At 70.7% G+C, this 56834-nt stretch carries 50 protein-coding genes and 2 pseudogenes (2 of these 52 cut by a window edge); 21 read left to right on the top strand and 31 right to left on the bottom strand.

Going from position 1 to position 56834, the window contains the following annotated elements; all coding sequences use genetic code 11:
• From IF04_RS0104055 to IF04_RS0104045, 3 genes are all read left to right on the top strand, one after another.
• Positions 1-1465: the 3' portion of an NHLP family bacteriocin export ABC transporter peptidase/permease/ATPase subunit gene (locus tag IF04_RS0104055; RefSeq protein ID WP_051830747.1), read on the top strand. Its footprint begins 653 nt before the window's first position; 1465 of the gene's 2118 nt are visible here — the last part of the coding sequence; its start codon lies off the left edge, out of view; its stop codon occupies positions 1463-1465.
• Between the two features lies 1 nt (position 1466).
• Entirely contained in the window at positions 1467-4352 is a 2886-nt protein-coding gene (locus IF04_RS0104050) for an NHLP bacteriocin export ABC transporter permease/ATPase subunit (protein WP_030250942.1), read from the top strand.
• A gap of 74 nt (positions 4353-4426) precedes the next feature.
• Positions 4427-5092 (top strand): trimeric intracellular cation channel family protein, encoded by a 666-nt coding sequence (locus tag IF04_RS0104045; protein WP_030250939.1) that lies wholly within the window; start codon positions 4427-4429, stop codon positions 5090-5092.
• A gap of 31 nt (positions 5093-5123) precedes the next feature.
• On the opposite strand, the gene IF04_RS0104040 is transcribed toward IF04_RS0104045, so the two are convergent.
• A complete protein-coding gene (locus tag IF04_RS0104040; protein WP_157847599.1) occupies positions 5124-5912 on the bottom strand; it encodes a hypothetical protein in 789 nt (262 codons plus the stop codon).
• Between the two features lie 140 nt (positions 5913-6052).
• On the opposite strand from IF04_RS0104040, the gene IF04_RS0104035 reads away from it, so the two are divergent.
• The gene (locus tag IF04_RS0104035; RefSeq protein ID WP_030250932.1) at positions 6053-7447 is read left to right on the top strand and encodes an aspartate aminotransferase family protein; all 1395 of its coding nucleotides are present in this window, start codon (positions 6053-6055) and stop codon (positions 7445-7447) included.
• Here the strand turns inward: IF04_RS0104035 and IF04_RS0104030 are convergent.
• From IF04_RS0104030 to IF04_RS0104015, 4 genes are all read right to left on the bottom strand, one after another.
• Positions 7442-9247: a bifunctional sugar phosphate isomerase/epimerase/4-hydroxyphenylpyruvate dioxygenase family protein gene (locus IF04_RS0104030; protein ID WP_030250928.1), complete on the bottom strand. Its 1806-nt coding sequence runs from the start codon at positions 9245-9247 to the stop codon at positions 7442-7444. The two genes, IF04_RS0104035 and IF04_RS0104030, sit on opposite strands and share 6 nt — an antisense overlap.
• A gap of 10 nt (positions 9248-9257) precedes the next feature.
• Positions 9258-10127: a shikimate dehydrogenase gene (locus IF04_RS0104025; protein ID WP_030250924.1), complete on the bottom strand. Its 870-nt coding sequence runs from the start codon at positions 10125-10127 to the stop codon at positions 9258-9260.
• A gap of 104 nt (positions 10128-10231) precedes the next feature.
• On the bottom strand, positions 10232-11596 hold the full coding sequence (locus tag IF04_RS0104020; protein ID WP_030250920.1) for an MFS transporter: 1365 nt from the start codon (positions 11594-11596) through the stop codon (positions 10232-10234).
• 195 nt (positions 11597-11791) lie between these two features.
• Positions 11792-12454, bottom strand: a complete 663-nt coding sequence (locus IF04_RS0104015; RefSeq protein ID WP_030250917.1) for a TetR/AcrR family transcriptional regulator — start codon at positions 12452-12454, stop codon at positions 11792-11794.
• A gap of 156 nt (positions 12455-12610) precedes the next feature.
• On the opposite strand from IF04_RS0104015, the gene IF04_RS0104010 reads away from it, so the two are divergent.
• On the top strand, positions 12611-13957 hold the full coding sequence (locus tag IF04_RS0104010) for an acyltransferase family protein (protein ID WP_078599815.1): 1347 nt from the start codon (positions 12611-12613) through the stop codon (positions 13955-13957).
• 48 nt (positions 13958-14005) lie between these two features.
• Here the strand turns inward: IF04_RS0104010 and IF04_RS0104005 are convergent, their stop codons facing one another.
• The 7 genes from IF04_RS0104005 to IF04_RS0103975 are packed head-to-tail and all read right to left on the bottom strand — an operon-like array spanning position 14006 to position 19419.
• Positions 14006-14800, bottom strand: coding sequence for an alpha/beta fold hydrolase (locus IF04_RS0104005; protein ID WP_051830667.1), 795 nt, complete (start codon positions 14798-14800; stop codon positions 14006-14008).
• Positions 14797-15453, bottom strand: a complete 657-nt coding sequence (locus IF04_RS0104000) for a CoA transferase subunit B (RefSeq protein WP_030250907.1) — start codon at positions 15451-15453, stop codon at positions 14797-14799. Before IF04_RS0104000 ends, IF04_RS0104005 begins: the two co-directional genes overlap by 4 nt.
• Complete coding sequence (locus tag IF04_RS0103995) at positions 15453-16208, bottom strand: CoA transferase subunit A (RefSeq protein ID WP_030250903.1); 756 nt, start codon at positions 16206-16208, stop codon at positions 15453-15455. Before IF04_RS0103995 ends, IF04_RS0104000 begins: the two co-directional genes overlap by 1 nt.
• An 11-nt stretch (positions 16209-16219) precedes the next feature.
• Positions 16220-16501 carry a muconolactone Delta-isomerase gene (gene catC, locus IF04_RS0103990; protein ID WP_030250900.1) on the bottom strand — a complete coding sequence of 94 codons (282 nt, stop codon included), beginning with the start codon at positions 16499-16501 and terminating at the stop codon, positions 16220-16222.
• A 2-nt stretch (positions 16502-16503) separates the two neighbouring features.
• Entirely contained in the window at positions 16504-17358 is an 855-nt protein-coding gene (catA, locus tag IF04_RS0103985; RefSeq protein WP_030250897.1) for a catechol 1,2-dioxygenase, read from the bottom strand.
• Between the two features lie 47 nt (positions 17359-17405).
• The gene (locus tag IF04_RS0103980) at positions 17406-18509 is read right to left on the bottom strand and encodes a mandelate racemase/muconate lactonizing enzyme family protein (protein WP_030250894.1); all 1104 of its coding nucleotides are present in this window, start codon (positions 18507-18509) and stop codon (positions 17406-17408) included.
• Entirely contained in the window at positions 18490-19419 is a 930-nt protein-coding gene (locus IF04_RS0103975) for a LysR substrate-binding domain-containing protein (protein WP_030250891.1), read from the bottom strand. Before IF04_RS0103975 ends, IF04_RS0103980 begins: the two co-directional genes overlap by 20 nt.
• A gap of 228 nt (positions 19420-19647) precedes the next feature.
• Between IF04_RS0103975 and benA the strand changes: the two genes are divergently transcribed.
• From benA to IF04_RS0103935, 8 genes are all read left to right on the top strand, one after another.
• On the top strand, positions 19648-21006 hold the full coding sequence (gene benA / locus IF04_RS0103970) for a benzoate 1,2-dioxygenase large subunit (protein ID WP_030250888.1): 1359 nt from the start codon (positions 19648-19650) through the stop codon (positions 21004-21006).
• Positions 21003-21506, top strand: coding sequence for a benzoate 1,2-dioxygenase small subunit (gene benB, locus IF04_RS0103965; RefSeq protein WP_030250885.1), 504 nt, complete (start codon positions 21003-21005; stop codon positions 21504-21506). The genes benA and benB overlap by 4 nt, the downstream gene beginning before the upstream one ends.
• A 32-nt stretch (positions 21507-21538) precedes the next feature.
• Positions 21539-22549 carry a benzoate 1,2-dioxygenase electron transfer component BenC gene (benC, locus tag IF04_RS0103960; protein WP_030250882.1) on the top strand — a complete coding sequence of 337 codons (1011 nt, stop codon included), beginning with the start codon at positions 21539-21541 and terminating at the stop codon, positions 22547-22549.
• Entirely contained in the window at positions 22546-23331 is a 786-nt protein-coding gene (locus IF04_RS0103955) for a 1,6-dihydroxycyclohexa-2,4-diene-1-carboxylate dehydrogenase (RefSeq protein ID WP_030250878.1), read from the top strand. Before benC ends, IF04_RS0103955 begins: the two co-directional genes overlap by 4 nt.
• 31 nt (positions 23332-23362) lie before the next feature.
• Positions 23363-26113 (top strand): helix-turn-helix transcriptional regulator, encoded by a 2751-nt coding sequence (locus tag IF04_RS0103950; RefSeq protein ID WP_078599813.1) that lies wholly within the window; start codon positions 23363-23365, stop codon positions 26111-26113.
• A 51-nt stretch (positions 26114-26164) separates the two neighbouring features.
• Positions 26165-26794 carry an alpha-ketoglutarate-dependent dioxygenase AlkB gene (locus tag IF04_RS0103945; RefSeq protein ID WP_030250874.1) on the top strand — a complete coding sequence of 210 codons (630 nt, stop codon included), beginning with the start codon at positions 26165-26167 and terminating at the stop codon, positions 26792-26794.
• 83 nt (positions 26795-26877) lie between these two features.
• Entirely contained in the window at positions 26878-27675 is a 798-nt protein-coding gene (locus tag IF04_RS0103940; protein ID WP_030250871.1) for a 3-hydroxybutyrate dehydrogenase, read from the top strand.
• Between the two features lie 62 nt (positions 27676-27737).
• Positions 27738-29705 carry a helix-turn-helix domain-containing protein gene (locus IF04_RS0103935; RefSeq protein WP_037958246.1) on the top strand — a complete coding sequence of 656 codons (1968 nt, stop codon included), beginning with the start codon at positions 27738-27740 and terminating at the stop codon, positions 29703-29705.
• On the opposite strand, the gene IF04_RS0103930 is transcribed toward IF04_RS0103935, so the two are convergent.
• On the bottom strand, positions 29678-30868 hold the full coding sequence (locus tag IF04_RS0103930; protein ID WP_030250865.1) for an epoxide hydrolase family protein: 1191 nt from the start codon (positions 30866-30868) through the stop codon (positions 29678-29680). The genes IF04_RS0103935 and IF04_RS0103930 overlap by 28 nt on opposite strands.
• Positions 30869-30971: 103 nt before the next feature.
• Between IF04_RS0103930 and IF04_RS0103925 the strand changes: the two genes are divergently transcribed.
• Positions 30972-31547: a CGNR zinc finger domain-containing protein gene (locus tag IF04_RS0103925; protein WP_030250861.1), complete on the top strand. Its 576-nt coding sequence runs from the start codon at positions 30972-30974 to the stop codon at positions 31545-31547.
• A gap of 3 nt (positions 31548-31550) precedes the next feature.
• Here IF04_RS0103925 and IF04_RS0103920 read toward each other — a convergent pair whose 3' ends face one another.
• Entirely contained in the window at positions 31551-32921 is a 1371-nt protein-coding gene (locus tag IF04_RS0103920; protein WP_030250859.1) for an MFS transporter, read from the bottom strand.
• A gap of 291 nt (positions 32922-33212) precedes the next feature.
• Between IF04_RS0103920 and IF04_RS0103915 the strand changes: the two genes are divergently transcribed.
• Positions 33213-33596 carry a hypothetical protein gene (locus IF04_RS0103915; RefSeq protein ID WP_030250856.1) on the top strand — a complete coding sequence of 128 codons (384 nt, stop codon included), beginning with the start codon at positions 33213-33215 and terminating at the stop codon, positions 33594-33596.
• A 4-nt stretch (positions 33597-33600) separates the two neighbouring features.
• Here IF04_RS0103915 and IF04_RS0103910 read toward each other — a convergent pair whose 3' ends face one another.
• The 6 genes from IF04_RS0103910 to IF04_RS0103885 form a co-directional block, all read right to left on the bottom strand.
• The gene (locus IF04_RS0103910; protein ID WP_030250854.1) at positions 33601-34116 is read right to left on the bottom strand and encodes a MaoC family dehydratase; all 516 of its coding nucleotides are present in this window, start codon (positions 34114-34116) and stop codon (positions 33601-33603) included.
• 72 nt (positions 34117-34188) lie between these two features.
• Positions 34189-34599, bottom strand: a complete 411-nt coding sequence (locus IF04_RS0103905) for a PTS-dependent dihydroxyacetone kinase phosphotransferase subunit DhaM (protein ID WP_030250853.1) — start codon at positions 34597-34599, stop codon at positions 34189-34191.
• Entirely contained in the window at positions 34596-35162 is a 567-nt protein-coding gene (gene dhaL / locus IF04_RS0103900) for a dihydroxyacetone kinase subunit DhaL (RefSeq protein ID WP_030250852.1), read from the bottom strand. The genes IF04_RS0103905 and dhaL overlap by 4 nt, the downstream gene beginning before the upstream one ends.
• 156 nt (positions 35163-35318) lie before the next feature.
• Positions 35319-36311 (bottom strand): dihydroxyacetone kinase subunit DhaK, encoded by a 993-nt coding sequence (gene dhaK / locus IF04_RS0103895; RefSeq protein ID WP_030250851.1) that lies wholly within the window; start codon positions 36309-36311, stop codon positions 35319-35321.
• Positions 36312-36818: 507 nt separating this feature from the next.
• The gene (locus IF04_RS0103890) at positions 36819-37637 is read right to left on the bottom strand and encodes a hypothetical protein (RefSeq protein WP_030250850.1); all 819 of its coding nucleotides are present in this window, start codon (positions 37635-37637) and stop codon (positions 36819-36821) included.
• 204 nt (positions 37638-37841) lie between these two features.
• Positions 37842-38201, bottom strand: coding sequence for an ArsR/SmtB family transcription factor (locus IF04_RS0103885; RefSeq protein ID WP_030250845.1), 360 nt, complete (start codon positions 38199-38201; stop codon positions 37842-37844).
• Between the two features lie 228 nt (positions 38202-38429).
• Here IF04_RS0103885 and IF04_RS0103880 point away from each other — a divergent pair, with 228 nt between their 5' ends.
• Together IF04_RS0103880 and IF04_RS0103875 are read left to right on the top strand one after the other, a co-directional pair.
• On the top strand, positions 38430-39794 hold the full coding sequence (locus tag IF04_RS0103880; RefSeq protein ID WP_030250844.1) for an NAD(P)-binding domain-containing protein: 1365 nt from the start codon (positions 38430-38432) through the stop codon (positions 39792-39794).
• Between the two features lie 5 nt (positions 39795-39799).
• Positions 39800-41038 (top strand): MFS transporter, encoded by a 1239-nt coding sequence (locus tag IF04_RS0103875; protein WP_030250841.1) that lies wholly within the window; start codon positions 39800-39802, stop codon positions 41036-41038.
• 102 nt (positions 41039-41140) lie between these two features.
• Here the strand turns inward: IF04_RS0103875 and IF04_RS35480 are convergent.
• From IF04_RS35480 to IF04_RS36445, 8 genes and pseudogenes are all read right to left on the bottom strand, one after another.
• Positions 41141-42815: pseudogene (locus tag IF04_RS35480) on the bottom strand (ABC transporter ATP-binding protein).
• A gap of 17 nt (positions 42816-42832) precedes the next feature.
• Positions 42833-43384, bottom strand: coding sequence for an NUDIX domain-containing protein (locus tag IF04_RS36450; protein ID WP_078599809.1), 552 nt, complete (start codon positions 43382-43384; stop codon positions 42833-42835).
• Between the two features lie 48 nt (positions 43385-43432).
• Positions 43433-44455 (bottom strand): thiopeptide-type bacteriocin biosynthesis protein, encoded by a 1023-nt coding sequence (locus tag IF04_RS35475; RefSeq protein ID WP_245654264.1) that lies wholly within the window; start codon positions 44453-44455, stop codon positions 43433-43435.
• 259 nt (positions 44456-44714) lie between these two features.
• Positions 44715-45563 (bottom strand): annotated as a pseudogene (locus tag IF04_RS37080) (lanthionine synthetase C family protein); the annotation flags it as partial.
• A 68-nt stretch (positions 45564-45631) separates the two neighbouring features.
• On the bottom strand, positions 45632-46825 hold the full coding sequence (locus tag IF04_RS0103845) for a thiopeptide-type bacteriocin biosynthesis protein (RefSeq protein WP_281179635.1): 1194 nt from the start codon (positions 46823-46825) through the stop codon (positions 45632-45634).
• A 78-nt stretch (positions 46826-46903) separates the two neighbouring features.
• On the bottom strand, positions 46904-47089 hold the full coding sequence (locus IF04_RS35470) for an FxLD family lanthipeptide (RefSeq protein WP_037771720.1): 186 nt from the start codon (positions 47087-47089) through the stop codon (positions 46904-46906).
• A 78-nt stretch (positions 47090-47167) separates the two neighbouring features.
• On the bottom strand, positions 47168-48394 hold the full coding sequence (gene fxlM, locus IF04_RS0103835) for a methyltransferase, FxLD system (RefSeq protein WP_030250830.1): 1227 nt from the start codon (positions 48392-48394) through the stop codon (positions 47168-47170).
• Positions 48395-49084: 690 nt separating this feature from the next.
• Positions 49085-49468, bottom strand: coding sequence for a DUF6415 family natural product biosynthesis protein (locus IF04_RS36445; protein ID WP_157847598.1), 384 nt, complete (start codon positions 49466-49468; stop codon positions 49085-49087).
• Between the two features lie 164 nt (positions 49469-49632).
• Between IF04_RS36445 and IF04_RS0103825 the strand changes: the two genes are divergently transcribed.
• Positions 49633-50889 (top strand): helix-turn-helix transcriptional regulator, encoded by a 1257-nt coding sequence (locus tag IF04_RS0103825; protein ID WP_030250822.1) that lies wholly within the window; start codon positions 49633-49635, stop codon positions 50887-50889.
• 14 nt (positions 50890-50903) lie between these two features.
• Entirely contained in the window at positions 50904-51269 is a 366-nt protein-coding gene (locus IF04_RS0103820; RefSeq protein WP_030250819.1) for a hypothetical protein, read from the top strand.
• Between the two features lie 498 nt (positions 51270-51767).
• On the opposite strand, the gene IF04_RS0103815 is transcribed toward IF04_RS0103820, so the two are convergent.
• Complete coding sequence (locus IF04_RS0103815; RefSeq protein WP_051830663.1) at positions 51768-52601, bottom strand: MurR/RpiR family transcriptional regulator; 834 nt, start codon at positions 52599-52601, stop codon at positions 51768-51770.
• Between the two features lie 29 nt (positions 52602-52630).
• Positions 52631-52936 (bottom strand): antibiotic biosynthesis monooxygenase family protein, encoded by a 306-nt coding sequence (locus IF04_RS0103810; protein ID WP_157847597.1) that lies wholly within the window; start codon positions 52934-52936, stop codon positions 52631-52633.
• Positions 52937-53053: 117 nt separating this feature from the next.
• On the opposite strand from IF04_RS0103810, the gene IF04_RS0103805 reads away from it, so the two are divergent.
• Both IF04_RS0103805 and IF04_RS0103800 read left to right on the top strand, forming a co-directional pair.
• Positions 53054-54472, top strand: a complete 1419-nt coding sequence (locus IF04_RS0103805) for an MFS transporter (RefSeq protein WP_157847596.1) — start codon at positions 53054-53056, stop codon at positions 54470-54472.
• Positions 54469-55704, top strand: a complete 1236-nt coding sequence (locus IF04_RS0103800; RefSeq protein WP_030250814.1) for a metal-dependent hydrolase family protein — start codon at positions 54469-54471, stop codon at positions 55702-55704. Before IF04_RS0103805 ends, IF04_RS0103800 begins: the two co-directional genes overlap by 4 nt.
• A gap of 436 nt (positions 55705-56140) precedes the next feature.
• On the opposite strand, the gene IF04_RS0103795 is transcribed toward IF04_RS0103800, so the two are convergent.
• A protein-coding gene (locus IF04_RS0103795) for a DUF899 family protein (RefSeq protein ID WP_030250812.1) crosses the window boundary here: on the bottom strand, positions 56141-56834 show its 3' portion. It continues 47 nt past the right edge of the window; only the last 694 of its 741 coding nucleotides appear in the window; its start codon lies beyond the right edge, outside the window — the gene reads right to left on this strand; it ends in the stop codon at positions 56141-56143.

Raw genomic sequence — 56834 nt, 5'->3', positions numbered from 1 at the left:
CCGCATCATCTCCTCCACCCTGAGCAGCGCCCGCTTCCTGCGCCATCTGCTCCGGCTGCCGGTCACCTTCTTCGCACAACGCAACCCCGCCGACCTCGTCCAGCGCCTGCAGTCCAACGACACGGTCGCCGAGACCCTGGCCCGCGACCTCGCCGCGGCCGGCGTGGACGCGGTCGTCGTCATCCTCTACGCGTTCCTGCTGTGGTCGTACGATCCGCAGCTCACCCTCATCGGCGTGGCCGTCGCGCTGCTCAACGTCGCCGCCATGCGCATCGTCGTACGGCTGCGCGCCACGGGCACCCAGAAGCTGCGCGCCGACACCGCCCGGCTGACCAACACCTCGTACAGCGGTCTGCAGCTCATCGAGACGATGAAGGCCACCGGCGGCGAGAACGGCTACTTCCGGCGCTGGGCCGGGCAGCACGCCACCACCTTGGACGGGCAGCAGCGGCTCGGCGTGCCCAGCGTCTGGCTCGCCGTCGTCGCGCCCACCCTCGCCGCCCTCAACAGCGCGCTGATCCTGCTCGTCGGCGGTCTCAGCGCGGTCGAAGGCCATATGTCGGTAGGTCTCCTTGTCGCCTTCCAGGCGCTGGTCACCAACTTCACGGCCCCGATCACCCGGCTCAACGGCATGGCGGCCCGCATCCAGGACTTCGCCGCCGACGTCGCCCGCCTGAAGGACGTCGAGTCCTTCCCGGTCGACTCGCTCTACACCCGCCCCGAGCCGGTCGCGTCCACCCGCCGACTCAAGGGCCATGTGGAGCTGACGAGCGTCACCTTCGGCTACAGCCCGCTCGACAAGCCGCTGCTCACCGAGTTCTCGCTGACCGTCGGGCCCGGGCAGCAGGTCGCCCTCGTCGGCGGCTCCGGCAGCGGCAAGTCCACTGTCTCCCGCCTGATCTCCGGCCTGTACAGCCCGTGGGAGGGCACCATCCACATCGACGGGCAGCGGCTGGAGGACATCTCCCGCGGCGCCCTCGCCTCCTCGGTCTCCTTCGTCGACCAGGACGTCTTCCTCTTCGAAGGCACGGTCCGCGACAACGTCGCGCTGTGGGACCCCTCGATTCCCGACGAGGCCGTCATCGAGGCGCTGAAGAACGCCGCGGCGTACGACATGGTGGCCCGCCGCCCCGGCGGCATCCACAGCCGCGTCGAGCAGGACGGCCGGAACTTCTCCGGCGGCCAGCGGCAGCGCCTGGAGATCGCCCGGGCCCTGGTCCGGCGCCCCTCCATCCTCGTCCTGGACGAAGTCACCTCCGCCCTGGACGCGGAGACCGAACAGATCATCATGGACAACCTGCGGCGCCTGGGCTGCGCCTGCGTCGTCATCGCCCACCGCCTCAGCACGGTGCGCGACAGCGACGAGATCGTGGTCCTCGACCACGGCACGGTCGTCGAGCGCGGGCGGCACGAGGACCTGGTCGCCGCCCAGGGCGCGTACGCAGAGCTGGTCAAGGAGTCCTGAGGTGACAACCCCGCACCCCGCGGCGACCGGTGCGGCCGCCGACGACACCGTGCTGCACGCCCTCGGCGGGCTCGGCACCGAGGTCGACTGCACGGGCCTGCGCAGCCTGCCGCTCGAAGGGCCGCACGTGCTGTGGCTGGTCACCGGCGGCGCCATGGACCTCTTCGCGGTCGACGCGGCCCAGCAGGGCCACTGGTACTTCCTCGGCCGGCTCGCCCCCGGCACCCTGCTCCTCGGCCCCGTCGAAGGCCCGCAGCACACCCTTGTCGCCCGGCCGCTTGCGGGCTGCGCGGTCCGCCGCATCCAGCTGCGCGAGCTGTTCCGGGCCGAGTACGGCGGCGCGGAGTACGACGCGTACGGCCGGTACGTCGGCCCGGCCTGGGAGACCGGCGAATACGCGTACGACGCCGCGCTCAGCCCGCTGGAGGACGCCTTCGCGCGCGGCGTCGGCCGCAGCCAGCGCGTGCTCTTCGAAGCGCCGCTGGACGGCGAGTACGGGGCGGGCGAGTCCGTCGGGACCGACGGGGCGGCCGACGAGAACATCCTCTGGATGCCCGTCGAGCCCGGCAGCCTCCAGTACGGCGCCCACTACAGCGCCGAGGCCGCCGCCGACCTGCTCATCGACGCAGCGATGTGGCAGCGGATGGTCGACCAGCAGTACCGGCTGCTGTCCGCGCTGGACCGCTGGATCGAGCGCCTGGAGCGCGCGCACGAGGACCGCACCGCGGCCGGCATCCAGGCCGGCGAGGCCGCCCGCTCGCAGGCCGACCAGACCCTGCTGTCCTCCATCGGTTCCACGGGTCCCCGCGGCGGGCACAAGGGCGCCACCGACGACGCCACCCTCGCCGTCTGCCGCAAGGTCGCCGACGCCGCCGGGATCACGCTGACCTCGCCCAAGGAGGGCGGCACGGCGAACGACCGGCTCAGCCCCGTCGAGCGCATCGCCGTCAGCTCCCGCATCCGCACCCGCGTCGTCAAGCTCGACGGCCGGTGGTGGCGCGAGAACAGCGGCCCGCTCGTCGGCCACCGCAGCGAGACCGGCGAGCCCGTGGCGCTGCTGTGGCGCCGGGGCCGTTACGAAGCGGTCGCGGCCGACGGCACCCGCACCCGGCTCGACCAGGAGCGGGTGGCGGCGCTCGAACCGCGCGCGGTCATGCTCTACCGGCCGCTGCCCGACCGCCCCATGGGCGCCCTGCGGCTGATCCGCTTCAGCATGCGCGGCACCCGCCTGGACCTGCGCAACCTCGCCATCGGCGGGCTGGTCGCCGTGGTACTCGGCGCGCTCGTGCCGATCGCCACCGGCAAGGTGCTGGGCGACTACGTGCCCAACGCCGAGCGCGGCCTGATCATCCAGACGGCCGTCGCGCTGATCGTCACCAGCCTGGTCTCCGCCGTCTTCATGCTGCTGGAGAACACCTCCATCCTGCGCGTCGAAGGACGCATCGAATCCACCCTCCAGCCGGCCGTCTGGGACCGGCTGCTGCGGCTGCCCACGAAGTTCTTCAGCGAGCGGTCCACGGGCGAGCTGGCCAGCGCCGCGATGGGCATCAGCGGCATCCGCCGCATCCTGTCCGGTATCGGCTCGGTCGTCGTCCAGGCCGGCACGGTCGGCGCGATGAACCTCGTCCTGCTGCTGGTCTACAGCCCCAAGCTGGCCGTCGTCGCGATCGCCATGCTGCTCTGCATCGCCGCGGTCTTCCTGCTCCTGGGCCTGTGGCAGCTGCGTTCCCAGCGACGTCTGATCGAGCTGACCAACAAGCTCAACAACCAGGCGTTCCAGACCTTGCGCGGACTGCCGAAGCTGCGCGTCGCCGCCGCCGAGAGCTTCGCCTACGGGGCGTGGGCCGGGGAGTTCGCCCGCAGCCGAGAGCTGCAGCAGAAGGTCGGCCGGATCAAGAACCTCACCACCGTGCTCAACGCGGTCTACCTGCCGCTGTGCACCCTGGTGATGTTCATGCTGCTCGCGGGCCCGGCCCGCGGCACGCTCACGGCCGGCGCGTTCCTCACCTTCAACACCGCCGTCACGATGATGCTGTCCTCGGTGACCCAGCTCACCGGCGCATGCCTCCAGGCGTTCGCCGTGCTGCCGATGTTCGAGCAGATCAAGCCGGTCCTCGACGAGCGCCCCGAAGTACGCGGCGGCTCGACCCAGCCCGGCACCCTCGACGGTGGCATCGAGGCCCGCGGTCTGTCCTTCCGTTACTCCGACGACGGACCGCTGGTCCTGGACGATGTGTCCTTCGAGGTGCGGCCCGGCGAGTTCGTCGCCGTCGTCGGCGCGAGCGGCTGCGGCAAGTCCACCCTGCTGCGCCTCCTCATCGGCTTCGACCGCCCGGTCTCCGGCAGCGTCCTCTACGACGGTCAGGACCTGGCGGCGCTGGACCAGGCCGCCGTGCGCCGCCAGTGCGGCGTGGTGCTGCAGAACGCCCAGCCCTTCAACGGCTCCATCCTCGAGTGCATCTGCGGTGCCGAGATGTTCACGCAGGAGGAGGCGTGGGCGGCCGCGGAGATGGCGGGCCTGGCCGAGGACATCAAGCGGATGCCGATGGGCATGCACACGATGCTCTCCGACGGCGGCGGCTCGATCTCCGGCGGCCAGCGGCAGCGGCTGATGATCGCCCAGGCGCTGATCCGGCGGCCGCGCATCCTCTTCTTCGACGAGGCCACCAGCGCGCTGGACAACGAGACCCAGCGGGTGGTCACCGAGAGCACCCGCACGCTCAACGCCACCCGCGTCGTCATCGCCCACCGGCTCTCCACGGTCATGGACGCCGACCGGGTGATCGTCATGTCCGAGGGCCGGGTCGCCCAGCAGGGCACCCCCGCCGACCTGCTCGCCGACACCGGCGGCCTCTTCCACGAGCTGGTCCGCCGGCAGATCAGCTAGCGATGCGGGCGGGTGGCGGGCCCGCAGTGTGGAACGTCACGCTCCGCTCCGCCGTCCGCACGTAAGAATGCCGTGTGCTCCAGCAACTGTTCACGCCCTCCGTCCAGCACACGCTCGACCTGATCGGCATCTTCGTCTTCGCGATCTCCGGCGCGCTGCTCGCCGTGCGCAAGAACTTCGACATCTTCGGCATCGCCGTGCTCGCCGAGGTCACCGCGCTCGGCGGCGGGCTGATCCGCGACCTGATCATCGGCGCCGTGCCGCCGGCCGCCTTCACCGACCTCGGGTACTTCGTCACCCCGCTGTTCGCGGCCGTCCTCGTCTTCTTCCTCCACCCGCAGGTCCAGCGGATCCAGACCGGCGTGAACGTCTTCGACGCGGCCGGCCTCGGCCTCTTCTGCGTGGCGGGGACCACCAAGGCGTACGAGTACGGGCTCGGGCTCACCGCCTCCGCCACCCTTGGCCTCGCCACGGCCGTCGGCGGCGGCGTGCTGCGCGACATCATCGCCAATGAGGTCCCCTCGCTGGTGCGCTGGGACCGCGACCTCTATGCCGTGCCGGCCATCGTCGGCTCGGCCATCGTCGTCCTGTGCATCCGCTTCCAGGCCCTCAACCCCGGCACGAGCGCGGTGGCGGCCATCGTCGCGTTCGCCGTTCGGCTGCTCGCCCTCAAGTACCACTGGCGCGCACCCCGCGCCTGGAACCGCCGGTCCTCCGCGGTGGAGGTGGAGGAGGGCTGAGCCCGGCCCCGCGCCGCGGCGGGTGGCGCGGTCAGTCGGCCGGTTCCGGCTCCGTGAAGGAGTTCCAGAGGGCCGTGAGAGTGGCGCCGAGCAGCTCGGGCAGCGGGGTGTGCGGCGCCGGGTCGTCCGGCGGGGGAGTGCCGGGGCCGGGGTCGACCCGGGCGCGGAGGCAGAAGCCCTCCAGGACGGCGAGGAGCGCGACGACGAAGTCGGCGACGGTGCGGCCGGGGGCCGGCCGGCGTCCCTCGCGGGCCAGCAGGCGTTCCAGCGCGGCGGCGTAGCCGATGCCCAGCTGGCGGTAGCCGCCCTGGGCCGCCTCGCGGACCTTGGGGTGTTCGCCCAGCACGTAGAAGGTCAGGTAGACGTAGGTGAGGGGGTTGGCGCTGGCGCGTTCGAGGTAGCCGGCGGCGACCGTGGTGAGGATGGACTCGACCGGTGCCGTGGTGTCCGCCAGCGCCAGCAGTTCGGTCACCGCGTCCCGGTCCTCCGGATACGCGTCCGGACCGAGCAGGTGGAACATCAGCTCCGCCTGGTAGTCGGCCTGGGTGGGCCACAGGGGGTAGATCGCGCCGGTGGTGATCGGCTGCGCGGGGCCGACGCCCGGCTGCCGGTCCGCGGCGATCTCGGTGGCGAGCCGGGCGACCTCGGTGAGCCTGATGTGGGCCAGCGGCCCGGCGAGCGCCTGGTCGGAGGGGTCGGCGGCGTGCCGGCGCACCAGCTCCACGCCTGCTTCGAGCATCAACGCCCGGGTCTCCGCCGGTGAACGACGGCTCCGCCGCCCCTTCTTGGCGTTTCCCGGCATCGCGGTCTTTCCCGGCATCGCGCTGCTGCCCCCTTCATCGGCACCATGTCGCCGCAGGCGCCATGGTCATCGTAGGCCCATTGTCGCCGTAGAAAAGTTACCGTAACTTTTCTACGGAGCTTGGTTGCACGCCCCACGAGCGTAGGGAGACCAGCACGATGACGCAGTCCTTGGAGAAAACCCAGGCCCGCGCCCTGGACGAACTGATCGCCGAGCAGGAGAAGATCCTCACCGACCGCACCGCCGGCTCCGCCCGGCTGCGCGCCGAGGCACGGGAGTCGCTCGCCGGCGGGGTCGCCTCCGCATGGCAGGACTCGCCGCCCGTCGCCGTCTGGATCGAGGACGGACACGGCGCACACGTCCGCGACGTGGACGGCACCGACTACGTCGACCTGCACGGCGGCTTCGGTGTCGGCCTCGCGGGCCACGCCCACCCGGCGATCGTCGCCGTGGTCACCGAACGCGTGCGGCACGGCACCCACTTCGCCCAGCCCACCCGCGACCTGATCCCGGTGACCCGGCTGCTCGCGGGGCGGTTCGGACTGCCCCAGTGGCGCTTCACCAACTCCGGTACGGAAGCCACGATGGACGCCGTCCATCTGATGCGGGCCGCGACCGGGCGCAAGAAGATCCTCAAGGTGGAGGGCAGTTACCACGGCCACCACGATTCGGTACAGGTCTCCGGCTACGCCCGCGTCGCCGAGGATATCGGCCCCGACGACCGGCCGCGCTCGGTGCCGTACGGCCCGGCGTACCCCACCGAGCTGACCGACCTCACGCTCGTCGTGCCGTTCGGCGACCTCGCCGCGGTCGAACGGGCGCTGACCGAGCACCCCGGAGAGATCGCCGGCATGATCATCGAGCCGGTCATGATGAACATCGGCCTGATCGTCCCGCCGCCCGGCTACCACGCCGAACTGAAGGCGCTGCTGCACCGGCACGGCGCCCATCTCGCCTACGACGAGGTCAAGACGGGCTTCGCGATCGCCCCCGGCGGCGCCACCGAACTCTTCGGCACCACACCGGACATCGTGTGCCTCGCCAAGGCCATGGGCGGCGGCATCCCGTGCGGTGCGGTCGGCGCCACCCGGGAACTGATGGACCGCATCGCCGACCACACCTACGAACAGGTCGGCACCTTCAACGGCAACCCCATGATGCTCGCCGCGACCCGCGCGATGCTCACGGAGGTACTGACCGAGGACGCCTACCGCGGCTTCGACGCCCTCCGGTCGCGGATGACCGGCGGCGTCGAGGCCGCGCTGCGCCGGTACGGCCTGCCGGGGTACGTGGCCGCACACGGCGCCAAGGGCTCGGTGATCTTCACCGAACGGCTGCGCAACTTCCGGGACTTCCTCGCCTACGACGACCGCTGGGGCCATCTGCACTGGCTGTACCAGCACAACGGCGGCGTCTTCCTGCCGCCCTGGGGCAAGACCGAACAGTGGACGCTCTCGGTGCAGCACACCGCCGAGGACGCCGAGCGCTTCGTCCTCAACTTCGAGCGGTTCGCGGCCGCCGTGCACACCGCACTGGCCACCGCGGCCTCATGACCGGCGGCTGCCCGCGTCGGCCGTGTGCTGCGCCGCCAGCCGTACCGTGGCGTTGGCCGCGCCGTACCCCTGATAGCCGCCGCGCCGCTCCACGAGCTCGAAGAAGACCCGTCCGACGGTGACCGTGTAGCAGTGCAGGAACTCCCCGCCGTCCGCGTCCCGTTCGTAGAGGATGCCCAGCTCACGGAAGGCGTCCAGGGTCTCGGGGGCGAGGCCGTACCGCGCGTCGAGGTCGTCGTAGTAGTTGTCCGGGATGGGCAGCAGACTCGCGCCGCTCTCCCGCACCCGGCGCGCGGTCGCGAGCAGGTCGTCGGTGGCCAGCGCGATGTGCTGCGGCCGCACCTCCTGCTCGCCCGGTACGGGAGCGACGTTCAGCGCGATCCGCAGGCTGCCGGTGGCATTGGCGACGGCACGACTGCGGAAGAGGCCGTACGGATCGGCGAGGTCCAGGCTCTCGTTGGGCTGCAGGCCCAACACGCTCGCGTAGAAGAGGGCCGCCTCGTCGAAGTGGTGCCAGGGCTGGGTGAGCGCGACATGGTCGATACGGGTGACCCCGGCCGTGCCGCGCTGCGGCGCCGGCGCGCCGAAGTCCGCCGTCCAGCTCGGGTGGTCCTCCCGGTCCGTACGGCAGAAGAACAGCTCGGTGTCGTCCGGCGCGGCCACCGCGTCCAGCGGTACGTCCCCGGGCGCACGGCGGCGGGGCACGACCGGCGCCCGCAGCGACTCGGCACGGCGCACGGCGGCGGCGGGCTCCGGGCTCTCCAGCCCGAGCGCGACCAGGCCGGGGCCCTCGCGGCGAGCACCGCTCACGGTGTTGAGAAGTACGCGCGCCTCGCCCTGCTGCCACAGCTCCACCGGCTTGCCGCCGGTGTGCCGGCCCGCGCGCACGAAGCCGAGCGAGCCGAGCAGGGAGCGCAGCGGTTCGGTGTCGGCGGCGGCGAGCTCGGCGAAGGCGACCCCGTCCGGGACGACCGGCGCGGGCAGGCTGCTGAGCCCGGCGGCCTCCTCCAGGGCGATCAGCGAGCGCATCGCGTCGACCGCGGTGCGCCCCGCGTCCGCCTGCCGGAAGACATCGTTGAAGATCTCCAGCGAGAGCGGGCCGGAGTAACCGGCGCGCAGCACATGGCCGAGCATCCCGGCGAGGTCGAAGCCGCCCTGGCCGGGGAAGCAGCGGTAGTGCCGGCTCCACTGGAGTACGTCCATCGCCAGCTTGGGCGCGTCGGCCAGCTGCAGGAAGAAGATCTTCTCGCCGGGGATGTCCTCGATGCCCTTGGGGTCCGAGCCGCGCGAGAGGATGTGGAAGCTGTCCAGGCAGGTGCCGAGCGCCGGGTGATCGGCCTGCTCGACGATGCGCCAGGCGTGGTCGTAGGTGTTGACGTGCCGGCCCCAGGCCAGCGCCTCGTACGCGAGGCGGATGCCGTGCTCGGCCGCGCGCTCGGCGAGGGCGCGCAACTGGCGCGCTGCGAGCGCGTCGTCGTCGACGGCGTCCGGCGAGACGTTGGAGCACACCAGCATCAGATCGGAGCCCAGCCGCTCCATGACGGCGAACTTCCGCTCCGCGCGCCGCATATTGCGCGCGAAAACCTCCTCCGGCACCGCCTCGAAGTCGCGGAACGGCTGGTAGAGGTCGATCGACAGGCCGAGGTCGGCGGCGCGCAGCCGGATCTCCTCCGGACCGAGCGGGCTGGCCAGCAGGTCGTTCTCGAAGATCTCGACACCGTCGAACCCGGCGGCTGCGACGGCGCTGAGCTTCTCGGAGAGCGAGCCGCTCAGCGACACCGTGGCGATGGACTTGCGCATCAGGGCCTCCTCAGACCGCGGCCGCGCCGACCAGGTCGGCGAGGTCGGCGAGCATCTCTTCGGCGTGCGGTTCCCGGCCGGTGAAGAGCCGGAAGGCATCGGCGGCCTGGAAGACGGCCATGCCGCCGCCGTCCAGCGTCCGGCAGCCCAACTCCCGTGCGGTACGGACGAGTTCGGTCTCCAGCGGGCGGTAGACGACCTCGGCGACCCACAGGTCGGCGCGGAGCAGCCCGGCCGGGAGCGGGAGGCCGGGGTGGGCCGCCATGCCGGTGGGCGTGGCGTGCACCAGGCCGTCGGCGCCGGGCAGTACGGCGGCCAGCTCGTCCGGGGTGGCGGTGGCGGCGCGGCCGGCGCCGAAGCGGGTATTGAGGGATTCGGCGAGCGCCCCGGCTCGTACCGCGTCGGTGTCGACGAGGACGAGCCGGTCGGTGCCGAGCGAGAGCATGGCGTGCGCGACGGCGGAGCCGGCGCCGCCCGCGCCGATCTGGACGACCTCGCGGGTCGCGGCGCCGGGCAGGCCGCGCGCGAAGGACTGGGTGAAGCCGGTGACGTCGGTGTTGTGGCCGACCGTCCGGCCGCCCTGGAAGACGACGGTGTTGACCGCGCCCAGCTCGGCCGCGCCGGGGGACAGCTCGTCCAGGTGCGGGATCACGAGCTGCTTGCAGGGGTGCGTGATGTTGAGTCCATCGAAGCCGAGGCTACGCGCGGCGCGGATCAGCTCGCCGACGGACTCGGCCGGTACGCCCAGCGTGTCGATGTCGAGCGTCCGGTAGAGCAGCCGCAGGCCGTGCCGGTCGGCCTCCCGCTCGTGCAGGGCCGGGCTCAGCGAGGGGCCGATGCCGGATCCGATGAGGCCGGTGAGATACGAGGGCGTGGACAACGCGACTCCCTGGTGGTGCGTTATGAACGTACTAGATAGTTAATTATGGCGGCGGAGGGCCGCGGGGGAAAGGGCGACCCGCGGCCCTCCGGGACCGGCGCCGGTCAGACGGAGGTGGCGCCGGCCAGGTCGCCGCGGTCCTTCGCCTGCTCCGGCTTCTCGCCGAGCAGCGCGGTCGGCACGCGGTAGGTCTCCCGGCCGGTCAGTACGGCGAGGGAGCAGATCACGCAGGTCCCGGCAGTAAAGGTGGCCACTCCGACCCAGTTGCTGCCGCCGGACCCGGCGATCCGCTCGGCGATGCTCACAGCGAAGCCCGCGACCGCGAAGCCGATCTGGGTGCCGATGGCCATACCGGAGAGCCGGACCCGGGTCGGGAACATCTCGCCGTAGAACGAGGGCCAGATGCCGTTGGCGGCGCTGTAGACCACGCCGAAGAAGACGATGCCGGTGAGGAAGACCAGCGGGTAGCTGCCGGTCGAGACGGCCCACAGGTACACGAAGATCATGACGGCCGAGCCGAGCGAGCCGATCAGGAAGACCGGCTTGCGGCCGATCCGGTCCGACAGCTTGGCCCACAGCGGGATCGCGAGCAGCGCGACCGCGTTGGAGAGCACGCCGACCCAGAGCATCGCCGACTTGTCCAGGCCGACCGCGTCGCTGATGGCGTACGCCAGGGCCCAGACCGAGAAGATCGTGCTGACGGTGGCGATCAGGGCGGCCGCGATCACTCGCAGTACGTCGGCCCAGTGGTTGCGGAGCAGGTCCGCGAGCGGCAGCTTGGCCACCGCGTCGTCGGCCGCGGCCTGCTCGAAGACCGGGGTCTCCGTGAGCTTGCGCCGGATGAGGTACCCGGCAGCCGTAACGGCCACGCTGACCAGGAACGGGAGGCGCCAGCCCCAGGTGTAGAGCTGCTCCTCGGGGAGCGCGGCCACGGGGATGAAGACCAGAGTGGCGATGATCTGGCCCGCCTGGGTGCCGTTGAGCGCGAAGCTCGTGTAGTACCCCCGTCGGTGCTCGGGCGCGTGTTCCAGCGTCATGGAATTGGCGCTGGCCTGCTCACCGGCGGCGGAGAGGCCCTGCAGCACGCGCATCAGGACGAGCAGGACCGGGGCTGCGGTTCCGACCTGCGCGTATGTCGGCAGACAGCCGATCAGGAAGGTCGACAGGCCCATCAGCATCAGGGTGAAGACCATGATCTTGCGGCGGCCGAGCCGGTCGCCGTAGTGGCCCAGGAAGAGCGCGCCGATCGGGCGGGCCGCGTAGGCGACACCGAAGGTCGCCAGCGAGATCAGCGTCGCGGTCGCCGGATCGGACGGATCGAAGAAAATCTTCGGGAAGACCAACGCCGCGGCGCTGCCGTAGATGAAGAAGTCGTAGTACTCCAGCGCGCTGCCGATCCAGGCGGCGACGGCGGCTTTGCGCGGCCGGGCGGGGGGCGGGGCCCCGGCCTCGGACGAGAGAGCGGACATGCCTGCTCCACGGGGGGACGGCCACCCGCGTCTTTGACGGGTGGCGGCGGGCTGCGGGTTAACTCACTAGGTAGTTAATTGCAGCGATCCTCAATCCCCCGCAGGACACTGTCAAGACATCTGGCGGAAACAATTTCCGCACGTGGCGATGGGTGAGGGGCCGGTCACCCGGTCTCCGGGGGCGGTGTCACCCGGTCAGCGGGCGTGGTCGCCCGTCAGATAGCCGAGCACCATGTCGCCGAGCATCGTGCGGTAGTGCTCCCGGCGGTCCGCCGCCGTCAGGTCGCGCGCGAAGAGCGCGCCGAAGGTGTGCCGGTTGGCGACCCGGAAGAAGCAGAACGAGCTGATCATCGCGTGCAGGTCGATCGCGTCCACGTCCGCCGTGAACACGCCCTGCGCGCGGCCCTCGTCGAGAATCCGCCCGATCACCTCGATCGCGGGCGAGTTGAGCCGGCCGATCGTCTCCGAGGCGGTGATGTGCTCCGCCTCGTGGATGTTCTCGATGCTCACCAGGCGGATGAAGTCCGGGTGCGCCTCGTGGTGGTCGAAGGTGAGCTCGGCCAGCCGCCGGATGGCCGCCGCGGGATCCAGGTGCTCGACGTCCAGCTCCTGTTCCTGCTGCCTGATGCCCGCGTACGCGTGCTCCAGTACGGCCGTGAAGAGCTGCTCCTTGCTGCCGAAGTAGTAATAGATCATCCGCTTCGTGGTGTGGATGCGGGCCGCGATCTCATCCACCCGCGCTCCCGTGTACCCCTGCCGCGCGAACTCCTCCGTCGCGACCTTGAGGATCTCCGCCCGGGTCCGCGCCGCGTCGCGCTGCCGCCCTGCGGCACGGGCCGGCGGGTGAACGGCGGTCATACGGCTGGCTCCTCGCGAACGGTCCACTGGTCGGCCCAGTCTAGGCAGACCCCTCCGGTGTGTGGCGAGGGCCCCGGGCGGCCGTCCGTGACCCGTACGACTGATGCAGCGTCAGCTCGACGTGCGATCGCCACGCAACGTACGTACGGTGTGACGATGAGTGATGTGGCATGGCTGCAGTCCTCCCATTCGCACCGCCCGGCACACGTGCCCGACCTGCCGGGCGCGGGACCGGGACCGGGCCCTGACCGGCGGCTGGCGTGGCTCGACGCGCTGCGGGGCATCGGGGCGCTGATGGTCGCGCTGCACCATGCGGGGCCGCGCTATCTGCCCGAGCTGTCCGCCACCGTGCTGCGGTACGTCAACCCCGGTACGTACGGCGTCATCGTCTTCTTCCTGGTCAGCGGCTACATCATCCCGGCCTCCCTGGAGCGGAGCGGCTCGCTGCGCCGCTTCTGGGTCGGCCGGATCTGCCGCCTCTGCCCGCTGCTGTGCGTCGCGCTGGCGGCCACGGCGCTCCTCGTCCTGTGGGGACCGGGCAGGCTGCGCGAGGGGCTGGGGGAGCGCGACCCGCTGAGCGCCCTGGTCGCGCACGGGACGATGCTGCAGGACCTGCTCGGGGTGCCCAACGCGATCAATGTGCTGTGGACCCTCTCGTACGAGATGGTGTTCTACTTCCTGGTCGCGGCGCTCTTCGCGCTGCGACTGCACCGGCGCTCCGCGTCAATGGCCCTGGGCCTGGCCGCGCTCGGCATCGCGGCAGGCGGGATGCTGCCCGTCGCGGCGCTGTCGCGGGGGCTGGGCGGCACGACGGTGATCGCGGCGACCGCGCTCGGGGCGGCCGTCGCGCTGTGCGCCGTGGCCCTGGGGCGGGCGCCGTGGAACCGGGCCGGTGCGCTGCTCGGGGGCGCGCTGGCCGCGGTCCTGATCCTCTTCAACGGCCGCATCCCGCCCTGGCAGGGGATCGCGCTGCTGTCCCTGATGTTCACCGGGACCGTGCTGTACAGGATGGAGCGCGGGCAGCTCGGCAGGGCCGCCGGGCCGGCCGTGGCGGCCACCGTGCTCGCGGCCGCCGTGCTTTCCGCCGCGCTGCACATCGGATCCCGTCCGGACGCGGTCACGGGCGGCAGCAACCCGGAGTCCGCCGTGCGGATCTGGGCGGTCACGGCCGGGCTCGCGCTGCTGACCTTCGGCGCGGCGATGGCCCTGCGGCGGCACCGCGTACCGCGCTGGCTCGCCCACTGCGGCGTGCTCAGTTACTCGCTCTACCTCCTGCACCCGCTCGTCCTGGAGGTGTGCGACCTGGCCGTGCCGTGGCAGCAGCACGACACACCGCTGCTGATGGCCGCCTACCTCGCCCTGCTGCTGCCGCTGGCCATGCTCGCGCACCGGCTGGTCGAACTGCCGGGCCAGCGCGTGGGACGGGTACTCGCGGGACCGCTGGGCGGCCTTCCGCTGCCCCGGGGCGAGCAGCGCGGGGCGCGGCCGGCCGCGCTGGGGTGACGCGTGCGGTGACGCACCGTCGGCGGGGGCGCGCGAGGTGACGCACCGTCAGTGCCCGCGCGTCGCCGCGTCCAGATGCACCCGCAGCGCCGCGTTCACCGCGTCCGGCCGCTCGACCCCCGCCAGATGGGCGGCGCCCGCGACCTCGACGAGGGCCGCGCCGGGCACCCCGTCGGCGATCTCCCGGGCGTGCGCGGGCGGCGTCGCCGGGTCCTGGCGCCCGGCGACGACGAGCGTGCGCGCGGAAACCGACCACAGCTCGGACCGTACGTCGTAGCCGGCCAGCGCGTCGCAGCAGGCCGCGTACCCGGCCCGGTCCGCGGCGGCGAGATCGCCCAGCAGGGCGGTGCCGCGCGGGCCCGCGGCGGTACTGGGATCGGCGAACCAGCGGCCCGGCGTGGGCTGCAGCATCGCCGCCGTGCCGTGCTCGCGCACCGAAGCGGCGCGCTCCCGCCAGCCCGCCGGGTCGCCGAAGCGGGCCGAGGAGCAGATCATCGCGAGCGAGGCGAGCCGGTCGGTGTGATGCACCGCCAGATACGCGCCGATCGCGCCGCCGAGCGAGATCCCAGCGTAGTGGAACGTCCCCCAGCCGTGGTGCTCGGCCACGTCCAGCACGAGCCGGGCCAGATGGGCGACGGTCGTTCTGCCGGGCGTGGGGTCGGGCAGCACGCTCACGGGCGTACCGCCGTGGCCCGGCAGGTCGAAGCGGAGCACGCGGTGGGTGCGGGCGAGCTCGGCGAGCTGCGGCTCCCAGACGGCGAGCGAGGTGCCGAGGGAGGGCCCGAGGACGATTGGCGGCGCGTCCTCGGGGCCGTCCAGTACGTGATGGGGCAGCGACGTCACGCGCCCTCCTGAGTGTGCGTCGCGAGCAGCCGTACGGGCGCATCCGTACGCGCGACGATCTCCTCCGGCGGGACGCCCGGCGCCGTCTCCACCAGTACGAGACCGTCCTCCGTCACGTCCAGGACGCCGAGGTCGGTGATGATCCGGTGGACGCAGGCCCGGCCGGTCAGCGGCAGGGAGCAGTCCTCGACGATCTTCGGGCTGCCGTCCTTGGCGGTGTGGTCCATGACCACGACCACCCGGCGGGCGCCGTGCACGAGGTCCATCGCGCCGCCCATGCCCTTGACCATCTTCCCCGGGATCATCCAGTTGGCGAGGTCACCGCGGGCGGAGACCTGCATCGCGCCGAGGATCGCGGTGTCGATGTGGCCGCCGCGGATCATGCCGAAGGGGAGCGCGGAGTCGAAGAACGCCGCGCCGGGGAGGACCGTGACGGTCTCCTTGCCCGCGTTGATCAGGTCCGGGTCGACCTCGTCCTCGGCCGGGTACGGGCCGACGCCCAGCAGCCCGTTCTCGGACTGCAGCACCACGTCCACACCCTCGGGCAGATAGCTGGGCACCAGCGTGGGCAGCCCGATGCCGAGGTTCACATAGTCGCCGTCGCGCAGCTCGCCCGCGGCCCGCGCGGCCATCTCTTCCCTGGTCCAGCCCATCAGGCGCGCACCGTCCTTCGTTCGACCTGCTTGTCCGCCGCCTGAGCGGGCGTCAGCTCGACCACCCGTTGGACGAACACGCCCGGCAGATGCACCTCGTCCGGGTCCAGCACACCCGGCTCGACCAGCTCCTCCACCTCCGCGACGGTGACCTTGCCGGCCATCGCCGCGAGCGGGTTGAAGTTGCGCGCGGCCTTGTGGAAGACGAGGTTGCCGTGCCGGTCGCCCTTCGCGGCCCGGACGAGCGCGAAGTCGGTGGTGATGCCGCGCTCCAGCACGTACGGCATGCCGTCGAACTCGCGTACCTCCTTGGGCGGCGACGCCTTGGCCACGCCACCATCCGCCGCGTACCGCAGCGGCATGCCGCCGTCCGCGACGTCCGTGCCCACCCCGGCCGGGGTGAAGAACGCCGGGATGCCGCAGCCGCCGGCCCGCAGCCGCTCGGCGAGCGTGCCCTGCGGGGTGAGCTCCAGTTCCAGTTCCCCGGCGAGGTACTGGCGGGCGAACTCCTTGTTGTTGCCGACGTAGGAGCCGGTCACCCGGGCGATCCGGCCGGCGGCGAGCAGGATGCCCAGGCCGCCGCCGTCCACGCCGCAGTTGTTGGAGACCACGCGCAGCCCGCCGGCGCCGGTCTCGTACAGCGCCTGGATCAACACGTCGGGGACGCCGCTGAGCCCGAAACCGCCGACGGCGAACGAGGCGCCGTCCCTTACGTCCGCCACCGCTTCAGCGGCGGTGGCCACGACCTTGTCCATGGACCGCTCCGTCACGCGTTGATGTCGGAGGGGTGCACGGCCAGCGGCGTCACCTCTATGGACATGTACGGGAAGAGCGGCAGGCCCCAGAGGATGTCGTGCAGCTCGTCGTTGGATTCGACGTCGAAGATGCTGAGGTTGGAGTACTGGCCGACGCACCGCCAGATGTGCGGCCACTTCCCGGCCTTCTGGAGCTCCTGGGAGTACGCCTTCTCGCGGGCGATCGTGTCGGCCTTGACCTCGGGATCCAGGTCGGTGGGGATGTTCACGTCCATCTTCACTGCGAACAGCATGCTCAGACCTCCGCCCGGTCCATGACGAAGTTGTACGTGACCTCGTTGCCCGCGCCGCTCGCGGCGGGCTTCGGGTCGAGGATCAGCTCGGGCTTCACGGCCGAGGCGATGTCGTCCTCGACGTGGCTGCCGCCCTGGAAGTAGAGCTGCGTGGTGATGAGCTGGTGGCCGGGCGCGGACACCTTCAGGTGCAGGTGCGCGGGGCGCCAGGCGTGCCATCCGGCGGCGGCGATCAGCTTGCCGCAGGAGCCGTCGGTGGGGATCCGGTACGGCGCGGGCTGGATCGTGTGGATCTTGAAGTTGCCCTGGTCGTCGGCGACGACGGTGCCGCGCAGATTCCACTCCGGCAGATTCGGCGCGTACTGCGAGTACAGCCCGTCGTCGTCGGCGTGCCACATCTCCACGTGCGCGCCGGCCAGCGGCTTGCCCTCGACGTCGGTGACCTGCCCTTGGAAGAGGAGCGGGGTGCCCGCCTCGTTCTCGCGCATCGGCAGGGTCGTCTCCGCCTCGTGCTTCGGCGAGTCGGGGACGTAGTAGGGGCCCTCGATGGTGCCCTTGCTGCCCTCGCGGTTCTCGTTGGCGACCTCCTCGACGACATGCTCGATCCACACGTCGAGGAAGAGCGGCCACTCGCCGTCCTGGCCGACGCCGATCAGCCACGCCTTCAGCGCGTCGTACTCGGCGTAGGTGACCTTGTGGCGGCGGATGACGTCGTGGACCGCGGAAATGACCTCGGTGGCAAGGGCGTTGACGCGCTCCTGGCCGGCGTCGGCCTCGGACCGCTGCTTCTGCCGGAACGCCTCGGTGGCGGAGGCGCCGGACGCGGCGGCGGTTGCCTGAGTGGTGGTGTCAGTCATGGCTCTGCTCCTCTTGTCGTCCTCTTGTGGTTCAGCTGTCCTGTCGTTCAGCCGTCCTGGCGGTACCGGGCCAGCTTTTCCGGGTCCAGTTCGATGCCGAGTCCGGCGCTCTCGCGGACCCGCAGCGTGCCGTCCTCGATCCGCAGCGGCTCGGCCAGCAGGTCGTCGCTCATGTCGAGGAAGTTGGACAGCTCCCCGGCCCGACGGGACGTCAGCTCGTACGCCGATCCGAAGACCGCCGTGCACAACGTGCCGATCTGACCATCGATCTGATTGCCCATCACGACTTCGACACCCAGTCCCTCGCAGAGGTGGTGGACGCGCTGGGAGTACGTGAAGCCGGTACGGGCCGTCTTGATGCTGATGGCCGTCGCCGAGCCGCCGAGCAGCTCGCGGGTCACCTCGCCGGGGCGGGTGGCGCTCTCGTCGGCGACGAACGGGATGTCGGTGTGCGACACCAGCCAGCGGCGGCCCATGACGTCGTCGGCGGGGCACAGCTCCTCGGCGAGGGTGAGGTCCAGGCCGTCCATGGCGCGCAGCGCGCGGGCCGACTCCGACGCGGTCCAGCCGCGGTTGCCGTCGATGTACAGCTCCACCTCGTCGCCGAGCCCCTCGCGCAGCGCCCGGCACGCCTCGACGTCGAGCATGAAGGGACGACGGCCGACCTTCACCTTGAAGGTGGTGATGCCGTACGTGTCACGGATGCGCTGCGCCTCGGCGACCATCTGCTCCGGCGGCGCGAAGCCCACCATGTGCGAGACGCGCATCCGGTCGGTGCAGCCGCCGAGCAGTTCGGTGACGGGCAGGCCCACGGACTGTCCGATGATGTCCCAAAGTGCCATGTCCACGGCCGACTTGGCGGCGGGATTGCCGACCGTACGGTTCAGCCGGGCGTGCACGGCCTCGCGCGCCGTCGGGGCGAGGCCCAGGATCTGCGGCGCGAAGACTTTCTCGAGCACCGCGACGATGGACTCCTGGGTCTCGCCGTAGGTGAAGGGCCTCGGCGGCGCCTCGGCGGTGCCGGTCACTCCTTCGTCGGTGTGGATCCGTACGAGAACGTGCTCGGCGGCGTGCACTTCCCCGCTCGCGAAGCGGAGCGGTTTGGTGTACGGGATGGCGAACGGTATCGCCTCAACTGCGGTGATTTTCATGCGAGTCCTCAATGGGTGGTGCCGCGACGAAGACGTCGTGCGCCTCCAGGACGCCGATCAGCGTCTCCAGCAGGGGAGAGGCGTCTTTCTCGCGCCAGGCGAGGGCGAGTCCGACGGTCTCCGCGTCCCGGAGGGGCTTGAAGACGACGCCGTCGCGGGAGACCGAGCGGACGGAGTCGGGGAGCAGGGCGATCCCCAGGCCGGCGGCGACGAGCGCCAGCGCGGTCGAGGTCTCGGTGACATCGTGTGCGCAGTGCGGGTAGTAGCCCGCCGCGAGGCAGCTCCTGGTGACTGCGTCATTGACGACGGAGCGGGAGCTCGCCGCGTACATGATGAAGTTCTCGTGGCGCAGCTGACCGACCTCGGCGCTCTCCGCGTCGCTCAGCCAGTGGTCCTCGGGGACCGCCAGTACCAGCGGCTCCCGGGCGACCTCCCGGCAGACGATGCCCTCCTGGCGCACCGGCGGCCGGAGCATGCCCACGTCGAGGCGGTTCTCGCTGAGGGCCAGCTCCTGCGCCGGGGTCAGCAGCTCGGTGTGGATCTCCAGTGCCACCCCCGGCATCTCCTCCTTGACCAGCCGGGCGATCTCCGGGAGCTGCCTGTAGCAGGCGGTTCCGGTGAGGCCCAGCCGCAGAATGCCCTCCGCGCCCTTCGCGAAGCGGCGCACACGGGTGGTCGCCTCGTCGACGGACTGCAGGATGCGCACCGCGTCGGTACGGAAGACCTCGCCGGCCCCGGTCAGGGCCACCTGGCGGGTGGTACGGGTGAAGAGCTCGACCCCGAGATCCGCCTCGAGCTGCCGGATCGCCTGGGACAGCGGTGGCTGTGCCATGTGCAGGTTCTCCGCGGCCCGGCCGAAATGACGGGTCTCGGCGACGGCGACGAAATAGCGCAGGTGGCGCAGTTCCATGAGAGCCTCCTTGGCTGCTTTGCCGCCGGAATGCGGCTCATCGTAGGCAGCCGTTCTCAGACGAGAGAAATACTCATTTCCGGCCGATTGATATGCAAGGGATATGGATGAGGCCCTGGGTGAACCCTGGGGAAATGCCCGGGGTGGCGGCTTAACCGCCCTGTCATGGTGCTGAAAAGCGGACGTGAGCCCCAGGACGGGGGCCGTGCACGCAGGTTTGGAGGGACCATGACGCAGACGTCGGCCGGCACCCGGGCGATCCTGGACGACGCCCTGGTGGAGGACGAGGAGAACGGCATCCACCGGGCGCGCCGGAAGATCTTCACGGACGAGGAGATCTTCGAGCTGGAGATGAAGCACATCTTCGAGGGCAACTGGGTGTACCTCGCCCACGAGACGCAGATCCCCGAGGTCGGCGACTACTTCACGACGTACATCGGCCGCCAGCCCGTGGTGCTCTCGCGGAGCAAGGACGGCGAGCTCAACGCCCTGATCAACGCCTGCAGCCACCGCGGCGCGATGCTCTGCCGCCGCAAGACGGACAACCGCACCACCTTCACCTGTCCGTTCCACGGCTGGACCTTCAACAACTCCGGCAAGCTGCTGAAGGTCAAGGACGGCCGCGGCGCCGGCTACCCGGAGCAGTTCAACAAGGACGGCTCGCACGACCTGACGAAGGTCGCCCGCTTCGAGAACTACCGCGGCTTCCTCTTCGGCAGCCTCAACCCGGACGTCCTGCCGCTCACCGAGCACCTCGGCGAGGCCGCCAAGATCATCGACATGATCGTGGACCAGTCCCCGGAGGGCCTGGAGGTGCTGCGCGGCTCCTCCACCTACACCTACGACGGCAACTGGAAGGTCCAGGCGGAGAACGGCGCCGACGGCTACCACGTCTCCGCCACCCACTGGAACTACGCGGCCACCACGGCCCGCCGTTCCTCCGGCGAGTCCGCCAACGACACCAAGAACATGGACGCCGGCAGCTGGGCCCGCCAGAAGGGCGGCTACTACTCCTTCGAGCACGGCCATCTGCTGCTGTGGACCCGCTGGGAGGACCCCTCCAACCGCTCGCTGAACGAGCGCCGGGACGAGCTGGTCGCGGAGTTCGGCGAGGACAAGGCCGACTGGATGATCGAGTACTCGCGCAATCTCTGCCTGTACCCGAACGTCTATCTGATGGACCAGTTCAGCTCCCAGATCCGGCACTTCCGCCCGATCTCCGTGGACAGAACCGAGGTCACCATCTACTGCATCGCCCCCAAGGGCGAGAGCGCCGAGGCCCGCGCCAACCGCATCCGCCAGTACGAGGACTTCTTCAACGCCACCGGCATGGCCACCCCGGACGACTTGGAGGAGTTCCGCTCCTGCCAGAAGACCTACCTGGCCGAGGCCGCGCCCTGGAACGACCTCAGCCGCGGCGTCGCCCACAGGATCGAGGGCCCGGACGAGGACGCCAAGAAGCTCGGCATCCACCCCATCGCCAGCGGCGCGCGCACCGAGGACGAGACCCTCTACCCGATCCAGCACGGCTACTGGCTGGACACCATGCGCCGCGCGGTGGCGGCCGAGGACGGAGCGACGGCATGACGACCACCACTGACATCTCGGTTGAGGACATCCGCCAGTTCCTCTACCGCGAAGCCCGCTACCTCGACGACCGCGAGTTCGAGAAGTGGCTGGAGTGCTACCACCCGGACGTCGAATTCTGGATGCCGGCCTGGGCGGACGACGACGAGCTGACCCGCGATCCCCAGACCGAGATTTCCCTCATCTACTACGCCAACCGCGGCGGCCTGGAGGACCGGGTCTTCCGCATCCGCACGGACCGCTCCAGCGCCACCAGCCTCCCCGAGCCGCGCACCGGCCACCACATCGCCAACGTGGAGGTCGCCGAGCGCCGCGGCGCCGAGATCGACGTCCGCTTCAACTGGCACACGCTGTACTACCGCTACCAGAACATCGACCCGTACTTCGGGACGTCGTTCTACACCATCGACTTCTCGGGCGAGACCCCACTGATCAGGAAGAAGAAGGTCGTTCTGAAGAACGACTGCATTCATCACGTGGTCGACATCTACCACATCTGATCATCCGCCCTTCCCCCCGAAGCGAGTTCACCATGAGCACTTATCAGGTCGCCCTGGCCTTCGAAGACGGCATCACGCGGTTCGTCACCTGCGGACCGGACGAAACCGTCGCCGACGCCTCGTACAAGGCACGTATCAACATCCCCCTCGACTGCCGCGACGGCGCCTGCGGCACCTGCAAGTCCCTCTGCGAGAGCGGAAGTTACGACGGCGGCGACTACATCGAGGAGGCGCTGACCGACGAGGAGGCCGCGCAGGGGTACGCGCTGCCCTGTCAGATGACCCCGCAGAGCGACCTGGTGCTCCGCATCCCCACCACGTCGGACGCCGCGAAGACGGCGGCCGTCAGCCATCGGGCCACCCTCGTCGGGCTGGAGCACCTTTCCGAGACGACCGTCGCCTTCACGCTGGAACTCGATGACCGCGACGCGCTGGCCTTCCTTCCCGGCCAGTACGTCAATGTCGCCGTGCCCGGCACGGACGTCACCCGGTCGTACTCGTTCAGCAACGGGCCCGCCGAGGGGCTGGTCTCCTTCCTCGTCCGCCTCACCGAGGACGGCGCGATGTCGGGCTATCTGCGCGACCGTGCCGAGATCGGCGACCGCCTCGAATTCACCGGCCCGATGGGCAGTTTCTATCTGCGTGAACTCACGCGGCCCGCCTTGCTGCTGGCGGGCGGCACCGGACTCGCCCCGCTGCTTTCGATGCTGGAGAAGCTGACCACACAGCCGCCCGGGCACCCCGTCCACCTGGTGTACGGCGTCTCGTCCGAGCGCGATCTGGTCCGCCTGGAGACGCTCGCCGATTACGCCGCGGTGATCCCCGGATTCACCTACGACACCTGCGTGAAGGAGTACGTCACCGAGCGGCTGGAGCCGAAGCACCTCCACGACGGTGACGTGGACGTGTACGTATGCGGGCCGCCGCCCATGGTCGAAGGCGTACGCGACCACCTCCGGCGGCAGGGCGTCACACCCGCCAACTTCCACAACGAGAAGTTCGCTCCTACCGGAGCCAGTGACCTCGTCGGCGCCGCCCGATGACGCACTTCCCCGGCCGGTTCGCCGGCAAGAAGGCCGTGGTCACCGGTGCGGCCCAGGGCATCGGCGAGTGTGTGGCGCGCCGGCTGGCCGCCGAGGGCGCCGAGGTCGCGCTCGTGGACCGCTCCGAACTGGTCCTGGAGCTGGCCGAAGAGCTCGGCAAGGGGGGCGCCCACGGAGTCACCGCCGACCTGGAGCAGTACGAAGGCGCCGAGCGGGCCGTCAGCGAGGCGCACCGGGCGCTCGGCGGCCGGATCGACGTCCTGGTCAACAACGTCGGCGGCACCATCTGGGCCAGGCCCTACGAGCACTACACGCCCGAGCAGATCCGGGCCGAGGTGCAGCGCTCGCTCGTCCCGACGCTGTGGACCTGCCACGCGGTGCTCCCGCACCTGATCGCACAGCGCTCCGGCACGATCGTGAACGTCTCCTCGGTGGCCACCCGCGGCGTCAACCGCGTCCCGTACGCCGCGGCCAAGGGCGGCGTCAACGGCATCACCTCCGCGCTGGCGCTGGAGGCAGCCCCGTACGGCATCCGCGTCGTCGCCACCGCGCCCGGCGGCACCGACGCACCGCCCCGCCGGGTGGCCCGCGGCCCCGCGGCGGCCGACGAGCAGGAACGCGCCTGGTACCAGCAGATCGTCGACCAGACCGTGGAGTCCTCCCTGCTCAAGCGGTACGGGAAGCTTGAGGAGCAGGCCGCCGCGATCTGTTTCCTGGCCTCCGACGAGGCGTCCTACATCACCGGTTCCGTGCTGCCGGTGGCCGGTGGCGACCAGGGATGAGGGCTGTGCGCGGCCGCTAAGGTGAAAACCGATGGACGATCACAGCGGCGCGAGCCCCCTTCCGGACGGCGCCCGCGAGACGGGCCGGCGGGGCCCCGCCGGCCGGCAGGCCGAGCTGGCAGCCCTGGACCGCCTGCTGGCCGCCGCCCGCGCCGGGCACCCCTCGATCGTCCTGGTCGAGGGGGCGTCCGGCATGGGCAAGACGGCCCTCGTCGACCACTTCTTGGCAGGGCAGCAGGCGGTCCGCGTCCACCGCGCGAACGGCGTCCGCTGGGAGAACGGCCTGGACCTCGGCGTCGCGGAACAGCTCGCCAAGGCCGCGGGCGGCACGCTCGTACCGGAACGCGACCCGGTGGCCGCGGGCCACCGCCTCCACGAGATCTGGAACGAGCGACGCGGCCAGGACGCCCTGGTCGTCGTCATCGACGACGCCCACTGGGCGGACGCCGCCTCGCTGCGCGCCGCCGCCTCCGCCGTCCGCCGGATGTCCACCGAGCAGGTCCTGGTCGTCCTGCTGGCCGCCGACGACCGGCTGCACCAGCTCCCCGTCGACGTACTGGACTTCCTCGCCGCGTGCCGGGACAGCGCGCTGCGCCTCGGCCCGCTCACCCCCGAGGACGTGCAGGGCCTCGCCTGGAGCGCCGCCCGGATCGACCTCTCGCTCGCCGCGGCGCGCATCCTGTGCCGCCACACCCGCGGCAACCCGCTGCACATCACCGACCTGCTGCAGGAAGTACCGCCCGGCATCTGGCGGGACTGGCAGCCGGCCCTGCCCGCGCCGCGGCGGTACGCCTCGGCCGTGCAGCGCCACCTCGACGGCTGCGGTGACCGGGCCCGTACCCTCATCGAGGCATGCGCGGCGCTGGGGGAGTCGGTGCCGTTCGCGGAGGCCGCCGAGCTGTCCGGCGTCGCGGACCCGCTCGCCGCCGTCGACGAGGCCTGCGCCGCCGGGCTGCTGACCCGCACCGACGGCCCCGGGCTCACCCTCCTCACCTTCCCGCACCCCCTCGTACGGGCCGCCGTGCACGGCGCGCTCGGCCTCGTCGAACGCGGCGACCTGCACCGGCGCGCCGCCGGGACCGTCGAGGACCACGGCCGCCGCCTGATGCACCGCGTCGCCGCGACCCCCGCCGCCGACGCCGAGCTCGCCGACGACCTGGACCGCTTCGCCGCCGACCGGGCCGCCGAGGGCGCCTGGTCCCAGGTGGCCGGCGCGCTGGTCGCCGCCAGCCGGCTCAGCCCGGCCCGCGCCACCCGCAGGGACCGGCTGCTGCGCGCCGTGGACGCGCTGGTCGGGGCGGGGGACCGGCCGCAGGCCGAGACGTTCGCCGCCGAACTGGAGAGCTTCCCACCCACCGCCCAGCGCGACTCCGTACTCGGCTATCTGGCGATCACCCGCGGCCGGCCCGAAGAGGCCGAGGTGTATCTGACGCACGCCTGGGAACGCTGCGACCCGGCCCGCCGGCCCGAGCTCGCCGCCGCCATCTGCCAGCGCCGGGTCCTGCACTCGCTCGGCCGCGCACACCCCGCCGAGCTCGTCCACTGGGCACGCAAGGCCGTCGACCTGGTCGGCCCGATGGAGCCCTCGGCCGTGGAATCGGAGGCCATTCTCGGCCTCGGGCTGGCCGCCATGGGCCGCCCCGAGGAGGCCGCACACGCCTACGACGACGTCCTCGCGCGGATCTCCAGCGGTGCCCAGTCCCAGCGCGTGCAGATGGGCCGCGGCTGGATGGACCTGGCACTGGACGACCCGGAGGCGGCCCGGTGCGAGCTGGAGGGTGCCGTGCCGACCGGCATCCGCGGCGGCTCGCTGCGGATCTCCCTGTGGGCGCAGGCCTGGCTCGCCCGTACCCAGTTCGCGCTCGGCGCCTGGTCCGACGCGCTGCGGACCGCCGACCGGGCCGCCGCCCAGGTCTCCGAGGCCCGCATGGAGCTGCTGCGTCCGCTCGTGCACTGGACCGGCGCCCAGATCCACGCGCTGCGCGGCAACTGGCCCACCGCCTACCACCACGCCCGCCAGGCCACCGCCGACATGCAGCACTACGAGGCGATGGTGGTACCCGCCTGCCTGGCCCGCGCCCAGGTCGCCGAGGCCCGCGGCCAGTACGAACGGGTCACCGCGGCGCTGGAGCCCGTCCTGCGGCTGCGGCACCGCGAGGGCATCGACGAGCCCGGCTTCTGGCCCTGGCAGGACGTCTACGCCAACGCGCTGGTGATGACCAACCGGGTGCCCGAGGCCGATGCCTTCCTGCGGCCCTTCGAGGAGCTGGCCGCCGACCGCGGCCACTGCTCCACGATGGCGAGGCTCGGTTACGTACGCGGCCGGATCGCCGGCACCGAGGGCGACCTGGACGCGGCGCGCGCCCACTTCGAAGGCGCGCTGGCCCACCTGGAGCAGCTGCCGCTGCCGTACGACCGGGCGCGGGTGAACTACGCGTACGGGCAGACGCTGCGCCGCGCGGGCAAGCGCAAGGAGGCGGACGCGCTGCTGCAGAACGCCCGGGAGGCTTACGTGCTGCTCGGCGCGCGCACGTATGTCGAGCGCTGCGAGCGGGAGCTGCAGGCGGGCGGGCTGAAACGGGGCGGCGCGGAGGACTTCTCCCGGCTCACCGCACAGGAGCGGGCGGTGGCCCGGCTGGTCGCGCGCGGGATGAGCAATGGCCAGGTCGCCTCGGAGCTGTTCCTGTCGGTGAAGACCGTGCAGTACCACCTGACGCATGTGTACGCGAAGGTCGGGGTGCGGTCGCGGGGAGAGCTCGCGGCGGTGTTCCGCGACTCCTGACCTTGTGGACGGTATTCGTACAAAAATTCGAACACGGCGTACGCTGAATGCATGTCCACGCATCTGCAGAGCTCGCTCTTCGCCGCGGCCGACGAGACCGGACTCGGCCCGCTGGACGGCATCGCACGCACGGACCTCGGGCTCGGCGCCTGGATCGACGTGCTGCCCGGCTGGCTGACCGGCGCCGACGCGGTCTTCGACGAGCTCGTCGGCACCGTCCCCTGGCATGCCGAGCGGCGCCAGATGTACGAGCGCGTCGTCGACGTCCCCCGGCTGCTGTGCCACTACGGCGAGGACGAGGAGCTCCCGCACCCGGTGCTCGCCGAGGCTCGCGACGCGCTCAGCGCGCACTACGCCGCCGAGCTCGGCGAACCGTTCCGCACGGCCGGGCTCTGCTACTACCGCGACGGCGAGGACAGCGTCGCCTGGCACGGCGACCGCATCGGCCGCGGCCGTACCCAGGACACCATGGTCGCGATCGTCTCCGTAGGTGAGCCGCGGTCGCTGCTGCTGCGACCCCGGGACGGCGGCGGAGCCACCGTCCGCCGCCCCCTCGGGCACGGCGACCTGATCGTCATGGGCGGCTCCTGCCAGCGCACCTGGGACCACGCCATCCCCAAAACGGCCCGCCCGGTCGGCCCCCGCATCAGCGTCCAGTTCCGCCCCCGCGGCGTCCGCTGAGGGCCCCGCACACATGCTCGGGCCGCGTCTTGTGGTCCCGCCCCACATCGGTACCGCACCGCGCGCTGCCTAAGGTGGCGCCCATGAGCGCCACCTCCACTCCAGGCACCGACGTCGCAGGCCCCGACCTCGGGGGCCGCACCGCACTCGTCACCGGCGCGGCCAGTGGCATCGGCGCCGCCTGCGCACTGCGGCTGGCCGCGGCCGGCGCCACCGTCCGCGCGCTCGACCGGGACGCCGACGGGCTCGCCCGACTCGCGAAGCAGGCGTCGGACCTGCCCGGCACGCTCCAGCAGATCACCCTCGACATCACCGACCTCGACGCCGCCGAGGAGACCGCCGCCGGCGCCGACATCCTCGTCAACAACGCGGGAATCCAGCTCGTCCGCCCCATCGAGGACTTCCCGCCCGACGTCTTCGCGACCGTACTGAAGGTCATGCTGGAGGCCCCCTTCCGCCTGGTGCGCGGCGCGCTGCCGCACATGTACGAGCAAGGCTGGGGCCGCATCGTCAACATCTCCTCCGTGCACGGCCTGCGCGCCTCGCCCTACAAGTCCGCCTACGTCGCCGCCAAGCACGGCCTGGAGGGACTCTCCAAGGTGGCCGCCCTGGAGGGCGCCGAGCACGGCGTCACCTCCAACTGCGTCAACCCCGGCTACGTCCGCACCCCGCTCGTCGAAAAGCAGCTCGCCGACCAGGCCGAGGCACACGGCATCCCCGCCGAGCGGGTGCTCACCGAGGTCCTGCTCGCCGACTCCGCCGTGAAACGGCTGGTCGAGCCGGCCGAGGTCGCCGACGCCGTCGCGTACCTCTGCAGCCCCCAGGCATCGTTCATCACCGGCACCTCGCTGGCCATGGACGGCGGATGGACGGCGCACTGACCTCGGGGGAAGCCGCCTCCGGCGCTGGCGCACTGCGGCGTACCGGAGGTATCCCTAGGTCCATGCCACCTCAGCAGCCCGCCGAGCCGTCCGCCGAACCGGCCGAGACCCCCTTCCTCGACCTGCTCGCCACCGGCGCGCCCGCCGAGGACTTCGAACGCGCGGTACTGCGCGCCCGCGCCGCCGGCGCCTCCGCCGAGCGGCTGGCCGCCCTGGAACACGCCAAGCTGCTCGCACTGCGCGTCCGCACCGAGCTGGAGGGCCGGCGCCGCCGCGAGGCCGAGCTGTCCGCGCTGTACGAGACCGCGCATGACCTGGCCGGACTGCGCGACCTGGACGCCGTGCTGCGGGCCATCGTCCAGCGGGCCCGCTCCCTGCTCGGCACCGAGACCGCGTACATGACCCTCAACGACCCCGTCGAGGGCGACACGTACATGCGGGTCACCGACGGCTCGGTCTCAGCCCGCTTCCAGCAGCTGCGACTGGGCATGGGGGAGGGGCTCGGCGGCCTGGTCGCGCAGACCGCCCGCCCCTACGTCACCGACAGCTACTTCGACGACCCGCGCTTCCAGCACACCCGGGCGATCGACACCGGCGTACGGGACGAGGGGCTGGTCGCCATCCTCGGCGTACCGCTCAAGCTCGGCAGCGGCGTCATCGGCGTACTCTTCGCCGCCGACCGCCGCGTCCGCGTCTTCGACCACGCCGAGATCGCGCTGCTCTCCGCGCACGCCGCACACGCGGCCGTCGCCATCGACACCGCCAACCTGCTCGCCGAGACCCGCAAGGCGATGACCGAGCTGGAGGCCGCCAACGAGATCATCCGTGACCGCAGCGGCGTCATCGAGCGCGCGTCGGAGGTTCACGACCGGCTCGCGGAGCTGGTGCTGCGCGGTGGCGGAGTACAGGACGTGGCCGCGGCCGTCGCCGAAGTACTCGACGGAACAGTGGAGTTCACCGACGCGGAGCGGGTACCGGCCGACGCCCTGGACCGCTCCCGCGCCGACGGCCACGCCGTGCGCGACGGCGACGACTGGGTCGCCGCCGTCCGCTCCGGCAGCGAGGTGCTCGGCGCCCTCGTACTGCGCGGCCACCCCCGCCTGGACCCCGTCGACCAGCGCACCCTGGAACGCGCCGCCATGGTCACCTCCCTCCTGCTGCTCGCCCACCGCACCGCGGGCGAGGCCGAGCAGCGGGTACGCGGCGAACTCCTCGACGACCTGCTGGAAGCCCCGGACCGCGACCCGCGGCTGCTGCGCGAGCGCGCGGCGCGGGTCGCCGCCGATCTGGACGTACCGCATGTGGTGTTCGCGGCTCGTGTGGAGGATCCGTCGTGCGAGGGGCCGGTCCCGGCTGACGGCGCGGTCCGGGCCGGTGGCCCCGGGGCCACCGCCCGGCAGCGGCTGTGGTCAGCGGCCTCCCACCTGGCCGCGACCCGGCAGGGGCTGGCCGCTGCCCGGGACGCGGGCGTGGTCCTGCTGCTGCCGCTGGACCGGGACGGCGATGCGGGCGGCGGCGAGCCGGGCGAGGCTGCCAGGCGGGTCGCCCGCCAGCTCGGCGCCGCCGTCCAGGCCCCGGTCACCGTCGGTGCCTCTGCGCCCGTACCGGCCCCGGCCGCGGAGCCTGCCGCAGTCGCCGCCGCCTATGCGCAGGCCCGCCGCTGCCGGGAGGCGCTGCGGGTCCTCGGCCGCGCCGGGCAGGGCGCCGCCGCCGAGGACTTCGGCTTCCTCGGGTTGCTGCTGGCCGACGGCCGGGACGTGGACGGCTTCGTCCGCCGCACGCTCGGCGAGGTCGCCGACTACGACGCGCGCCGCGGCACGGAGCTGCTGCGCACGCTGCGCGCGTACTTCGACAGCGGGATGAGCCCGGCCCGTACGAAGGACGCCCTCCACGTACACGTCAACACGGTCGCCCAACGCCTGGACCGCATCGGCCGGCTGCTGGGGCCGGACTGGCAGTCGCCGTCCCGGGCGCTGGAGATTCAATTGGCTTTGCGGTTGCATCAGTTGTCTGCGGCACTCGGAGACTGAGCGGCCAGCACTGCCGCGAGGCCCTCTCGCAGATCCTTGACGAAATACTCGGGAACCTCCAGCGACGGGAAATGTCCGCCGGCTTCGGGCAACCCCCACCGCACGATCTGCCGGTACCGCTCCTGTGCCCAGGGGCGCGGACACTTCTCGACGTCGCGGGGATAGGCACTGATTGCAGACGGGACGTCGACCCGGAGTTCGGGGTCCAGCGAGTTGTGGCTTTCGTAGTAAATACGGGCCGCCGATGCGCCGGACCGCGTCAGCCAGTACAGAGTGACGTTGTCCAGAATGCGATCCTTGGAAATCGTCTCGAACGGGCTGTCTTCGGTGTCCGACCACTCGGCGAACTTGTCAAGGATCCAGGCAAGTAGCCCGACCGGCGAATCGACGAGCGAGTAGCCGATGGTCTGCGGTCGGGTCGCCTGCAGCTTCGCGTACGCCGCGCGGTGACGCCAGAAGTGGCGGGTGTCCTCGACCCACTCGCGCTCGGCCGCCGTCAGCCCGTCCGTCGTCAACCCGGGCGGCCCCTCCGCGAACGTCGTGTGGATGCCGAGAACGTGGGCCGGGAACCTGCCGCCGAGAACCGTGGTGATATTCCCTCCCCAGTCACCGCCATGCGCGAGGAACTTGCTGTAGCCGAGCCTTCCCATCAGCTCCACCCAGGCGGCCGCGATCTTTTCGGTTCCCCACCCGGTGGTGGCCGGCTTGTCGCTGTAGCCAAATCCCGGCAGCGACGGGACCACGACGTGGAACGCCGGCGCGTCCGCATCTTTCGGATCCGCCAGCTCGTCCACTACATCGATGAACCGGACAATGCTGTCCGGCCAACCGTGCGTCAAGAGCAGAGGAGTGGCATCCGCGCGCGCGGACCGGCGGTGCAGGAAGTGGATTCCCAGATCATCAATGGTCGTGCGGAACTGGCCGATGCGGTTGATGCGCTCCTCGAACGACCGCCAGTTGTACCCGGTGCGCCAGTAGTTCACGACATCGACGAGGTCGGCGAGCGGAACGCCCTGTTCCCATCGGCGAGGGCCGGGCGCGGCGCGATGGACCGTCTCGGCCTCCGGTAGCCGCGCCGCGGCCAGTCGCGCGCGCAGATCGTCGAGGTCGGCGTCGGTCGCGTGGGCTTCAAATGCTTGCACGTCGCTGGTCGGGCGGGGCATGAGACCTCCTGGCCGTCGCGGAACCGGCTACGACCCATCGTGAACCGGCTAAGGCGGTTCTAGCAGTTCCCCGAGTCGCGTCGCAACCGGCTAAGGTGGTTCCATGCGTGCTGCGTTCCCTGACTTCCGCCTCGGTAATGTGCTGGCGACCAGCTTCACGGGGACTCTGTCGGAGCGTCATGGCGACGCCGTGGAGCGCATTCCCGTGCCGCACCGACTCGTCGACTGGCTGGCAGTGAACGGCCTCGCAGTGGATTCCTGCACCGCTGCCCAGCTCGACCGCGCCCGGGAACTGAGGGAGGCGATTCATGCCGCCGCGACAGCGGCCGCGACCCAGGACGCTCTCCCTGTGTCTGCTGTCCAAGTCATCAATGACTGCAGCGCTCAGGGTCGGGCCGCGGCGATCCTGACGCCCGACGGTGAGCGACGATGGCGGCTCGGCTCGGCTTCCTGCGTGGAGGATGCCCTCGGCGTGATCGCCGCCGACGCGATCAGCATCATCGCGGGCGAACGAGACGGAAAACTGGCCCTGTGTGCCTCACCCACCTGCCGAGCCGCCTTCTTCGACACCAGTCAAAGTCGCACTCGCAAATGGTGCGACATGAACACGTGCGGGAATCGTCAGAAGAAAGCGCGCTTCAATGCCAATCAGCGCAAAAAACCCGGATCGGTGGAGTGAGCGTCAGCTCGGTACGTCCAAGCCCTCCTTCGCCGCCGAGGGCTCCGGCTCGATCGCCGACAAGTCCCGCTGCCGGGTCTCCTTCGCCGCGTACAGCGCGATCAGCGTCAGCACCGCCGCGCCCATGACGTACAGGGAGATCGGCGTGGAACTGCCGTAGTCCGCCAGCAGCGCGGTGGCGATCAGCGGCGCCGGCGCGCCTGCCGCGACCGATGAGAACTGGGCGCCGATCGACGCGCCCGAGTACCGCATCCGCGTCGCGAACATCTCCGCGAAGAAGGCCGCCTGCGGCGCGTACATCGCCCCGTGGAAGACCAGCCCGACACTCACCGCGAGCAGCAGTAGCCCGAAGTTCCGGCTGTCGACCAGGGCGAAGAAGGGGAATGCCCAGGCCGCCACGCCCAGCGCCCCGATGAGGTACACCGGGCGACGCCCGATCCGGTCCGAGAGCGCGCCCCACGCCGGGATCACCGCGAAGTGCAGTACGGAGGCGAGCAGTACGGCGTTGAGCGCGGTCTGCTGGGACAGCCCGGAGTGGGACGTGGCGTAGACCAGGACGAACGCCGTGATCACGTAGTACGAGATGTTCTCGGCCATCCGCGCGCCCATCGCGATCAGCACGTCCCGCCAGTGGTGCCGCAGGACCGCGACCAGCGGCAGCTTCTCGGCCGCCCGCTCCTCGCCCTTGCGGGCCGCCGCCTGCGCCAGCGCCGCCTTGAACACCGGCGACTCGTCCACCGACAGCCGGATCCACAGTCCGACCAGCACGAGAACGCCGGACAGCAGGAACGGGATCCGCCAACCCCACGACACGAACGCCGCGTCCGGGAGGAGCGCGGTCAGCGCCGCCAGCACCCCGGTCGCCAGCAGCTGCCCGGCCGGCGCGCCCGTCTGCGGCCAGGACGCCCAGAAGCCGCGCCGCCGCGCGTCCCCGTGCTCGCTGACCAGCAGCACGGCGCCGCCCCACTCGCCGCCCAGCGCGAAGCCCTGGACCAGCCGCAGCAGCGTCAGCAGCAGCGGCGCCGCCGAGCCGACCGTGGCGTGCGTGGGCAGCAGCCCGATCGCGAACGTCGCCCCGCCCATCATCAGCAGGCTCAGCACCAGCAGCTTCTTGCGGCCGAGCTTGTCGCCGTAGTGGCCGAAGACCAGCGCGCCGATGGGCCGAGCGACGAACCCGACCGCGTACGTCAGGAACGACAGCAGCGTCCCCACCAGCGGATCGGACTCCGGGAAGAACAGCTTGTTGAAGACCAGCGCGGCGGCCGACCCGTAGAGGAAGAAGTCGTACCACTCGACGGTGGTGCCGATCAGGCTGGCGGCGACGATGCGCCGCAGGCCGGCGGGGGTGGGTGGAACGTGCGCTGTGGCGGACATGGTCTCACTCCGGACCGGGAAGGCGGACGGGGAAGGCGGTGCGATGTCGCCACACGGTAGGAAGCCCTGCCCACGCCGCGTATGTGGCCGCGCCCCACACTTCCCGGCCGGGGTGTGCGGCCCGCGGCCATGCCGGGCAGCACGCCCGGGAGCGCGGGGTGTTCGCCCGCGTACCGCTGGGCGAGTGACAATGCGAGGGACACCCGCCCCTTCCGGTCGCACAGGCGATGCCGCGGGGTGAGCCTGGAAGGGGACGGTATCCGCGTACGGCTCGAACAGGAAGGTTGCACAGTGGACAGCGCGCACCAGGAGACGCAGGCGGAACACGCGCAGGAGGTCACGGTCGAGTGCAGCGGATGCAGGCCGGAGGACGCAGCGGCCATCTTCGGCGCGCTGCGGACGTCCTTCGCCTCCGACCGCGAGGCAGACGACGTGCCGCACGAGACGTCCGGGGCGGGACCGAGCGTGTGGACCGCGACCTTCGAGGTGAAGCGCCCCCGCGACATGCCGGGCCCCACCCCGCTCTCGGCCCCCTGCACGATCTCGCTGCAGGGCGGCTACCAGGCGGTGGACGAGCTGCGGAAGGCGTTGCTGCCCGCCTTCGTCGTGTCGGTCGCCGGCACGGCGGCGGGTGACCAGGAGGAGGAGGTCCAGCTGCGCCTGGAGAGCCGCTAGGACCCTAGGACCGTGCAGAGGGTGCGGACCGGGCCGGCCGACGGGCGAAGAAGTTCATCGCCGTCAGCGTCAGCACCGGCTCGCCCCGCTGGTTGAGCACCTCGATCCCCGTCCGCACGATGCCCCGGTCCGGCTTGGACCGGGACACTCGTGCGTCCAGGATCGTCGTACGGATCGACAGCGCGTCCCCCGGCCGCACCGGCTGTACCCAGCGCAGTTCGTCCACCCCGGGCGACGCCAGGCTCGCCACCTTGCTCACGAAGTGATCGGCGTAGAGCCGCATCATCACCGCACTCGTGTGCCAGCCACTCGCGATCAGCCCCTTGAAGGGCCCGTCCGCCGCCGCCTCGGGGTCCGTGTGAAAGCTCTGCGGGTCGAACCGCCGCGCGAAGTCGAGGATCTCCTCCTCGCTGAGCACGACGCTCCCGTACGTGTACACAGCGCCCGGCACGTAGTCCTCGAAGTACCGCTCGGTGCTCGGCGCCGCGAAGTCCGCCCCACCCGTAACCGTCGTTGTCATGCGAGCACGGTATGACGCTACTGACGGCCCTGTCAGGCGAGTCGCGTGACAGGGCCGTCGGTCAACTGCCGCTCACTCCTTGCGGTAGGAGTACGCCTCCCCGGCGGCCGCGGCCACCGCGTCCAGGTCCGCGCCGGCCGACGCGGTGACCACCGCGGCCACCGCGCCCTCCACGAACGGCGCGTCCACCAGGCGGGAGCCCTCGGGCAGTTCGTCACCCTCCGCGAGCAGCGCCTTGACCGTCAGGACGGCGCTGCCCAGGTCCACCAGGACCGCCACGCCCGCGCCGCGGTCGACCGTACGGGCCGCCTCGGTGATCAGCTCGGCGCTGGTCCCGAGGCCGCCGTCGGGCGTGCCGCCCGCCGCAGCGACCGGTGCCTTCGCGCCGCCGCCCGCCAGCCCCACGGCCAGCTCGGCGACCGACTCGGCCACGGGCCCGCTGTGCGAGACCAGCACGATGCCGACCAGCGACTCCGCGCTCATGCCGTCACCTCCGCGAGCGCCGCGAACAACAACGCCGAGGATGTCGCCCCCGGGTCCTGGTGTCCCTTGCTGCGCTCGCCCAGGTAACTGGCCCGGCCCTTGCGTGCCTGCAGCGGCGTGGTGTCCACCGCGCCCTTTTCGGCGGCCTCGGCGGCGGCCGCGAACGACGTGCCCAGCGCCTCGACCGCCGGGTCCAGTGCGTCCAGCATCGTCTTGTCGCCCACCGCGGAGCCGCCGAGCTGCGCGACCGCGTCGACCCCGCCGCGCAGCGCGGCGCGGAGCTCCTCGGCGGTCACGCCGGGCGCGTCGCCCAGCGTCTTGCCCGTACGGCGCAGCAGCGTCCCGTACAGCGGCCCCGAGGCGCCGCCCACGGTCGAGATCAACTGCCGCCCCGCCGTGGTCAGTACGGCACCGGGCGTCACCGGCGGCTCGGCTTCCAGGGCCTTGGCGACGGCGGTGAAGCCGCGCTGCAGATTGCTGCCGTGGTCGGCGTCGCCGATGGGGGAGTCCAGCTCGGTGAGGCGCTCGGCCTCCCGGTCCACCAGGGCGGCGGCAGCCTGCATCCAGCGGACGAAGAGCGCGGCGTCAAGGGCCGTTTCGGTCACGTGCTGCTCCTGAGATCGCGGTACGAGTGGGAGTACGAGTACAGGTGGAAGTACGAGTACGGGTGTGGGGTACGGGAAGTCGTCGGTCGTCCGGGCGTCATCGATACGGGCAGGTCAGCGCCCCCACCGTAGCCCGGGCGTCTGCACCGGCGCGTCCCACAGGCGCAGCGTCTCCTCATCCGCCTGACACAACGTCACCGAGGCGCCCGCCATGTCCAGCGATGTGACGTAGTTGCCGACGAGCGTACGGGCCACCGGCACACCGCGCTCGCCGAGCACCCGGTGCACCTCCGCGTTGAACCCGTACAGCTCCAGCAGCGGCGTCGCGCCCATCCCGTTGACCAGCGCCAGCACCGGCCCCGCCGGCCGCCAGTCGTCCAGGATCGCGCCGACAGCCGCGTCCGCGATCTCCCCGGAGGTCATCATCGGCCGCCGCTCCCGCCCCGGCTCGCCGTGGATCCCGATCCCCAACTCCAGCTCACCGGCGGGCAGATCGAACGTCGGGCTGCCCTTCGACGGCGTCGTACAGGCGCTCAGCGCGACCCCGAAACTCCGCGAGTTCTCCACCACCTGACGGGCGATCGCCTCGACCCGCTCCAGCGGCTGCCCCTCCTCGGCCGCCGCACCGGCCACCTTCTCCACGAACAGCGTCGCTCCCGTCCCACGCCGCCCCGCCGTGAACGTCGAGTCCGTCACCGCCACGTCGTCATTGACGAGCACGCTGGCGACCTGCACGCCCTCGTCCTCCGCCAGCTCCGCCGCCATCTGGAAGTTCAGCACGTCACCGGTGTAGTTCTTCACGAGGAACAGCACGCCCTGACCGCTGTCCACGGCCGCCGCGGCGCGCACCATCTGATCCGGTACGGGAGAGGTGAACACCTCGCCCGGACACGCCGCGTCCAGCATTCCGGGCCCGACGAATCCCCCGTGCAGCGGCTCGTGCCCGCTCCCGCCGCCGGACACCAGCGCGACCTTCCCCGCCACCGGCGCGTCCCGCCGCACGACCACCCGGCCCTCGACATCCACCACCAGCTCCGGATGTGCAGCGCCCATCCCCCGCAAAGCGTCCGTAACCACACTCTCCGGCACGTTCATCAGCATCTTCACGGGTACCTCCTGGTGAGACTAACAGCAAGGCCTCTGAGCAGTGTTTCCGCTGGTCGCGGTGGGTATGCCCAGTTCTCGATCTTGGCGGTTCCTGGCGGTCCTGAGCGGCTTCCAGCGGGTCTGATGCTGACTTTCCTGACTGGGTGTCAGGCCGGATAGCTGCCCAGAGTGAGCCCCCGCTGGAAGGCCCCGCCCCAGTATCGGCCGAGCGGCGATCGAGGTCACGGATCACGTCGAAAGGTGTTCACCCGAGGATCGGTACCTCGGGACGCCTATGAGACATCTGAACGGCCTCATTGGTTGTCATGCCGCTGGCATAGGCAACGCCGCCGTCACTGACGGTGACGTCGAGAGGGTCCAGCGCAACACCGCGAGCGATGCATCAACCGCCTCAAGCGGTGGCGCGGCCTGGCCACGTGATGCGACAAACTCGCCATCGCCTACCAGGCCGCACTCCACCTCGCCGCCATCCTCATTTGGGCACGACGACGAGCACGGACACAGAACCTAGTCGTCGGCGGACCACCACGCAGCACGCACGCGCAGTGATCCGGTGTCAGTGCAGCCGGCCCCGTTGACGACTTCCTCCCGGTCGAGGCTCCAGCCCACGACGCCGTTTCCCTTGCGGCCCAGCTCGATGAGCCGCTGTCCGCTGGTCTCCGTTCCGTCCTGCACCTGACACTCCAGGACGGACGTCCACGCCCGCCCGTCGACCGCCACCCCCACGGCGAGCAGCGGCAGCACCACGATGGTCAGCGCCGCGGCCGCCCACTGCTCGTAGCGGGCCGCGCGCCACAGCCACCCCGGCGGACGGTAGTTGCTGTCGTGGTGCCGGCGCCCGCGTCGCCCGGTCCGGTACTCGACGACGACCCCTTCCCGCAGCACGAACGCCACGAGCCCCGCCCCAAGGCCCCACCACACCCCATAGCAGCAGGCGGCGATCACTCCGACGGCCAGCGGATTGACCACGGTCAGCGCGAGCCGCCGCAGCGTGTGCACGAATCCGCCGCTCTTGGGCACGGCCCCACGTGCCGCGAACAGAGCGAACACAACACGCGAGACGACGACCGCGCAGACGCACCCCAGCAACGGCTCGGTCAGCACCATGCCGAGCAGCACGTCGGGCCAGTTGGCGGGCTCCATGCCGACGACGACGTCCCGCACGTGGTCGCGCCCGCCGACCGTGTACGCGATCTTCAGCGCCGGAACGGCCAGCGCGAGGGCAAGCAGAACGGTATGCCCGGGGCCGCCCTTGCGGTCGACGGACCGGGCCTGTTCCTGATCCCGGCCCTGTGTGCGGTCCTGGTCGTGATCCGGGTGGGGCATGAGGGCACTGAAGCACGCCGTCGCTGCGCCTCGGGCATACGACACGGGGCAGTCGGCGAGGCGGTTCCGGAACCGTGCCCCAGGCACGGCTGTCGTCCGGGTACCGGCTGGCGTCCAGGCGCAGGGGTGCGGTTGTCTCCGCCGCCAGCCGCCCCAGTCCACGTACAGCTCGCGCGCTTTGGGGCAGGGCGTGGGCGCAGGTGATCAGTCGACGGTGGTCAGCAGCTGGCCCATGGACGCCAGCACGTTGGGGGCGACTTGGTAGTAGACCCACGTGCCTCGGCGCTCGGAGGTGAGCAGACCGGCCTCCTTGAGCTTCTTCAAGTGATGGGACACGGTCGGCTGGGAGACGCCGACGTCGGAGATGTCGCAGACGCACGCCTCCCCGCCCTCGTGTGAGGCAACCAGGGAGAACAGGCGGAGCCGCACTGGATCGCCGAGTGCCTTGAACATCGCAGCGGTCCGGGTGGCCTCGTCCGCCGTCAGTGGGCGCTCGGTGAGCGGTGGGCAGCACGGTTCCACGCCCGGAGCGGGCTCCAGAGGTAGCGTCTTGGCATTCGACATACGTCTATGTTGGCATGCATCGAAACAAGGTCCAGGGCTTGCGTGGCGGCCGTAAGTCTGGCGCAGCTCAGGACTCGCCCCGCCGCGCGGAGGGTCCAGTGCCGCCCGCGGTAGGCGCTTCATCGCCCGCACGGCCTGATTAGATGTGTGCCTATGTTGACATCTGTCGAAGTGGGTGTCATGCTGGGCTGGTCAACATAGATAGACATCAAAGCAAGGGGGGCCGTCATGACTGAGCCCGCCACTGCTCTGCCCACCGTGGTCATCGGAGCCGGTCCGATCGGGCTGGCCGCAGCCGCCCACCTCATTGAGCGCGGTCTGGAGCCGCTGGTACTGGATGCCGGCTCCACGGCTGGCGCGGCTGTGCGGGAGTGGGGTCACGTCCGGCTCTTCTCGCCCTGGGCCGAGGTCGTCGACCCCGCCGCCGAGAAACTGCTGGCCCCCACCGGTTGGGTTCGACCGGACGGTGCCGCCTACCCCTCCGGCGCGGACTGGGCCGAGCAGTATCTTCAGCCGTTGGCGGCTGTCCTCGGTGACAGGGTCCGCTTCGGCGCTCGCGTCACGGGCGTATCCCGTGTCGGCCGCGACCGCGTCGTGGACTCCGACCGCGAGGGCCAGCCCTTCACTGTTCACGTCACTCATGCCGACGGCGCCGAGGAGCGCCTCACGGCCCGCGCGGTGATCGACGCCTCCGGTACCTGGTCGACCCCCAGTCCGCTGGGCGGCGACGGGCTGCCCGCTCTCGGCGAGCGCGCGGCCGCCGACCGTATTTCCTACCGTGTTCCCGACCTCAAGGACCTGGCCGTCCGCGCCCGTTATGCGGGCAAGCGCATCGCCGTGATCGGCTCCGGCGCCTCCGCTTTCACCGCCCTCGCCTACCTGGCCGACCTCGCCAAGGAGGCCCCCGGCACACGCGCCACCTGGATCCTGCGGCGCGGCCTCAGCGGCTCCACTTTCGGTGGTGGCGAGGCCGACCAGCTCCCCGCCCGTGGCGCGCTGGGGCTGCGCGCCAAGGCCGCCGTGGACGACGGGTACGCCGATGCCGTCACCGGCTTCCGTACGACCGAAATCGAGAAGTCCGGTGAGCAGCTCATCCTGATCGCTGAGGACGGCCGCCGCCTGGAACCCGTCGACGAGGTCATTGCGCTCACCGGCTTCCGCCCCGACCTGCGTTTCCTGGACGAGGTCCGCCTCGGTCTGGATGAGCGCCTGCAGGCCCCGGTCGAGCTCGCCCCGCTGATCGACCCCAACGTGCACTCCTGCGGCACCGTCTACCCGCACGGCGTCAAGGAGCTCTCCCACCCGGAGCAGGGCATCTACCTTGTGGGAATGAAGAGTTACGGGCGCGCCCCGACGTTCCTGGCGATGACCGGGTACGAGCAGGTGCGCTCCATCGCCGCCGCGCTGGCCGGCGACCAGGAGGCCGCCGAGCGCGTGGAGCTGACCCTGCCGGAGACCGGAGTGTGCGGTGGCGCCGGGCTCTTCGACGAGCCGGAGGCCGCCGAGGCGGACCAGTCCGGCGGAGGCTGCTGCGGTGCCCCGACCACCCTCCAGATCGGCGTCGGCGCGCCCGCCCCCTCCGGCGGCTGCTGACCGCAGTGACCCGCCTCGATGCGACTGAGGCCGCGACCGGGACCGACGCCCGGCCGCGGCCCCGCGCCGCCCTGCCCGCGCTGTGCGCCACCCAGATCACCAGCTGGGGCATCGTCTACTACGCCTTCCCCGTCCTGAACCCGCAGATCACCGCCGCCACCGGCTGGCCGGCGGGCGCGACTACAGCTGCGTTCTCCGCCGCCCTGCTCGTCTCCGCCCTGGCCGGCATCCGCGTCGGCCGCATCCTCGATCGCCGTGGCCCGCGCACCGTGATGACCTGCGGCTCGGTCCTCGGAGCGGGGAGCCTCGTACTCGTGGCCACTGCCGCCAACCTCGCGGTGTTCGTGGCCGGTTGGCTGTTGGCCGGGCTCGCGATGGCCGCCACCTTCTACCAGCCCGCCTTCGCCGCGCTCACCCGCTGGTGGGCCCCGAACCACGTCCGCGCCCTCACCACGGTCACCCTGGCCGGTGGCCTGGCCTCCACCGTCTTCGCTCCTCTGACCGCCGCTCTCTCCGACCGCATGTCCTGGCGTGCGACCTACCTGGTGCTCGCCGCGGTCCTGGCCCTCGTCACGATCCCGGCGCACGCCCTTGCCCTTAAGGCGCCCTGGCCCCCGGCCCCGCCCGCGCCTGCCCACGCCGGCGGCAGCCCCGATGCAGTGGCCCGTAGCCGGCCCTTCTGGCTGCTGGCCACCGCCCTCACCGGCTCGGCGTTCGCCATGAGTGCCGTGGTCGTCGCCATGGTCCCGCTCCTGCTCGACCGCGGCTTCACCACCGCCCAGGCCGCCTGGGCCCTGGGCCTTGGCGGGGCCGGGCAGACCCTCGGCCGAACCCTGTACGCCACGCTCGCCCGACGCACCGGCGCCACGGTGCGTACGACGGTCCTGATCGCGCTCGGCGGCGTCACCACGGCAGCCCTGGCGCTGGTGCCCGGCCCGTACGGACTGCTGGTCACCTTGTCGGTCGCGGCCGGCATGGTCCGCGGCAACCTCACCCTGCTCCAGGCCACCGCAGTCACCGACCGGTGGGGCACCGCCGACTACGGCCGCCTGTCCGGTCTGCTGGCAGCTCCCACTACCTTCGCCACAGCCCTCGCTCCGTTCGCCGGCGCCGCGCTCGCCCTGCCACTGGGCGGCTATCCCCAACTGTTCACTGCCCTTGCCATACTCTCCGCCCTCGCCGCCGCCGTCGCCCTGGGATCCAGGCCGCGCCGGAACCGCGTGCCACAGGGGACAGATCACTGATCATGAAGCGCCACAGGAGTTGACCGGACCGATCTCCCCAGCCAGCCCGTCGGCGAGCGATCGGAGCGTGTGGGGCTGGCCGTGCCGCGAAGTGCGGACGGCTTAGCTGCGCGGGGTCGGTGGCGGGGAGTCGGCAGAGGGTGCAGGCGGGAGTTGCTGGGCCGTGTCCGGTTGGAATTGGCGGCGCTGCAGGTCGTACGAGGCTCGGAACCGGCCGGCCGGAGTCACGTCAGGATCCATGAGGTCCGCGAAGCTTCCGTACTCGGTGACCTGGCGGTCATCTAGGTAGTAGATGAGATCGGCGTGGCGGACGGAGTGGAGGCGATGCGTGATCAGGACGATGGTCTGGCCAGTGGCGGCCAGGTCGCGGATCTTGTTGAAGACGTCCTGCTCGGACTCGGCGTCGAGCGAGGTGGTGGGCTCGTCGACGACGAGGATGTCGCCGGCACGGTAGCGGGCGCGGGCGATGGCGAGCTTCTGCCATTGGCCGCCTGAGAGGTTGTGGCCGCCCTTGTAGCCGCGGGCGAGGAGCGTGTCCAGGCCGCGGGGCATGTCGTCGATGATCGGGTGGGCGTCGGCGTACTGGACGGCATCGTCGAGCCAGTCGTCGGTGATGGGCGCTTCGGGGCGGCCGATGGTGATGTTGGCGCGGGCAGTGAAGGGCCAGCGGTAGTAGTCCTGGCTGACGAGGGCGACGCGGGAGAAGAGGGCGTGGCGGTCGGCCTCTGCGGTGCTGACGCCGCCGAGGAGGACATGCCCGTCGTCGGGGAGGTAGAGGCCGGCGAGCAGCTTGGAGGTGGTGGTTTTGCCGCAGCCGTTGCGGCCCACCAGCGCCACGATCTTGCCGGCGGGGATGGTGAGGTCGAGGCCGCGCAGGGCCGGTTGGTCATCGCCGGGATAGGTGAAGGTGACGTTCTTGAAGCGCACGGACTCGATGCACTCGGGCAGCGGCGCGCCGCCTGCCGGAATGGCGCGCTCGGTGGCCTCGGCGCTGATCCGGTCGAGGTCGCCGACGAACAACGCTTCCTCGTACATGAAGTTGACCTGTCGCACAAGGTTGTCCAGAGCGTTGGAGCCGGTACGGATGGCGATCACGGCGGTTCCACCTACGGACAGGGCCATGACGCCGGTCCACAGCAGCCAGCCGAGACTGCCGAAGGTGATCAGCATGGCCAGTCCGGTGCAGCAGGCGGCGATCAGGCCGGTACGGGCGGCCAGACGTGCCAGACGGGCCTGCTCCTGCTCGGAGTCCTCGGCCATGAGGCGGAAGTGCTGCAGGAGGAAAGCGCCGATGCCGTGGACGCGGATCTCGGCCGCGGCCTCGTTGGAGACGAGCAGATCACTGATGAGACGGCCGGCGCGGGCGTGCTGCATCCAGGCGTGGAAAGACTGGTACCGCCGCCGGGCTACGGACAGCGATGCCCAGGCGCTGGGCACTGTCGTTAGCATGATCAGGGGCAGTAGGGCGGGGTGCAGGGCGGTCAGCTTCGCGTAATCGGTCGGCGGTGGTGCCGGCGGCCAGCAGGGCGGCCAGTACGTGATTGACCTGCACCATCCCCACCGCCTGGGCGGCACCGCGCCCGACCTCGGCGGCGACAACCCTGCGCAGCGCGCGGGCGTCGGCCTGATAGGCCAGCCGGGCGGTAAGGGCGAGGAGGCGCGGCAGGCGGAGCATCATCGTCAGAAGGCTCATCTCCAGGAAGGCGCCGTTGTGGCGCGTCCAAGCAAAATCCTCCCGTAACCGCCCACCGAAAAGCAGCCGTTCGGAGTCCGACATCTTCTCCTCGGCGGTGGTCACCGGCGTACCTCCTGTGTGTCCGTCGGCTGCTGGTCGTCCTCCAGGTACAGCGGGGCGTCCTGTGCCCCGGAAGCTGCCCGCACGGCGGCGGCCAGGAGCGGCGCGTTCGTCCTGTCCATCACCGCCAGGGCCGCCTTGGGCTCCCACCAGCCCCAGCCGAGCAGCTCTTCTTCCGGAACGCGGATGCGGTCGTAGTGCCGCGGGGAAACGGTGGCGCTGAACACAAAGAGGTGGCACGCGCGAGGATTGCTGTAGTTTCCCGGACTCCCGCTGGACAGCCACTGCATGACAAGGAGGCGGCCCACTTGGACCGGTACGCCGGTCTCCTCCCTGCCTTCCCGCTCACAGCACTGGAGCGGTGTCTCGCCGCCGCGAGGCCCGTCGTCGGCCTTCCCGCCGGGCATCACCCAGTGCTTCGTCCCAGCGTGGTGGACCAGGAGCACGCGCCCGTCCTCGCGCTGAATGAAGGCGGCGGCTGCGGAGGTGACCAGGGCTCGTTGCTGTGGAGGAGGCGTGGACTGCGGGAGTGTGGACGTTGGGTCATTCATGCGGTGATCACCTCGGGATCTCGTGGAGATGCAGTTGCACGTGCTGCGTCAGGCTTTCGATCTGACGGTCGTCCGGACGGTGTCCTTCGTGCTGCGGCGGCGAGCGGGAGGGACCTGCCACTCTCGGTCAGCGTTCGAGAGTGGCCTCCCGGGCGGCGCGTGACCAGATGGACTGCTGTCGGAGTGTGAACCCCATGCGGTTCCAGTGGAAGAGCACATGGCGTGCCAGAACGCCGCGCATGCCGAGGGTGAGTCGCGCCCGTCGTTCGCGGCGTCCGCAAGTGCGCGACCGCTGTGCTCCAGTCCTTGGATCCAGTCCCGTACGGGCGTGAGGGGGCCGTCCGCCAGCAGAGGCTTGACATCGATCAAGAGCAGGCGGCGCAGGACGCCCACCATGCTGCTGACCCGGTCCGGGGGCACGCCGTCTGGGAGAGGACGGCGTTCTTCTACCTGTCCCCACACGTCGCCCTGTTCGCCCAATTCCAGGCCCGCGGCACGCATCAACAGCGTCATCGCCAGGAGCGAGGTTGCCTTGGCGTCCAGCAGCGCTTCGCAACCGTCGCCGACGACGTGGAGGTATTCGAGGACACCGATGCTGTCAGTGTGGAACAACTCGTGCGCGATCTTCATGCCAACCGGACCGCCAAAGGCGACGGTCTCAGGCTCGTACGGGAAGTGGCGCCAGGCTGCGACTGCACCCCGGGCGACGGAGCCTTCGAGCGCTTCGGTGATGGGCGCGATGGCGTCCTCCCGGGTCGCCTGTGGGCTTGGACAGAGGCGGAGTCTCCAGCACGGGTACTTCCGGACGAACCACCAAGTGTCGATCGACCCGTCGCGTAAGGCGGGCACGAGGCAGGAGCGGAAGGTTCGTTCCGCGGTCGAGTAGTCGGTGAACCGGATGTTCAGCTGGTGCCATCCGACGGAGTGGACGTCGAGCGCGGCCCGGCCGGCGGCCCGGTAACGCTCGATGGACTCTGCGAGCCGTGCGGGGGAGGTACCCGCGAACCGGGCATCGTCCTCGACCGCCGCTCCTCCGAGGACAGCCAGAACGGCGTCTTCGGCCTGGTTCATACCGTGAGGAGGCATGGACCCGCCACTCACGCCAACAGAAGGCAGATGTCCCACTGCCCGCGAGGTGTGGCGCCGAGTTCATCACCGGCGTCCTGGAACGCAAGGACAGCCCGGCTTTGCCATTGAGGAACCCAGCCTCCTCGGGCGGCTCAACAGTAAGGAAGCGGCGCTTCACCAGGTCGAGTCGCTGATTGAACAAGGCCGGAACCTCCGCGTCCTCGGCGACCCGCTGGACGGTGCGCAGGAGGCCGCCGAAGCCGTGGCACAGGCCGCGGCCGTCGATCTGATTCAGCTGATCCGGATCGCTCAGGCAGTGCAGCAGGGCGCGCTCGGCCATCCGCTTGCGGTCGCCGTCACCCAGGACGATGGCGGCGAGCTGCTGGGCACGGACCACGCCGGGGGTGCCGTAACACCAGGACAGCGTGGCCGGCAGGGGCTGAGCGAGGCCGCGGTGGCTGACCCAGCGGGGCCAGCGAACGCCTCGGTAGCCGCTCTGACGGACGTGGTCGAGCCACCGGCAGACGTGGCGCATGGCGTTCCCGTGCCCATCCACCGTGATTCCCGCACGCATGGCCAGGGCCAGCAGAGCGAGCGGGCCCGTAATACCGTGCGCCATGCCCGCATTCGCGTGCCCGCCCGGCGTGACTGTCTTGTCGCTGGCCGGGGCATGGCCGACCCACCAGCCGGGCAGCGGTTCTCCCTCGGGCCCGGTCACAGGTTCGGTCAGGCGGACCAGGTACTCCAGGACGCCCTTCATCTCCGGGCCCTGCGGCTGTCGGCGCAGCAGGAGGGCTCCGATTCCGGTCAGACCGCGGAAGACGTCGTACTCGGCGAACTCGGCGTGGCGGCCGGCGTCAATGCGAGCGTGTGCGGCGGCCAAGCGTGACAGGGCATGCCCGGCCACAATTCCGTCGAGGGTGTGAAGTGCTCCGGCGTACCGGTCCGTGCCGTCGGCGGCCAGATGCAGGACGAAGGTCATCGCGGGGGCGCCGAGATAGAGGCTGGCGTCGGTACCGTCGATCAGCGGTGTGACGCGGGTCAGGGCGTGGTGCACAGCTTGCCAGTCGCCGGTGCGGCGGCGGGCCCGCTCGATGTGGAGCAGAGCCATGCCGAGGTGACCGTGAGCGAGGGACTGGCGGCCGGCCAATGAGATGTCAGTGGTCGGCAGGGCGGTGGTCACTGTGCGCCTCCTTCGCGGCGGATGCTCCAGGACTGAGCGGCTGCTCGGGCGATCCGACGGCAGGTCGCTTCGGCATCGCGATCGACGCCTGCGACGCGGTTGTGGTGCATGTGCAGCAGTGACGGCAGCACACTGCCTGCGGCAATGCCCGCAGCGTCGAGCGCTTGGCGGTAATCGACGAGCGCCGTCTGCCGCAGCTCCCACGCCTCCGCGACGGCTTCTCCTCCACTGAGGTTGCTGAGCGCGGATCGGCGAACACCCACGTCCGTCAACTGCACAGTGAGCGATTGGACTTGCCGTGGTGTCGGCTCGCCGTCGCCGCGCAGCAAATGCCGGAGCAGCCAGTCGTTCCCGGCTTGCCACGAACCGAGGAAGCCCGCAGCGATGTCCACAAACGATGCTGCGGTGACAGCCGACTGAAGATCGGCGGATATGGTCAAGGACATCTGCGCGAGGGCGGCGGTCGAATCGGCCACGAAGAACGCCTCAGCGGCCGCCAGGGCGGCCCCGGTGCCGTAGCGGCCCGTCTCCGGCTGGTCGGTGTCCCACTGCAGGCGTTGGACCAAGCCTTCCGCGCAGAGCTCCGCCGCCCACGCGGCCACGGTCTGCGCCGTGGCACCGAACGCCTCCGGTCCGGGTTGCCGCAGCCGCAGTCGCAGGTGCGGGTCGGGGTCCGCGTACCGAACGAACCATGCTTCGGTCGGCGCGGTACCGCCATGGCGCAGCAGACGGGGGAGGTGCGCGGTCAGAACCTCCGGTGCGCGAGCAGCGCTGCCGTACAGCTTGGCGTACGCCCACTCCGATGCCCCCGGAATGCGATGGGAGTTCCGGTTGGCCAAGACGGTGGCGTGACGCAGGGGCGCCGGAGCGGACTGCTGATCGGACGCGAACAGCATGGTCACCTCATGGGCCCGGCCGACCCAGCCGTACGAGCTCTCCTCCGGTGCCTCATGCAGCACGGCGGTGCCGTGCCGGCGCAGCTCGGCGCGCAGTAGTTCTTGATGGACGGGGAGATCAAGGTCGAGCCGGAGACGCTGATCGCTGCTGCCGACGTACACGGTGCGGGGCACCCCGTACTGGATCCGCCAGTTGGTGAAACGGAGCATCCAGTCCTCTCCGTCACCGAGGTCGCGAGCGTGCAAGCGCCACAAGGCCGCGGACAGGACGGTGCGTCCGACACGGACCGTGATACATGGCTGGGCCTCCTTCGAGGACTGCGGTGCCCGGGGCGGGCGGGACTCGTACCGCCCGCCCCGAGCAGAGCCCGGTCAGCCGCAGGTGCTGTTGGAACAGGCGGACTGGCAGGTCGACGTGCAACCGTCACCGGTGTCGTTCAGCAGGGCCTGCACCACGGGAGCGGATGCCACGGTCTCGATGTCGAGGTCGAAGTCCGACCCGGAGTCGGTCGTGAACGGCGTCCCCGTCTGCGGCTTGGTCGCGATCTGTGGTGCCATCTCGTCTCCTCGGTTGAAAAGAATGGGTAGATGTGCGGATCGTGCTGGTAGTGCCACCCGGCTACGACGCTGAAGTCGTCACGGCCAGGAGATCGTGACCCGCGTGCGCGGCCGGTCGATGACCCGGCCCGCGGGGAGTTGGTCGTCCGGCGTGTTCGCCGGGAAGACCTCGATGTGCGCCTGGTGGCCACGGTGCTCGCCGTTCCACTTCTGGATCTCGTCGACGAGGCGCTCGGCGACCTTCTGGGCGTCCGGCCCATGGCCGACCGCACCCAGCTCGTACCGGTCCTCCTCATCGGTCGCCCGGGACGTGCGGTAGGCGAAGCTTCCGCCGTCCACAAGCGTCGGAATGCCGATCGGAGAGGCGACGGCGACGATGCCGCGCTGGCGTGCTGCAGGCTTCGCAGCCATCAGGGGCAGATTGTCCAGGGCCGTGGTCAGCCACAGGTCCAAGTGGTCCTTCGGCTCCATCCCCCCGACCGTCACGCCCGACCACGCCTCCGTCCGCGGGCCGGCGAGTGCCGACCGCAGGGCCTCGATATCAGGAACGGGGTGGCCGTCCAGGCGCAGAGCGACCTCAGCGCCCTCCTCGTCGTGAAGGGACTCCAGACGCATCCGGTTCTCGCCGGCGCCGCGCATCGGCACGAAGCCGCACTGCTCGAATCCGTCGCTGACCAGGCGGTTGCCTTTCCGAATGAACGCGATGGTGCGAGTCATGCTGCGCATCCGCAGCGGCACGACCAGCCGGCCACCGTCCTTGAGTTGCTCGATCCAGGCGGGAGGGATGTCTGCCGCCTGCACCGTGACGATGATGCGGTCGTACGGCGCGTGGTCGGGCACGCCGGCCTCGGCGTCGGCCGTGACCACGGTGATGTTCCGGTAGCCGGTCTCCGCGACGAACCGTTCCGCGCGCTCGGTGACGTCGGGATCGATGTCCACGGTGACGACGCGTCCCTGCTCGCCGACCATCTCCGCGAGATAGGCGGCGTTCGGACCGCCGGAGCCGATCTCCAGCACCGTCATGCCCGTCTTGATGCCGGCCTGCTCGATCTGCATGGCCTGAACCCGCGGGGACGACACGGAGCTGATGTCCACGCCGTTCTCGTCGGTCTTGGTGATGGTGGCGGACTCTGCCTGATAGGTCTTGGCCGCTTCCACCTCGGGGGTAGCCAGATGCCGGGGAACGGCGCGGAATGCGGCTACTACACGGGGGTCACGGGCAGCCCCGAGTTCGATGAGCTGCTGCACCATCGCGTCGCGCATCTGCTGCTCGGTGGGAGTCTGTTGGCCGGTCTCAGTGGTCATGGCAGGGACGTTATCCACGTGTGGTCTCCTCTTCGGCGCTGCGCGCCGAGCACGAGTTGAGCGGATATTTCGAGGCGTCGGCAGGTGGGGTAGGGCTCGCGCGTCAGGGACTCTGCGTTGCCTCGCGCCGGAATGCGCAACCGAGTTCCGGAGCCTGTCGCCTCTCAGGCGGAGCATCACCGCGTTGCTCAGGCAGGTGGCCTGACCCACCCTGACCGCTCGTCCTGTCCTCATCAGTGGGGAGGGTCAGGGTGGGCGTTGATGCCGCCCTCTGCCGGGTTTCCTGGTGCCGGGCATTGGGGAGCCTGCGGTCCGCGGTACGTCCGGCAGGGGGCGGGGCTATGGGAGGGAATAACGCTCCTCTTGTTCCTGATCCACTATGTGGACCAACTCAGCGATGCAGGTCTCGCAGGCAAACATGTGCCCACAGCCCTTGGGGGTCCTGGCCGGCCCGAGCCACATCACAGGAATGCCTCGTCGACGGCAGTAGAGCTTGCAGCGGGGACCGACGACCCAGGAGTCGTGCACGCTGTCTTGCGGAGGCAGGGTTTCAACTCCAGCGGCACCCGGGTGCCGTTCCGGCATAGGCGGTGCCTGGGGTGAGGGCGGGGGCGTGTGCCGACGGTGCAGTCTCTCGCCGACGGCGAGCGCGAGCCGGCAAAGGGAGGGGGAATCGCGTACATCAGCCGATCACAGGGCGGTGGGGCGCTTCAGGAACAGGTCGCGGAATGCGGCGGTGAGAGTGGCCAGGTTCCGCATGTGTTCCCACGCCTGGTAGTGCGTGGTCTCTGCGGTGGGACGCTTCTGCAGGTCGAGAAGGTTGTGGGCGACCCGGTACAGGGCTCGTACCGCTGGGCGCTCCTTGGCCCGGAAGTCCACTGCCTCCATCAGCAGCCGAAGGTGCTTGTGCAGTTCCACCGTCCGGCCGTCGACGGTGTCCCGAGGCGGCATGCTCACGCCGGGGACAAGAGCGAGTTCGATGGTCGTATTGATCAGGTCGATGTCAACCTCTTGGTGCGCATCCAACCTGATCTCCGAAGTGGGCGGCTCGACCGCGCTCTTATGGCTTCCCATCACGTGCCGGCCTCCTTTCCTGTGAGCCACGGTTTGGCTGACACATCCAGGGAACCGCTTCAAGGCGCAGCGCTCCACGGCATCAATGCGGCACTCTTGATGCAGATCTGATGCACGGCTGCGCAGCATGGGTACGCCCGGACAAGCCGGGGAAGCGAACCGCAGTGGGGTTGGCTAAGCGGCGGAAAGCTCTGGGTTACAGTCAGGAAGGACTTGCCCACGCGCTCGGCGTGGACCGCACAACGGTCCAGCGCTGGGAGAACCACAAGGTTTCGCCGCAGCCGCCGATTCGGCCGAAGCTGGCGGAGCTGCTGAACATCGGCCTTGACGAGCTGGACGTCCTGGTGGCGCCGCCACCGCCTCCTGAGGAAGCCGCAGGGTTGCCATCAAGCGATGATCACCACGGCTCTGGGGACATAGACGACATGATCCGACGCGAATTCCTGCGCGCGATTGCCGTAACCGGCGCCCTGACCGCTTTGCCGCTGGATGAGGCTGAGGCCCTGGCCGAGGGAGTCCGCCGCGGGGCCTCCGCCGACTTCGCACGGATGAACAGTCATCTTTGGCAGGTCTACCAACTGGCCCGTTCCAAAGGTTCGGTGTACCCGATCGTGCGCGACCAGCTGACGTCACTCAACGGGGCTCTGGCCAACCGCTCGGATGCAGAAGTGCGGGCACTGTGCAGCGCTGCCGGCGACCTGTTCCAGCTTGCCGGCGAACTGTCCTTCGACGGGAACCGCTACACCGACGCAGCGGCTTCCTACATGCTGGCCGCGTCGGCGAGCAAGGACGCCAAAGCCTTCGATCTGTGGGCCTGCGCGCTGACCCGTCAGGCGTATGTGGACGTGTACGAAGGCCGGTACCGCGAGGCCGCAGACGTGCTGTCGGCTGCCGAAAGGGTCGCCAAGCGCGGAGACAGCTCCCTCTCCACACGCCACTGGGTGGCCGCCGTACAAGCGGAAGCCTTCGCCGGCCTGGGAGACCTCACAGCGTGCGAGCGAGCTCTCGACGAAGCGGAGGAAGTGCAGAACCTCGCCACCCCTGCGCATAACGGAGGCTGGCTGAGGTTCGACGGCTCTCGGCTCGCCGAGGAACGTGGAGCCCGGTACGTGCAGCTCGGCCGGCTCGACCTCGCCGAAACAGCGCTGACGACCGCGCTGAAGCAGGGCGCTCTCGCTCAGGGGCAGTCCTTCCGCCGGCGCGGTGCCGTGCTCACCGACCTCGCAGCGATCGGCGCGAAAAGGCGAGATACGGACCAGGTGATCACGTACGGCCGGGAGGCGCTGACCCTGGCCCGGGAATCTTCCTCCGGCTACGTCGCCCGTAGACTCCAAGGCCTACGAGCTGTGATCGGCCCCCTGGCCCGGGATCGGAGGATCGCCGAGCTGGGAGCGGAGATCAGCGCACTGAGCACGACGTGACGAGAGGGGCCAGCATGTCGCAGACCGAGGGCGCGCGACTGTTCCGTGAGGCGTGGATCGCAGGCGTTCACCAGCACTTCCCCGGCGAGCCGAAGGCCGGCTATGTGACGCCTTGGGAGGACACCCCTGACTGGGAGCGTGCAGCGGCTGGTGCCGTGTACGAGCAGGTGCGCCAGTTCCTCGATCTGAGCGGCGGCCACGCTTCGCGGCTGTCGCGCGAGCAGAAGGGGCGCTTCGTGGCGACGTGCTGGACGGCTCAGATGTACAAGCACTTCGAAGACCCCAAGCCGGGCTATGTCGCGGACTGGCCCGACCTGCCGCAGTGGCAGCAGGAGACCGACTCGGACATCTTCGAGGCCATCGAGAAGAGCTTGAGCTAAGCGACAACTCGCGTGGCCCCGGAGCCTCAGCGCATGGGCTCCGGGGCGACACGGGGAGTAATTGTCAAGACTTGTGGGTCGCTCGGCTCTCGCGCACCGTGCGTTCACATGACCCAAGAGCACATCTGCCCACCTGGTGAGTCAGGTGATACCGGTACAGAAAGCCGCTTGACTCTGTCATCACTGCGAGGCGTCGATCTGCGGTGATGCAAAAGCGCGAAGGTCGAGTGGATTGAGAACGGTCGGGGATGCCTATCTTCCCCCGTTGGTCCAGCTTTGGCGTAGCGGGGAATGCGGTGAGCGTGGACGTGTGTGGGGAGCGGGCTGACCGCCAAGTCAGCAGCCCCATGGGTGGCTGGCAATTACGGTGCAGCGTGGCTCCACCACGGCCTCAGCTGGCCTCATCGGGTTGCGACAGGCGGGGCGGCCATAGCCGCATGGGGCGCCAGCGGCGGCGCCGAGTCGATTGCGCGCGCTGTCTGAGCCGTTTCCGCTGAGCTACGGCTGGTCGTCCATGAGGTCGAGGTCGTTCCATGCCTGCTGGACCTGGCCGGACGCGCGGCCGGTTTTGGTGTCGGTGAGTTCGCCGAGGATCGCCTGGGTGACGGCGACCATGGCGGTGAGGGAGACGGTGCCCCTCACGCCCTCGATGGGCGTGAGGATCATGTGGTCGGCGTCCTCGGCGAGGGGGGAGGAGCGCAGGTCCGTGAGGACGCTGACGGTGGCGCCGCGTTCGCGGCCCATCCGGGTGAGGCCGCGCAGGGCGCGGGTGAGGCGCCAGACGTTGAGGACGAGCAGGCAGTCGCCCTCCTGGAGCCGAGTGATCTGAACGGCCTGGGTAGTGGCGGAGCCGAGGGCGAGCTGGATGTCGTAGCCCATGATGGTGCCGAGGTGGCCGAGGATGTGGGCGGGCCCGGCCCCGCTGCCGGAGCTGACGATCACGGTGCGGCGCGCGGTTCTGATGGCCTGGGCGGTGGCTCGGATCGCCTGGAGGTTTTCCTCGGTGGCCAGTGCGGTGACGTTGGTCGCGTCCTGGTGGAGCGCCCGGGCGGCTGCTTCCGGGGGACCAGACGGGCCGGGATTGCCGGAGACCACGGAGCTGAGGTAGTGGGCGCGCAGCTCCTGTCGGAGGTCTGTCCAGCCCTCGAAGCCGAGCTGTTGTGCGGTGCGGACCACGGTGGAGACATTTACCCCGGCCCGTTCGGCCACCTCGCGGGCCGAGGAGTACGTGGCGAACTGCGGCGCCCTTACGAGGACATGGACCACGCGCTCGGCCTGCGTGCCGAGCCTGTCGCGGCCCTCGCGCCCGGCAAGCCATTCCTCGATCGACACGCCGTCCTCCTCGTGGGTCCTGTTGTTGGTCAAGTCGCCGGGAGAGGGCCGTGTGTGACCTGGAATTCCCGGGTGTGCGCACTGTCGGCGGAGCCGAAGAAGGGTGCCAGGCTCCGGCTGAACTCCAGGCGCTCGGGGGAATTCTGCCAGGCCGTATACGCGGCGGAGTCGGCCCACAGGGCGGTGACGACGACGCTGTCGGGTTCGTCGTCGGGGAGGAGGAGCTGAGAGGAGAGGGCGCCAGACGCTTCGAGGATGCCGGCCGCGCGGTAGTGGGCGATCAGGTCCTCGACGCGACCCGGGGCGGGCCGCAGCGTCAGCATCGTGAATCTCATGCAACAAGCGTTGCAGGAAGCTTCCTGAACATCAAGTGTTGTTTTGATGCCGTTGTGCATCTAGCGTTGCGTGCCATCTCCCCGCCCCCCACCTCCCTCGCTCCCCGTGGAGGCACTGTGACGACTTCCGAGACCGGCCGCTCGACCGCCGCCGGCCAGGATTTGTTGGTCAGACTCGACCGCCTGGAACCTGGCCGCCCGCATCGCCGCCTGATGTTCCAGGGCGGCCTGGGGTACACCTTCGACTCCTTTGACGGTGCCCTCATGGGGTACGCGCTCTCCGCGGTCATCGTGGTGTGGGGCATCACCGCGGGCACCGCCGGCTGGCTGCTGTCCTCGCTCTTCTTCGGCTACCTCGTCGGCGCGCTGGCCGCGGGCATGCTTGCCGACCGGTTCGGGCGGCGCCAGCTGATGATGTGCGCCCTCCTGCTGTTCTGCGTGTTCAGCCTGCTCATGGCCACGTCGTCCGGGACCGCCGAACTCTTTGTGTGGCGGGCCCTGTCGGGTGTCGGCATCGGCGCGGAGACGACCCTGATCGCCCCGTACATCTCCGAGTTCCTGCCCGCCCGTCACCGAGGGCGCTTCGTCGCCCGCACAGTCGGCTTCCTCGCCCTCGGATACGTCCTTGCCGGCATCGTCGCGCCACTCGTGATCGCCCCGCACCCCGAGACGGGCTGGCGTTTCGCCGCCGTTCTCGCGGCCGCGCCGGTGCTGTTGCTGCTGTGGTGGCGCAAGAGCCTGCCGGAGTCCCCGCGCTACTTGATCGCCCAAGGCCGGATCGCCGAGGCCACACAGGTCGTCGAGAAGATCGAGCGGGAAGCCGGTGCGAATGGACAGGATGCGCTGCGGACCGACGAGGACGCCCCCACTCTGGCTGCCGCTGCTCCCGCCGTCGCACCTGCCAAGCAGGGCGTCGCCCGGCAGCTGGCCGCCCTGTGGCAGGGAAGAACGGCCCGCACCACGCTCGTCCTGTGGGTGCTGTGGTTCATCCTCACCGGCGTCAACTACGGCTTCACCAGCTGGATGCCCGCCATGCTGGTGGCGGCCAAGGGCTTCACGATCACTAAGTCGTTCGTCTTCGCGCTCGTCACCGCCCTGGCCCAGATCCCCGGCTACTACGTGGCGAGCGCCCTCATCGAACGCATGGAACGCAAGTGGCTCATCGCCGCCTACGCCACCGGCGCCACCCTGGCCGCCCTCGGCGTGGCCCTGGCGGAGGGACAGGCGGCACTGCTGGTCAGTTCCGCTTTCCTCGCCGCCTTCACCAACGGCTCGGCCGCCGTCTACTACGCCTACACCGCCGAGCTCTACCCGACCGCCATCCGCACCACCGGAATGGGCGCAGCCTCCGCCGTCGGCCGGATCGGCGCGATCGTCGCCCCCATCACCATCGGCTACCTGTACCAGAGCGTCGGCTTCACCAACGTCTTCCTGGCCTTGGTCGGCTCCCTCGCCGTCGCCGTGGCCGTGATCGTCGCGTTCGGCGAGAAGACCGCCGGACGCAGCCTGGAACAGCTGGAAGGTGTCACCGCATGACCGCCCCCATCACCCCTCGCCTGCTCATCACCGGCGCCCATCTCCTCCACCCCGAGCAAGGGGAACTCACCGACGTCTCATGGATCGAGGTCGCCGACGGGCGCATCGCCGCCACCGGCACCGGCCGCGCCCCGGCCGCCGGCGACGGGGTGCGCGTGCTCGACGCGGCCGGGGCCACCGTCCTGCCCGGCCTCATCGATGCCCACGTCCACATCCTGATCACCAGCCTCGACCCCATCGAGCGCGCCTCCCACACACCCGGCTACGCGACGGTCCGCGCCCTCAAGGAGGCCGGGCGCATGCTGCGCCGCGGCTTCACCACCGTGCGGGACGTGGGCGGCGCCGATCACGGCATGACCCGGGCTCTTGCCGAGGGGCTGATGCCCGGGCCCCGGCTCGTCCACGGCGGCAAGGCGCTCTCCCAGACCGGCGGGCACGGCGACATGCGCCCGCTCTCCGACGACAGCACACCGTGCTGCGGGCACGAGCCCGGCTTCTCCCGGATCGCCGACGGCGTGGACGCCGTGCGCGCCGCCGCCCGCGACGAGTTCCGCAAGGGCGCCCGGCACCTGAAGATGCTGCTCTCCGGCGGCGTCGCCTCCCCTCACGACCAGGTCTCCGCCGTCCAGTACACCGACGAAGAAGTCCGCGCGGCCGTCACCGAGGCCGACAACCACAACAGCTACGTCACCGTGCACGCCTACCACCCCCGCGGCGTCAACCGCGCCCTGCGCGCCGGCGTCCGCTGCGTCGAGCACGGCAACCTCCTGGACGACGAGACGATCCAACTCCTGCTCGACAACGACGCCTTCCTCGTCCCCACGCTCATCACCTACGAGAAGCTGGCCGAGGCCGGCCGACAGCACGGCCTGGGCGAAGCCTCGTTCCGGAAGATCGACGACGTGCGGGAAGCCGGGCTCGGCGCGCTGGAGAAGGCACACAACGCAGGCGTGAACCTCGTCTACGGCTCCGACCTCCTCGGCCCCATGCACGACCATCAGCTCGACGAGTTCACCCTGCGCGCCCAGGTGCAGCCCAACGCCGACCTCATCCGCTCCGCCACCACAACTGCCGCACGCCTGCTGCGCATGGAAGGCCAGATAGGCACGCTCGCCACCGGCGCCCACGCCGACCTGCTCGTCATCGACGGCAACCCGCTGGAGGACATCTCCGTCCTGACCAAGCCGCAGGAGCGCCTGGAGCACGTCATCAAGGGAGGCACACCGATCTGACCTTGACGCATCCTCCCTTGCACCGCCGAAACGAGGGCGCGCGGTCAGCGCAGAGTGAGGTGCTTGCCGTCGATAGTCACGCCGTACCTCATACAGCCGACGCCGGGCAGGCGACGTGGTGGCACATCTTGCCTGTCCGGCGTCGACCCCATCAGCCCACCATGCGGGTGACGGGGTTGCCGCACGGCCTGCGTGGCCGGACTACTCGCGGCGAGGAACGGGCAAGGCCCCGTGTGACCCAACGTCCCGCGCCGTCCCAGTGCTCGGCTGCGGCGTTGTGTTCCGTGATCCATCGGGCCCTTGGCGCGCAGGTAGTGTGCGGAGATGGGCAACGGCGGGACCATCGACCCCGCCCGGCCCCAGTATCGGCCGAGCGGCGATCGAGGTCACGGATCACACCGAAAGGAGTTCCGCGGCTCCCACGTGCGTGCGGTGGTCAGTGCTCGGTGGTGCCGAGGTCGTCGGAGCAGCACCCGGCCTTCAGACGTGACCACTGGGCGAGCGGACGGCCGTCGGCACTCAGCGGATCGTCCGTGCCCGTCCACCCCTGCGGCCAGCCGGCGGGCGAGTCCTCCCAGCCCTCCTGCCGCCCGTAGACCGTCCTGTCCAGCAACGCATAGTTGTTGTCCATGGCTTCGACGCCGCGGCCTGTCGTCCAGTACGTCTCGAACACCCGGTCGCCCTGCCGCAGATAGCACGCCAGCACGAAGGGCCCCCGGCCGCCCAGCAGCGCGTCCAGGGAGTCCTGGGCCGAGTACCAGGGCATGTCCCAGCCCATGAAGTCGCGGTAGCGGACGCTCTCCTCGTACGGGCCCTGGCAGAACGTGGCGTAGGTGACGTCGCGGGAATGCAGCGCCGACAGCTCACGCACCTGCGAGGTGAAGAACGTGCAGCCCTCGCACTGCTCGGCGGCGGGCCGCCCGGTGTGCCACATGAAGTAGTAGGCGATCAGCTGTCGGCGGCCTTCGAACGTCTCCAGCAGCGTGACCGGACCGTTGGGGCCCGTCAGCGTGATGGCCGGGTCCGCCTCCACCATGGGCAGCCGCCGGCGGGCAGCGGCGATCGCGTCGCCCTCGCGGGTGTGTGCCTTCTCGCGGGTCCGCAGCGCATCCAGTTCGGCTTGCCAGGTG

Origin of the sequence: Streptomyces violens (genome assembly GCF_000717745.1) — a bacterium.
In the GTDB taxonomy this organism is placed as follows: Bacteria; Actinomycetota; Actinomycetes; order Streptomycetales; family Streptomycetaceae; genus Streptomyces; species Streptomyces violens.
Note: the sequence above shows the minus strand (reverse complement) of the source record. Positions and strands in the feature narration are given on the sequence as shown.

Coding starts and splice junctions, on each gene's coding strand:
- IF04_RS0104040 (WP_157847599.1), bottom strand. CDS start 5,912: ATGCCGGGAAAGACCGCGATGCCGGGAAACGCCAAGAAGGGGCGGCGG.
- IF04_RS0104035 (WP_030250932.1), top strand. CDS start 6,053: ATGACGCAGTCCTTGGAGAAAACCCAGGCCCGCGCCCTGGACGAACTG.
- IF04_RS0104030 (WP_030250928.1), bottom strand. CDS start 9,247: ATGCGCAAGTCCATCGCCACGGTGTCGCTGAGCGGCTCGCTCTCCGAG.
- IF04_RS0104020 (WP_030250920.1), bottom strand. CDS start 11,596: ATGTCCGCTCTCTCGTCCGAGGCCGGGGCCCCGCCCCCCGCCCGGCCG.
- IF04_RS0104015 (WP_030250917.1), bottom strand. CDS start 12,454: ATGACCGCCGTTCACCCGCCGGCCCGTGCCGCAGGGCGGCAGCGCGAC.
- IF04_RS0104010 (WP_078599815.1), top strand. CDS start 12,611: ATGAGTGATGTGGCATGGCTGCAGTCCTCCCATTCGCACCGCCCGGCA.
- IF04_RS0104000 (WP_030250907.1), bottom strand. CDS start 15,453: ATGGGCTGGACCAGGGAAGAGATGGCCGCGCGGGCCGCGGGCGAGCTG.
- IF04_RS0103995 (WP_030250903.1), bottom strand. CDS start 16,208: ATGGACAAGGTCGTGGCCACCGCCGCTGAAGCGGTGGCGGACGTAAGG.
- catC (WP_030250900.1), bottom strand. CDS start 16,501: ATGCTGTTCGCAGTGAAGATGGACGTGAACATCCCCACCGACCTGGAT.
- catA (WP_030250897.1), bottom strand. CDS start 17,358: ATGACTGACACCACCACTCAGGCAACCGCCGCCGCGTCCGGCGCCTCC.
- IF04_RS0103980 (WP_030250894.1), bottom strand. CDS start 18,509: ATGAAAATCACCGCAGTTGAGGCGATACCGTTCGCCATCCCGTACACC.
- IF04_RS0103975 (WP_030250891.1), bottom strand. CDS start 19,419: ATGGAACTGCGCCACCTGCGCTATTTCGTCGCCGTCGCCGAGACCCGT.
- benA (WP_030250888.1), top strand. CDS start 19,648: ATGACGCAGACGTCGGCCGGCACCCGGGCGATCCTGGACGACGCCCTG.
- benB (WP_030250885.1), top strand. CDS start 21,003: ATGACGACCACCACTGACATCTCGGTTGAGGACATCCGCCAGTTCCTC.
- benC (WP_030250882.1), top strand. CDS start 21,539: ATGAGCACTTATCAGGTCGCCCTGGCCTTCGAAGACGGCATCACGCGG.
- IF04_RS0103955 (WP_030250878.1), top strand. CDS start 22,546: ATGACGCACTTCCCCGGCCGGTTCGCCGGCAAGAAGGCCGTGGTCACC.
- IF04_RS0103950 (WP_078599813.1), top strand. CDS start 23,363: ATGGACGATCACAGCGGCGCGAGCCCCCTTCCGGACGGCGCCCGCGAG.
- IF04_RS0103945 (WP_030250874.1), top strand. CDS start 26,165: ATGTCCACGCATCTGCAGAGCTCGCTCTTCGCCGCGGCCGACGAGACC.
- IF04_RS0103940 (WP_030250871.1), top strand. CDS start 26,878: ATGAGCGCCACCTCCACTCCAGGCACCGACGTCGCAGGCCCCGACCTC.
- IF04_RS0103935 (WP_037958246.1), top strand. CDS start 27,738: ATGCCACCTCAGCAGCCCGCCGAGCCGTCCGCCGAACCGGCCGAGACC.
- IF04_RS0103930 (WP_030250865.1), bottom strand. CDS start 30,868: ATGCCCCGCCCGACCAGCGACGTGCAAGCATTTGAAGCCCACGCGACC.
- IF04_RS0103925 (WP_030250861.1), top strand. CDS start 30,972: ATGCGTGCTGCGTTCCCTGACTTCCGCCTCGGTAATGTGCTGGCGACC.
- IF04_RS0103920 (WP_030250859.1), bottom strand. CDS start 32,921: ATGTCCGCCACAGCGCACGTTCCACCCACCCCCGCCGGCCTGCGGCGC.
- IF04_RS0103910 (WP_030250854.1), bottom strand. CDS start 34,116: ATGACAACGACGGTTACGGGTGGGGCGGACTTCGCGGCGCCGAGCACC.
- IF04_RS0103905 (WP_030250853.1), bottom strand. CDS start 34,599: ATGAGCGCGGAGTCGCTGGTCGGCATCGTGCTGGTCTCGCACAGCGGG.
- dhaL (WP_030250852.1), bottom strand. CDS start 35,162: ATGCAGGCTGCCGCCGCCCTGGTGGACCGGGAGGCCGAGCGCCTCACC.
- IF04_RS0103890 (WP_030250850.1), bottom strand. CDS start 37,637: ATGCCCCACCCGGATCACGACCAGGACCGCACACAGGGCCGGGATCAG.
- IF04_RS0103885 (WP_030250845.1), bottom strand. CDS start 38,201: ATGTCGAATGCCAAGACGCTACCTCTGGAGCCCGCTCCGGGCGTGGAA.
- IF04_RS0103880 (WP_030250844.1), top strand. CDS start 38,430: ATGACTGAGCCCGCCACTGCTCTGCCCACCGTGGTCATCGGAGCCGGT.
- IF04_RS36450 (WP_078599809.1), bottom strand. CDS start 43,384: ATGAATGACCCAACGTCCACACTCCCGCAGTCCACGCCTCCTCCACAG.
- IF04_RS35475 (WP_245654264.1), bottom strand. CDS start 44,455: ATGAACCAGGCCGAAGACGCCGTTCTGGCTGTCCTCGGAGGAGCGGCG.
- IF04_RS35470 (WP_037771720.1), bottom strand. CDS start 47,089: ATGGCACCACAGATCGCGACCAAGCCGCAGACGGGGACGCCGTTCACG.
- fxlM (WP_030250830.1), bottom strand. CDS start 48,394: ATGACCACTGAGACCGGCCAACAGACTCCCACCGAGCAGCAGATGCGC.
- IF04_RS36445 (WP_157847598.1), bottom strand. CDS start 49,468: ATGGGAAGCCATAAGAGCGCGGTCGAGCCGCCCACTTCGGAGATCAGG.
- IF04_RS0103820 (WP_030250819.1), top strand. CDS start 50,904: ATGTCGCAGACCGAGGGCGCGCGACTGTTCCGTGAGGCGTGGATCGCA.
- IF04_RS0103810 (WP_157847597.1), bottom strand. CDS start 52,936: ATGAGATTCACGATGCTGACGCTGCGGCCCGCCCCGGGTCGCGTCGAG.
- IF04_RS0103800 (WP_030250814.1), top strand. CDS start 54,469: ATGACCGCCCCCATCACCCCTCGCCTGCTCATCACCGGCGCCCATCTC.